30 protein-coding genes and 2 pseudogenes are annotated in these 43,494 nt (G+C 61.2%); 20 read left to right on the top strand and 12 right to left on the bottom strand.

What is annotated here, in order from left to right; genetic code table 11:
• On the bottom strand, nt 1–3,540 hold a 3,540-nt coding region (locus tag FGE05_RS28990), incomplete at its 3' end, for a non-ribosomal peptide synthetase (RefSeq protein ID WP_139650344.1).
• 363 nt (nt 3,541–3,903) lie between these two features.
• Between FGE05_RS28990 and FGE05_RS28985 the strand changes: the two genes are divergently transcribed.
• The 3 genes from FGE05_RS28985 (at nt 3,904) to FGE05_RS28975 (ending at nt 7,004) form a co-directional block, all read left to right on the top strand.
• Nucleotides 3,904–4,908 (top strand): cupin-like domain-containing protein, encoded by a 1,005-nt coding sequence (locus tag FGE05_RS28985; RefSeq protein ID WP_139650343.1) that lies wholly within the window; start codon nt 3,904–3,906, stop codon nt 4,906–4,908.
• Nucleotides 4,905–6,275: an MFS transporter gene (locus FGE05_RS28980; RefSeq protein WP_139650342.1), complete on the top strand. Its 1,371-nt coding sequence runs from the start codon at nt 4,905–4,907 to the stop codon at nt 6,273–6,275. The genes FGE05_RS28985 and FGE05_RS28980 overlap by 4 nt, the downstream gene beginning before the upstream one ends.
• Before the next feature lie 117 nt (nt 6,276–6,392).
• Nucleotides 6,393–7,004, top strand: coding sequence for an aspartyl/asparaginyl beta-hydroxylase domain-containing protein (locus FGE05_RS28975; RefSeq protein ID WP_024780235.1), 612 nt, complete (start codon nt 6,393–6,395; stop codon nt 7,002–7,004).
• Nucleotides 7,005–7,159: 155 nt separating this feature from the next.
• Here the strand turns inward: FGE05_RS28975 and FGE05_RS28970 are convergent, their stop codons facing one another.
• The gene (locus tag FGE05_RS28970; protein WP_139650341.1) at nt 7,160–7,954 is read right to left on the bottom strand and encodes a helix-turn-helix domain-containing protein; all 795 of its coding nucleotides are present in this window, start codon (nt 7,952–7,954) and stop codon (nt 7,160–7,162) included.
• A 126-nt stretch (nt 7,955–8,080) separates the two neighbouring features.
• Here FGE05_RS28970 and FGE05_RS28965 point away from each other — a divergent pair, with 126 nt between their 5' ends.
• From FGE05_RS28965 to FGE05_RS28935, 7 genes are all read left to right on the top strand, one after another.
• Nucleotides 8,081–8,269, top strand: a complete 189-nt coding sequence (locus tag FGE05_RS28965; RefSeq protein WP_139650340.1) for a DUF1656 domain-containing protein — start codon at nt 8,081–8,083, stop codon at nt 8,267–8,269.
• Between the two features lie 10 nt (nt 8,270–8,279).
• Nucleotides 8,280–9,188 carry an HlyD family secretion protein gene (locus FGE05_RS28960; protein WP_139650339.1) on the top strand — a complete coding sequence of 303 codons (909 nt, stop codon included), beginning with the start codon at nt 8,280–8,282 and terminating at the stop codon, nt 9,186–9,188.
• 65 nt (nt 9,189–9,253) lie between these two features.
• Nucleotides 9,254–11,146 carry an FUSC family protein gene (locus FGE05_RS28955; RefSeq protein WP_139650338.1) on the top strand — a complete coding sequence of 631 codons (1,893 nt, stop codon included), beginning with the start codon at nt 9,254–9,256 and terminating at the stop codon, nt 11,144–11,146.
• A gap of 62 nt (nt 11,147–11,208) precedes the next feature.
• Nucleotides 11,209–11,988 carry a hypothetical protein gene (locus FGE05_RS28950; protein WP_139650337.1) on the top strand — a complete coding sequence of 260 codons (780 nt, stop codon included), beginning with the start codon at nt 11,209–11,211 and terminating at the stop codon, nt 11,986–11,988.
• Between the two features lie 230 nt (nt 11,989–12,218).
• Nucleotides 12,219–12,494, top strand: a complete 276-nt coding sequence (locus FGE05_RS28945; RefSeq protein ID WP_139650336.1) for a metal/formaldehyde-sensitive transcriptional repressor — start codon at nt 12,219–12,221, stop codon at nt 12,492–12,494.
• Between the two features lie 8 nt (nt 12,495–12,502).
• Nucleotides 12,503–13,429: a CDF family Co(II)/Ni(II) efflux transporter DmeF gene (dmeF, locus tag FGE05_RS28940; RefSeq protein WP_257225750.1), complete on the top strand. Its 927-nt coding sequence runs from the start codon at nt 12,503–12,505 to the stop codon at nt 13,427–13,429.
• Nucleotides 13,430–13,456: 27 nt separating this feature from the next.
• Entirely contained in the window at nt 13,457–13,642 is a 186-nt protein-coding gene (locus FGE05_RS28935; RefSeq protein WP_139650334.1) for a DUF1289 domain-containing protein, read from the top strand.
• A 92-nt stretch (nt 13,643–13,734) separates the two neighbouring features.
• Here FGE05_RS28935 and FGE05_RS30560 read toward each other — a convergent pair whose 3' ends face one another.
• Together FGE05_RS30560 and FGE05_RS30555 are read right to left on the bottom strand one after the other, a co-directional pair.
• Nucleotides 13,735–14,523: a methyl-accepting chemotaxis protein gene (locus tag FGE05_RS30560; RefSeq protein WP_373682532.1), complete on the bottom strand. Its 789-nt coding sequence runs from the start codon at nt 14,521–14,523 to the stop codon at nt 13,735–13,737.
• 69 nt (nt 14,524–14,592) lie between these two features.
• Nucleotides 14,593–15,360 (bottom strand): annotated as a pseudogene (locus FGE05_RS30555) (MCP four helix bundle domain-containing protein); the annotation flags it as partial.
• Nucleotides 15,361–15,818: 458 nt separating this feature from the next.
• Here FGE05_RS30555 and FGE05_RS28925 point away from each other — a divergent pair.
• A complete protein-coding gene (locus FGE05_RS28925) occupies nt 15,819–16,364 on the top strand; it encodes a TetR/AcrR family transcriptional regulator (RefSeq protein WP_218938881.1) in 546 nt (181 codons plus the stop codon).
• A 253-nt stretch (nt 16,365–16,617) separates the two neighbouring features.
• Nucleotides 16,618–17,094, top strand: coding sequence for a nuclear transport factor 2 family protein (locus FGE05_RS28920; protein ID WP_139650332.1), 477 nt, complete (start codon nt 16,618–16,620; stop codon nt 17,092–17,094).
• Between the two features lie 1,031 nt (nt 17,095–18,125).
• On the opposite strand, the gene FGE05_RS28915 is transcribed toward FGE05_RS28920, so the two are convergent.
• The 3 genes from FGE05_RS28915 to FGE05_RS28905 form a co-directional block, all read right to left on the bottom strand.
• A complete protein-coding gene (locus FGE05_RS28915; protein WP_139650331.1) occupies nt 18,126–18,380 on the bottom strand; it encodes a DUF2790 domain-containing protein in 255 nt (84 codons plus the stop codon).
• Nucleotides 18,381–18,491: 111 nt separating this feature from the next.
• Nucleotides 18,492–18,962 (bottom strand): cyanase, encoded by a 471-nt coding sequence (gene cynS, locus FGE05_RS28910; protein WP_041024129.1) that lies wholly within the window; start codon nt 18,960–18,962, stop codon nt 18,492–18,494.
• A gap of 40 nt (nt 18,963–19,002) precedes the next feature.
• On the bottom strand, nt 19,003–19,662 hold the full coding sequence (locus tag FGE05_RS28905) for a carbonic anhydrase (RefSeq protein WP_139650330.1): 660 nt from the start codon (nt 19,660–19,662) through the stop codon (nt 19,003–19,005).
• 110 nt (nt 19,663–19,772) lie between these two features.
• Between FGE05_RS28905 and cynR the strand changes: the two genes are divergently transcribed.
• The 3 genes and pseudogenes from cynR to FGE05_RS28890 all read left to right on the top strand — a co-directional run bounded on the left by cynR (nt 19,773) and on the right by FGE05_RS28890 (nt 21,739).
• Complete coding sequence (gene cynR / locus FGE05_RS28900) at nt 19,773–20,663, top strand: transcriptional regulator CynR (RefSeq protein WP_139650346.1); 891 nt, start codon at nt 19,773–19,775, stop codon at nt 20,661–20,663.
• A 12-nt stretch (nt 20,664–20,675) separates the two neighbouring features.
• A pseudogene (locus FGE05_RS28895) lies at nt 20,676–21,085 on the top strand (hypothetical protein).
• A gap of 198 nt (nt 21,086–21,283) precedes the next feature.
• Nucleotides 21,284–21,739 carry a hypothetical protein gene (locus FGE05_RS28890; protein WP_139650329.1) on the top strand — a complete coding sequence of 152 codons (456 nt, stop codon included), beginning with the start codon at nt 21,284–21,286 and terminating at the stop codon, nt 21,737–21,739.
• A gap of 56 nt (nt 21,740–21,795) precedes the next feature.
• On the opposite strand, the gene FGE05_RS28885 is transcribed toward FGE05_RS28890, so the two are convergent.
• Both FGE05_RS28885 and FGE05_RS28880 read right to left on the bottom strand, forming a co-directional pair.
• On the bottom strand, nt 21,796–22,482 hold the full coding sequence (locus FGE05_RS28885; RefSeq protein WP_139650328.1) for a hypothetical protein: 687 nt from the start codon (nt 22,480–22,482) through the stop codon (nt 21,796–21,798).
• A 44-nt stretch (nt 22,483–22,526) separates the two neighbouring features.
• Nucleotides 22,527–23,432 (bottom strand): AraC family transcriptional regulator, encoded by a 906-nt coding sequence (locus FGE05_RS28880; RefSeq protein WP_139650345.1) that lies wholly within the window; start codon nt 23,430–23,432, stop codon nt 22,527–22,529.
• Between the two features lie 108 nt (nt 23,433–23,540).
• Here FGE05_RS28880 and FGE05_RS28875 point away from each other — a divergent pair, with 108 nt between their 5' ends.
• Together FGE05_RS28875 and FGE05_RS28870 are read left to right on the top strand one after the other, a co-directional pair.
• Nucleotides 23,541–23,882, top strand: a complete 342-nt coding sequence (locus FGE05_RS28875) for a carboxymuconolactone decarboxylase family protein (protein ID WP_024780206.1) — start codon at nt 23,541–23,543, stop codon at nt 23,880–23,882.
• A 146-nt stretch (nt 23,883–24,028) separates the two neighbouring features.
• A complete protein-coding gene (locus tag FGE05_RS28870) occupies nt 24,029–24,388 on the top strand; it encodes a GFA family protein (protein WP_139650327.1) in 360 nt (119 codons plus the stop codon).
• Nucleotides 24,389–24,637: 249 nt separating this feature from the next.
• On the opposite strand, the gene FGE05_RS28865 is transcribed toward FGE05_RS28870, so the two are convergent.
• Genes FGE05_RS28865 through syrB1 form a run of 3 tightly spaced genes read right to left on the bottom strand, consistent with a single transcriptional unit; the run spans nt 24,638 to nt 28,706 of the window.
• Nucleotides 24,638–25,849, bottom strand: a complete 1,212-nt coding sequence (locus FGE05_RS28865) for an alpha/beta fold hydrolase (protein WP_139650326.1) — start codon at nt 25,847–25,849, stop codon at nt 24,638–24,640.
• 59 nt (nt 25,850–25,908) lie between these two features.
• Nucleotides 25,909–26,844: a syringomycin E biosynthesis L-threonyl-[L-threonyl-carrier protein] 4-chlorinase SyrB2 gene (gene syrB2 / locus FGE05_RS28860; RefSeq protein ID WP_139650325.1), complete on the bottom strand. Its 936-nt coding sequence runs from the start codon at nt 26,842–26,844 to the stop codon at nt 25,909–25,911.
• Nucleotides 26,845–26,861: 17 nt separating this feature from the next.
• Nucleotides 26,862–28,706 (bottom strand): syringomycin E biosynthesis L-threonine--[L-threonyl-carrier protein] ligase SyrB1, encoded by a 1,845-nt coding sequence (syrB1, locus tag FGE05_RS28855; protein ID WP_139650324.1) that lies wholly within the window; start codon nt 28,704–28,706, stop codon nt 26,862–26,864.
• A 346-nt stretch (nt 28,707–29,052) separates the two neighbouring features.
• On the opposite strand from syrB1, the gene FGE05_RS28850 reads away from it, so the two are divergent.
• From FGE05_RS28850 to FGE05_RS28840, 3 genes are all read left to right on the top strand, one after another.
• Nucleotides 29,053–30,114, top strand: coding sequence for a TauD/TfdA family dioxygenase (locus FGE05_RS28850; protein ID WP_139650323.1), 1,062 nt, complete (start codon nt 29,053–29,055; stop codon nt 30,112–30,114).
• A 34-nt stretch (nt 30,115–30,148) separates the two neighbouring features.
• The gene (locus FGE05_RS28845; protein ID WP_139650322.1) at nt 30,149–31,846 is read left to right on the top strand and encodes a cyclic peptide export ABC transporter; all 1,698 of its coding nucleotides are present in this window, start codon (nt 30,149–30,151) and stop codon (nt 31,844–31,846) included.
• 310 nt (nt 31,847–32,156) lie between these two features.
• On the top strand, nt 32,157–43,494 hold an 11,338-nt coding region (locus tag FGE05_RS28840; RefSeq protein WP_139650321.1), incomplete at its 3' end, for a non-ribosomal peptide synthetase.

Below are 43,494 nucleotides of genomic sequence, written 5' to 3'. Positions count from 1 at the left end.
GCGGGCTTCTTCCTGGGACAGCTGTTCAACGGCCGGTTGCCGGGCTTCGGGGGCCAGGGCTTGCAGGTCGTGCTCGACCAGGGCGAAGCCGATGTCGGCCGGGGCGAAACGTTGGCGCACTTCGCCATCCTGGCGCTCGAAGGTGGTGCGCAGGCTTTCGTGGCGGGCGACGATGCGGTCCAGGGCCCGCTGCAAGGCGTCTCGGTCCAGGCTGCCGCGCAGGTGCAGGGCGGCGGGCATGTGGTAGGCGACGCTGGCGGCATGGTCCAGTTGATCGAGGAACCACAAGCGTTGCTGGGCCAGGGACAGCGGCAGCGGTTGCTCGCGAGAAACCACGGCAATTGCCTGGAGTCGGGATTGACCGGCCTGTTCGACGTGTTGGGCCAGTTCGCTCAGGGAGGTCTGGGCGAACAGGGTGCGCAGGTCGATCTCGGCGCCGAGGTCCTGGTGCAGGCGGGCTTGCAACTGCACGGTGAGCAGGGAGTGGCCGCCCAGTTCGAGGAAGCCGTCGTGACGGCCGACCTGGTCCAGGTGCAGCAGGTTCTTCCAGATCTCGGCAATGGCGACTTCGGTGTCACCTTGCGGCGCTTCATAGGCCTTGCTGGCGAGGGCTTCCAGGCCGGGCTCGGGCAGGGCGCGGCGGTCGAGCTTGCCGTTGGCGGTGAGCGGCAGGGCGTCCAGGTGCACGAAGGCGCTGGGCACCATGTATTCGGGCAGGTGCTTGAGCAGGGCGCTGCGCAGTTGCTCGGCAGGAACCGGTTCGCCGCAGACATAGGCTACCAGGCGCTTGCTCTCGGGTTGGCCGGGATGGTCTTCGCGGGCAATCACCACCACCTCGCGGACACCGGGGCACAGCGCCAGGGCCGCTTCGACTTCACCGATCTCGATGCGCAAACCGCGGATCTTCACCTGGAAGTCATTGCGGCCCAGGTACTCCAGCGCGCCGTTGGCGAGCCAGCGACCGAGGTCACCGGTCTTGTACAGCCGCGCGTTCGGGGCATTGCTGAACGGGTCGGCGATAAAGCTTTTGGCGCTGAGTTGCGGCAGGTTGAGATACCCGCGCGCCACGCCGATACCGCCGATATGGATTTCCCCGGCGATACCCAACGGTTGCGGTCTGCCACGGGCATCGAGCACGTGCATCTGGATGTTGGCGATCGGTTTGCCGATGGGCACGCTCTCGCCGGGATCGCTGGGGCGGCAGTGCCAGGCGGTCACGTCGATGGCCGCCTCGGTCGGACCATAGAGGTTATGCAGTTCAACGCCGGCCAGCTGCCGTTCGAAACGCCGTTGCAGGGCACGGGGCAGGGCTTCGCCACTGCACAGCACCCGACGCAGTTCGGGGAAGTCACGGTTGTCGGGGTGCTCCAGGAACAGGTCGAGCATCGACGGCACGAAGTGCAGCATGGTGATGCTCGCCTCGCGCATCACCTGGGCCAGGTAAGCCGGTTCCTGATGACCGCCGGGACGGGCCATGACCAGCTCGGCGCCGGCCAGCAAGGGCAGGAAGAACTCCCAGACCGACACGTCGAAACCGAACGGGGTCTTTTGCAGGACCCGGTCGCTGGCATCGACGCCGTATTCATCACGGGCCCAGAGCAAGCGGTTGACCACACCGAGGTGTTCATTCATCACCCCCTTGGGGGTGCCGGTGGAACCCGAGGTGTAGAGCACGTAGGCCAGGTGCTGCGGCGTCAGGCCAAGCGCCTGCGAATCTGGATTGTGTGTGGGAAGGGCGCTCAGGACGTCCTCGTCATCGAGCGCCAGCGCCGGGATATTCAATGGCGGCAACTGGTTCAGCAAGGTGTGGCTGCTCAGTACAGCGCGGGGGGCACTGTCTTCGAGCATATAGGCTTGGCGCGCACTCGGCAGGTCCGGGTCGATGGGCACATAGGCGCCGCCGGCCTTGAGCACGCCCAGCAGGGCGACGACCATTTCCGGGCTGCGCTTGAGGCACACAGCCACTCTGGCATCCGGCTTCACGCCGAGTTCGATCAGGCGATGGGCGAGCTGGTTGGCCTGGCGGTTGAGCTGTTCGTAGCTGAGCAGCGGTCCGCTGTCGCCGCGCACGGCACAGTTATGAGGACGTTGCTCGACCTGCTGTTCGAACAGGGTGTGAATCAACACATCCCGCGGATATTCGCGGGCGGTGGCATTGAACTCGACTTGCAGGCGCTGGCGTTCGGCCGCGCTCATCAGCGGGTAGTCGCCCACCGGCGTGTCATGCTGCTCAAGTACCGCTTCGAGCATCGAGACGATGCGTTGTTGCAGCAGGCGGGCTTCTTCCACGCTGTAGTAGGCGGTGTTGAAGTTGAAGTCCAGGTGCACGTCTTCGAATGGGTGGTAGTCACGCACGAAGATCGCCATGGGCGTCTGTTCGTAGCCGTTGTCCATGGTGATGACGGTGGAAGAGGTGCCGCCGAACTGGTCGTCACCGTCCAGGCTTTCGAATGACAGCGAAACGTCGAACAGTTGCCGACGCCCTGCCTGTGCGAGGCGCAGGATGCGGTTGAGTTCGGCAATCGGGAAGCGTTGGTGGCGGTAGCAGCGGCGCAGTTGGCCGCCGGCGGCGTGCATCAGGTCCAGCAGCGAGGCGTCGAGGTCGACGGGCAGGCGAATCGGGCTCACCGAGGAAAACATCCCTGCGGTTTCCTTGGTGCGAGCGTTGGTGCGGTTGTGCACGGGCATGCCGATGACCATCTCGTCGACGCCCACGGTCCGGCAGAAATACGTGGCGACCACGCTGATCAGCACGTGGGCCACCGACAGGCTGCGCTCGCTGGCGAACTGCGTCAGGTCGTTGTAGAGCGCCCGTGGCAGCATCGCCTGGACTTGGGCGCTGGGGGCCAGTTCATTGGCCTGGCCTGTCTTGAAGTCGGCCCGGCGTTGCAGCAGCGACGGCGGCAATTGCGCGTAGGTTTCCTGCCAGAACTCGCGGTCGCGCTCGTAGCGTGACGATTGCAGGTAGGCGCGGTCGTCCTCCAGGAACGACAGGTAGGAATGCCCTTCGGCGACTTCGTCGTTACCAGCCAGCAAGCCGTTGTAGGCAGCGCCCACGGCATGACCGATCAACGCCACACCGATACCGTCGGTGACCAGGTGGTGATAACGGTTGAGCCAGTAGTGACGGTTCGGCCCGCAACGCACCATGCGCGCTTCCCAGAGTTGGCCGGTCAGTTCCGGGAACGGTTGGCGGAAAGCGTTGCGCAGGTACTCCATCGCCAGTCCGGCGTCGGCTTCGGCCTCGGTGAACTCCACGATGTCCAGCTTGACCTTGACCTCGGGCAAGACCCGTTGACGGCCGATGCCGCCCTCATGGCTGAAGCTCAGCCGCAGGGCGTCATGGTTATTGGCGACCAGCTCGATGGCTTTCTCGAACAGCGGGATGTCGATTTCGCCCTTGATTTCCAGGGACATGCCGATGTTGTAGTAGGGCAGGTCCGGGTGTGCGATCTGGTCGAGCCAGATGCCCTGCTGGACGGAGGCCAGTTCGTGGGTGGCGCAGTCTTGCGTGGGCAGCTTTTCGGTCGACGAATCCATTTCGGAGCACCTGCAGGCAGAATCAATTGAGGTTTGTCTCCGTTCGAATGGCGGTGCATGAAGGCCTGGGCGACTGCCAATCGGCGGATGCAAATAGTCGTGGGGAGGGACATCGGGGCCGTGGGCAGGCGCCTGATGCGATGGGGGCGTCGGGGGGCTGCGGTGCGGCTGTCGATGGGCCGTCCTGCCGTCCGGTCACGCCTGATGTCCCTTCACAATGTGGGAAAAAATTAGAGGATCCGCTTCCCGATGTCTGTCATGGGAAGCAGGGACAACGGCGGGAAACGCGGCTTTGCGACGCTTGGGCGTGGTCGCGCGAGTCTGTTATACCAACGACCCTGAGTGAGTTTGCGAGGGTTGAACATGTCACTGATCGCCGAATCGGAGCGTCCGGTTTCCAAGTTCTGGAGCCTGTCCCGTTTTCCCAATCACCCGCAGGCAGGGGCGGTCGAAGTGATCGATGCGCTGGCGATATCCAAAGAGGATTTCACCCGCCGCTACGTCAATCGCAACCGGCCCTGCCTGATCAAGAATGCCGTGCGGCACTGGCCGGCTTTCCATAAGTGGAATCGGCTGGACTACCTCAAGGCTCACTCCCACAACAGTGCCGTGGTGGTTCGTTCGCAGATTGTCTCGGAGGTCATCGGCTGGTCCAATCCCAAGGTCAAGGCCGAGCTGACCGAGTATGCGAACACGGTCTACCGGGACATGCCGTTCCATGAGTTCCTCGACAGCCTGGGCGAGGGCGATTCGCCGCTGGTGGCCGACAGTTGCCGTTTCTCCGAAGGCTCGGCCATCGAGCGGCTGAAGGAGGACGTCGGTGGCCTGCCGTTCATGCCTCAGTTGGGCAAGACCCGGGCCTATCCTCCCCATCGCAGTTTCCTGTACCGCAACTCCTACACCGATTGGCATTTCCATGTCACCGACGAGACGTTCATGGCCCAGGTGGTCGGGGCCAAGGAAGTCCTGCTGCTGCCGCCGGACGAAACCAGTTGGCGGGCGTTGCGGCCGGTGATCGAGGAAGCGGGCTACCTGTACGACATCGATACCGGGCGTTTTCCCGGGACGCGGGACCTGCGTGCCCTGCGCACGGTGGTGGAGCCGGGTGATGCGTTGTACATCCCGGTCTACTGGTGGCATGCGGTCCAGTCCATGGACGACGCATTTGGCGCCACGGTCGCGGCCACGTTCCCGACACCTCTGCATGTCAGCGGCAACATCAGCTCGCCCATCGCCAGACGGGTGCTGCGCAACTACCTGTTTTCCCGCTACGCGCCCCTGGTGGTGGGTGCGGTGGCGTACTCCATGGTCTACCGGTTGATGAGCAAGCTGGTCGATGTCGCCACGTCCCGCGATGTGCGCACATGAGCCTGGTGAGCGACCGCAAGGGCTTCGATCTGGGACGGGGTTTCTATTTCCTCTGGTGTGGCGAGTCTCTGGCGGTCATCGGCACGGCACTGATGGAGTTCGCCCTCGGCGTCTGGGTGTACACCCACACCGGTTCGGCGGTGGCGTTCGCCAACGTGGTACTGGCGGCCACCTTGCCGGCGGTGCTCTTTCTGCCACTGGCGGGAGGGCTGGCGGACCGGATCAGCCACCGGGTCATCATTGTCTGTTGCGATGTCAGCCTGGCGGTGCTGCTGCTGGGCGTCATGGCGTTGCTCTGGTTCGAGCGTCTGGAGCCGTTGCACCTGTACATCTTCAATTGCCTGGCATCGATTGTCAGTGCCTTTCGCAAGCCGGCCTACCAGGCGGCTGTCAGCACGATTGTCGCCCCGGATAAGTTCACCCGGGCCTCGGGATTGATCAGCATCAGCAAGAACGCTTCGGCCCTGGTGGCGCCCCTCCTGGCCGGGGCGATCATGGCGAAGGCCGGGCTGGTGACGATCCTGGCGGTGGACCTGGTGACGTTCTGCTCCGGCACGCTGTTGGTGATCAAGGCGTTTTCCCATGTGCGGCCGCCAGCGGCCCATCACGACGCGCTGGCCAAGGGCACGGTGTTCGGCGGAGCCCTGGGCAATGTCGCCGCGGCGCTGAAGTTCTTCGTCGCCGAGCGCCTGATGGCCGGGCTGCTGGTGTACACCATGATGCGCAGCGCGCTGTTGGCCCTGGCGACCTTGATGATGACGCCGTTGCTGTTGTCGACCCTGGGCAGCCAGGTCCTGGGCATGGCCTATACCTGGGCGGCGCTGGGTGGTTTGGCCGGTGCGGGGTTGTTGATTTCCATGGGCAATCCGCGCCGGTTGATGGCAATGGTGGCGGTGGCCGACCTGTTGCTGGCGGGGTGCGTCGTAGCCCTGGGGATGGTCTCGCAGGCGGTGGCTTACTGCGCCCTGGCATTCGTGGCGATCACCATGGCCAGCATCGCCGATGCCAGCGTGAATGCGCTGTGGATGCGCCGGATTCCCGCCGGCAGCCGCGCCAGTGTGTTTGCCTTGATCAGCATGTTGACCATTGCCGCCACCAGTCTGGCCGTCATCGTCGGCGGTTTCCTGGTCGACCACTGGTTCCAGCCGGCGCTGATGCCTGGCGGACTGTACGCCGATTCGATCGGGCGCTGGCTGGGAACAGGTCCGGGACGTGGCGTGGGGATGCTGTTCGTGGTCGCCGGGGCGCTGTTTGCGCTACTGCCGCTGGGTGTCCTGCTCTACGGACCGATGCGTCGCCTGGACGAGGCGCCCACGCCAGTGGCCGTGGTGCGGATGGCCGACGGCCCGCAGGTCGACCCGCTGTGATGCTGTACCGGATTCCCGTGACAGACAGGCCGGGCCCGCTGGGTCAACCTTCCCAGGCTGGTCCGCTGCGCCCTTCATCGCCACCGGAATCGACAACCCTCAACAAAAGGAGCACCTATGCGCCCGTCGTTTTATGATTCCAGCCGTTTTCCGCACCTCAAGAACCTGGCCGACAACTGGGAAGTGATCCGCGAGGAGTTCCTGGCCCTCGATGCACCGACCCTGACCATCAACCGCGTGGGCAAGTCGATCACCGAGATCGTCGATGAAGTGGCCGCGCACATGGAGGCCGGCGGTGAGTATGGCTGGCTCTGGGGCTGGGGTGATGACATGGACGTCATGCCGGAATGGACCCAATACGGCCTGGTCGCCTATGACACCCCGATCCCCTATGCCCGCGCCGCCATGCCCGGGACCATCGACCTGCTGAGCAAGATCCCCGGCATCAAGCTCTGCGCCTTGCTGCGCATGGAGCCCAACGTTTTCCTTGGCACCCACTCGCACACCGGCACTTGGGAAGAAGGCCTGTTGCACATGCAACTGACCATCGATGCCCCGACCACCCAGAACTATGCCTACCTCAACGTCAATGGCAACTTCAACCAGAGCACCAACGGCAACCTGGTGATCTTCGACGGCTCCCTCGACCACTTCGCCGTCAACGCTTCACGGGCGCACCGCACCGTGCTTTATCTTGAGTTCTATCGCGAGAAGCACATGGCGGCGTGAGGTCTGAGTGGGGCCAAGTCTGCTCGTAGGGGGGGTGCCAGCCGATATCATCGCCGGCTGGACCGACGTCATCGCGAGCGGACTCTCCCTTGAAAGGGAGCGTCCTCCTGGCATCACGGCGCATCTGTGTTCGCACTTGGCTTGCGCGGGTCCGGCTAACGCATCGCGGTGCTGCGGATGTAACGCGCCGGCGACGAGCCCAGTGTCTTGCGGAACATGCTGATGAACGAACTGACCGACTCGTACCCGAGCGCTTCTGCGGTTCGTTGCACCGACTCACCTTCGGCAAGGCTCTGCAACGCCACGATGATTTGCCATTGCTTGCGCCATTGGCCAAAGGTCAGCCCTGTTTCGCTCTTGACCAGACGCGCCAGGGACCGCTCGCTCATGGCGACCTGGCGTGCCCACTGGGCCATGGTGCAACGATTCGACGGGTCCTGGGCCAAGCCGCGGGCGATGAAACGCAATTGCGTGGCGGCGGGAAGCGGCAGGTACAGCTGTTCCGAAGGGGCCAGTGCCAATTGTTCGAGGAGTACGCTCGCCACGCGTGCGTTGGCAGAGGTGGGCGGATAGTCCTGGGCCTGTGCGCTCAGGTGCAGGATCAACTCCAGGATCAATGGGGAAAGCACCAGCGTGCAGCATTTCTCCGGTAGAGCGGCGGCGCCGGGCTCTACGAACAAATAGCCGATCTTGCCGTTGGCAGTCACCCGGTTGCTATGGGCGATACCGCCCGGAATCCATACGCCGAAACCCGACGGCACCATCCAGACACCATCCTCTACGGTGCATACGATGCCCCCGTGATAAGCCACCACCAGTTGGCCCTTGCGATGGGTGTGCACGGGAAATTCGGTGTCGTTTCGCTGGCTCTCCAACATCAGCGCGACGGCGGGCTGGTCGAAGCTATCCAGTTCGAACTGATCAACCGCATAGCGTTTCGTCTCGTCCATGGCACTCCATCCGGATTGTCCGAATTTGATTATAGATTGGCAGCATACTCAATATCGGCACGTTCTCGCAGTCCCTACCATCGTCATCAAGGCCATCAAGGTGATTGCCTCCGGTGAGACTCAACGATGCTGAGCGAAATCACGATTGCCCACCTCTACCTTCCACCCTTGCTGCTCTACCTGGGCGTCGCAGTGCTGGTGTACGGCGTGCTGGAGCGGAGCATGCGGCATTGGCTGGATTGGACCTGGCACCCGAGCATGGCGCGCTTCTTCGTGTCGCTGATTGTCCTCTCGATCCTGGTCCTGAAGTGTTGAGGGCGGCGCGATGACCATCAATCATTTCCTCAAGATGCTCGTAACCCTTGGGCTCGGCCTGATTGCACTGCTGTTCTGCATGCAGTTGTGGCGCACCTATGAGCTGGCACCCTGGACGCGGGACGGGCGGGTCAGTGCGCACGTCATTCGTATCGCCCCCGAGGTGTCTGGCCAGGTTGAACAACTGCTCGTGGGAGACAACCAATGGGTCGCCAAGGGCGCTTCGCTGTATCAGATCGATCGCAGCGCCTATCTGCTTGCCCAGCAACAGCGCACGGCCGAGCTTGCCGAGGCGCGCAGTATCTTCGAACAGCGCAGCGCACAGCTCAAGCGTCGCAACCAGCTCGGCGATGCCATTGCGCGGGAGGAGATCGACAACGCCGCCCGGGATCTGGCGGTGGCCAGGGCGCGTCTGGACGCCGCCCAGAGCCAGCTGGCCCAGGCGCGGCTTGACCTGGACCGCACGACCATTCGCTCACCGGTCGATGGATACGTGACCCAACTGCGCCTTCAGCCGGGTGACTACGCCTCGGCGGGTGACACCAATATCTTTGTGGTCGATAGCCATAGCTTCTGGGTCACCGGCTATTTCGAAGAGACCAAGTTGGCGGGTATTCGAGTGGGCGCTGCGGCGTCGATCAAGCTCATGGGCTTTTCGCCGTTGCTCGAAGGGCACGTCGCAAGCATGGGCAGGGGTATCGCCGACGGCAACGAACAGCGCGGCGACAATGGTTTGCCTCAAGTGGCGCCGACGTTCAGCTGGATACGCCTGGCCCAACGGGTGCCTGTACGGATCGAGCTGGACCACGTGCCGCCGGACGTGGAGCTGGCAGCCGGGATGACCGCCAGTATCGAGGTCGCCGAGGCGGGGGCAGGGCCACGTTGGAGGCTGACGCAGTGGCTTCAGGCGCTCCTGTGAAGGGCCGCGCATGGCGAACGCTCGGCGCATGGGCCGGATCATGGAGTCCCCTGGCATCTGGCTACATGTTGCGCAGTCTTGCGGCGGCCTCTCTGGCGCTATGGCTAGGCTTCCAGTTACACCTGGAGGCGCCATTCTCGGCGGCTTCGACGGTGCTGCTGCTGATCCATCCGCTTCAAGGCGCGGTGGTCGGCAAGGGTTTCAATCGGGTCCTGGGAACCGTGGTGGGACTGGCCGTTGCGTTGCTCCTGACCGGCATGTTCGCCCAGAAAATGTTGCTGTTCATCCTCGGGATCGGGGTATGGCTCGGTCTCTGTGTGGGGGCCATGACCCTGCTTCGGCATTATCACGCCACGGCGGCCGTCGTCGCTGGCTACACGGTCTGCCTTGCCCTGGGGCCCGCTATCGTCACGCCGCAGTTGGGTTTCGATCATATCGTGGCGCGCTGCACGGCGGTCGCACTGGGGGTGTTGAGCCTGAGCCTGGTGGCCACCTTGTTCAGCCGCAAGACCGTCGAGCCCAAACTGAACCGGGCCCTCCACGACGTCTGCTCTCGCACCGTGCGGTTGCTGGCCACGCGATTCAAGGGGGAACACAGTGCGGATCCGGCGATTGCGCAACGCCCGCTCGCCATCGACATCAGCAAGGTGGACGAACTGCTCGGGATCGGCCGAGGTGAGTCCTTGCTGATCCGTTCCAGGCTTGCGGCCCTGCAGGCAGGGCTGGCGTATCTGCATGCCGTGGTTCTGGACGAAGGCGCGACCGATCAGCCTGTTTCGCCTTCGTTCGCCCGAACGGGCATGGACCTGCAACGGTTGGCCGACGCATTGCCGGGCTTTTGCGTGGCGGCCGATGAAGTCCGGGAGATGCAACACCGCCTTGCGCAGTTGCCGGAAAACAACACGAGCCAACAGCGCCTGAAGGAACAATTGGCAGACCTGTTCAGCGCCTTGTCGAGCTTCGCCAGCCTTGAGCATCGGGGTCAGATGCCTGCTCGCGCGGTGGGTTTTCATCGACATTATGGCGACGCGCTGCGTAACGGCGTGCGAGCGCTGTTGGCGACATTGGCAATCGCGGCTTTCTGGTACCTGTCTGCCTGGGACCAAGGGCCAACGTTGCTGGCGGTATCGGGACCGTGCTGTACTTTGCTGGCCACCAGCCCGGCGCCTGCTCAAGGCCTGGCTCGCTTCTTCGAGGGCACCGTCTACGCAATAGTGGCGGCAGCGGCGTGCAAGTTCCTGGTGTTGCCGCACATCAGCGGGCTCGCGTTGCTCACGGTCGTGATGATTGCGTTCTGGGCCGTGGGGATTCAGGCCACGACCCGCCCGCGTCATGCCCTGCAAGGCATCGCTTATCTGATCGGCTTCAACACGCTCGTCAGCACAGGCCTGGCCGCCCAGTACGACTTCGCCGACTTCGCCAACCAGGCTCTCGCCTGGATCGTGGCGCTTGCCATATGCCTGTTGGCCTTCCTGTTACTGCCGGGAAAACCCCACCGCCACCCGCACGTCCTGAAGAAGGCGATACTCCAGGACACCCGGCGACTGCTTCGTCATGGACACCGGATGGACCTGCTCAAGTGGCAGGCAAGGCAGCAGCACCGATTGGTGACCTTGCAGGCGCTGTCGGGGGCAGATGATCAGCAGTCTGCGCAGGCTGGTTCGACGGCCCTGCAATTGAGCCGACAATGGATTCGACTGCAACGTCAAACCCGCGACCTGGACCCTGAATCATCGGTGGGCAAGTGCGCGCGACGGGGCGACCGACGGATTTCCCGGTACGCCTCCCATCCAGCGATCAGCGCGGTCCAGGCCCGTCGAACGTCCAGGTCACTGACCCGCCTTGACGCCCATGACCTGGCGGCTGGCTACCTGGCTTTGGCGGGGTTGCTCGAAACCTACGCAAGCGCGAATCAGCGCACATTTGACCGACGCCTGCGTGGGCAGCCTGCCCAGTAGTCGCTATAGTGCCCGCTTTACGCCGCTCCGGCACTGACACGGCAGTCACAGGAACCCTTCACATGTCCCATGGCGAAATCGCTACCCGCCCTGAAATCACCCACTTTCCACTTTCCCCAAGCGTTGAACAGGCCCGCCAACTGATACCTCCCGCCGAAGAGCGCCTGGCGCAGCGCAAGCGCGTGGTGCTCAAGCCGTTCAAGATCGTCCAAGGGCTCGTCTGTGGATACTTCCTGATCAAATGGGTGGCGCAGGGGCACTACTTCGGTGGCCCGATTCTCGCGGGACTGCTCTGGTGCGTGACCTGGGTCTTCAGCCTGCCGCTGGGGTTGTTCTGGCGCAAGGAAAGTCGCGAACTCAAGCGCGTTCAGGATAACGTCGGCGTCGTCTTGCACAAGACGTGCACGGACTTCCTCGCCGAACAGGCCCTGGGGCCGTATCGCTGGATCTCTCGCGGCGAGAACATGCTCGGACTGTTTCCGGAAACCGCTTTGCTCTATCTCTATTCAGAGGTGTCCGGCTACCAGCATGCGCTGATCGATGCGCCGCAGGTGGTCCGTCAGGTACGGGTCGACGAGAAAACCCAGACCGTCCATACCTCCAACACTCATACCACCCACAGTGAGCGAAGGGTCAGCAGCACGTACTTTGGCGGCGAGATCGGCAAAGGCACGTCAAACTCCACCACCTACACGTCCAGTACGACCCACCACACCTTTACCTTGCAGATTCAGTTTCAGATCGGCTCCGGCACGCCTTGCTGGACAACCTGGTCGTTTGGCAACGACTGGCAGGACGCCGAGAACTGGCGGTTGCAGATCGCACAGGCGGCGGGCTTGTAGATATCGGCGCTGTCGGGCGGCGTCTCCCCTGGTATCCCAATCAAGCCACAAACCTGTAGGAGCAATGCTTGCTCGCGATAGCGACAGACCAGTCAACATTGTTGCTGACTGACTTACCGCAATCGCGAGCAAGCTTTGCTCCTACAGGTTCTGCGCTGTCTGATCCTTAACTGATGAAAGACCTGTCTACGTGGTATGCTCGTCGCCAATATAGGGTAGGGGGGTATGCTATGTCGCATGCGCAGGCGGGAAAAGAAGATCTGCTCAAGCGCGTGAAGCGTATTGCCGGGCAGGTACAGGCAATCGAACGCGCACTGGAGGGCGAGGCCGACTGCGCGAAGACCTTGCACCTGGTGGCGGCGACCCGTGGGGCGATAAACGGTCTGCTCGACGAAATCATCGAGGACCATGCTCGGGAGCATGTCGCCAAGCCTGGCCTGACCGATCAGGAGCGGGCACAGGGCGTAGAGGAACTGCTCGAAGCCATACGTCGGTATTCAAAGTGAGAGATACCTTGAGCACTCATTCCGTTCATAGCCACAATTTTCTGGGTGCCGCCCACGACGCCAATGCCAAGCGCACATTGTGGGTGGTGACGCTCACCGTCGTGATGATGGTGGGCGAGATCGCCGCCGGTTACATCACCGGCTCGATGGCGCTTCTGGCGGACGGCTTCCACATGGCAACCCACGCCGGCGCACTGGGAATCGCGGCGGCGGCATATGCTTACGCACGCAAGCATTCGGAGAATTCCGCCTACAGTTTCGGTACCGGCAAGGTGGGTGACCTGGGAGGGTTCGCCTCCGCGTTGATCCTTGGCCTGATTTCGTTAGGCATCGGAGTCGAATCGGTCCTTCGGCTTTTCGAACCGTCCCAGGTGCAGTTCACAACGGCGACCGTGATCGCGGTCATCGGACTGTTCGTGAACATTGCCAGTGCCTTGCTTCTGGCCGGGGGCGGTCATGAACACGGTCATTCCCATGATCACTCCCACGGCCATCACGGCCACTCCCACGGCCAGGACAACAACCTGCGCTCCGCTTATGTCCACGTGCTCGCCGATGCAGTCACGTCAGTCATGGCTATCGTTGCGTTGCTGGCCGGCAGGTTCCTGGGGTGGGTATGGCTCGATCCGCTCATGGGGATTGTTGGGTCGCTCGTCATTGCCCGCTGGGCGTGGTCCCTGATGCAAGATACCGCGTCGGTGCTGCTGGATAAGACGGATGAGCACGTCGCCGAAGAAATCCGGGAGCTGCTTGATCAAGCAGCCCAGTTCCAGATAACCGACCTGCATGTATGGCGGGTGGGACCTGCAGCGCGTGCCGCCATCGTCAGCGTGCAGGGGCCGCGAGGGTTTTCTGCCGATGAGGTGCGTGCCACGTTGGTTGCGGTCCATGAGGTGACTCATCTCACGATCGAATACAGGACGGTGGGAAACTAGCCGCTCGCCATTATTTCCGGAACAAGCATGGCCAAAGACATTGAAAATCCCTGCGTTTCACTTTGTCAGTTGAACAGTGAGATGTGCGTGAGTTGTGGGCGTACCAGGGAGGAAATACGCAAATGGCGGAGCATGAAACGGCCCGAGAAAATCACCACCGTGCAGAAAGCGTCCGCTCGGATGAAAAGCATTAAAAAGAAGAAGGCGAAGTAGCCCGGGAAAGGGTGAGTACCCGCTTGGAAATGGGCCAAGGCGGTGATTCCCTGGAAGCCCCTGTCCGGACCTTCCAGAGAGACGGCGAGTGGTCAAGTCTTGAAACGCAGCACCAGGTTGTTCAGGTTCACTGCCAGTTGCGACAGCTCGTTGCTGGCAATGAGGGTTTGACGGGTTCCTTCGCTGCTTTGCACCGCCAGATCGCGAATACTGACCAGGCTTCGATCCACATCACGTGCTACATGCGCCTGTTGCTCGGACGCCGTTGCGATTTGCAGGTTGCGTTCGTTTATCTCCAGTACGGCATGGGTGATTTGTTGCAAGGATTGCCCGGCGTCTTCGGCAATTTTCCGGGTGCTATGCACCTCCTGGGTGCTTTTGTGCATCGACTCCACCGTGGCAGAAGAGCCTGCCTGGATCGCCGCGATCATCTGTTCGATTTCCTGGGTGGAGGTTTGCGTACGATGCGCCAAGGCGCGGACTTCGTCGGCAACCACGGCGAAGCCTCGACCTTGCTCGCCTGCTCGCGCCGCTTCGATGGCGGCGTTCAATGCCAGGAGATTGGTCTGCTCGGCAATGCCCCGGATGACGCTCAACACTTTGCTGATGTCTTGGGCTTGGCCGGCCAGCGCCAGCACTTGTGCGGATGAACCTTCTACCAGGCTCGTCAGGTTGCGCATGGCCGCCAGGGTTTCAGTCACACGTTCATTGCCCAAGTCTGCCGACAGGCTCGACTGCTGGGCTGCCTGAGAGGTTGACGTAGCATTGCGAGCCACTTCTTCAACGGCCGCACTCATCTCGTTGACTGCGGTAGCGGCTTGCTCGATTTCGCTGTTCTGTTGCTGCAATGTCCGGTCAGCGCTTTCAGTAATGGACGTCATTTCGACGGCGGCAGTGCTCAGTTGCGTAGATGCACCGGAAATCTCCAGGACAGTTCGCCGCAGCTTCTCCGACATGATGTTGAGCGCCTGCATCAGACGGGATGCTTCATCTTTCCCGGTAACCTCAAGCTGCCGGGTCAGATCCCCTTCGGCAATGTCTTCAGCCAGTTTCAGCGATGTATTGATCGGATCGACAATGCTGCGGGTCAAGGCGATAGCGAGGAAGATGGTGAGAATCAGCGCGACGACTACCACAATCATCAGGACGTTGACGCTATGGCTATACACCGCCGTTGCAATGGCGCCTGACTGCTCCGTCTCTTTTGCGTTCAGCTCGCGCATGAGCGTGAGTTTTTCTTGATAGGCCGTGGCGCGGTTTGCCTGCTCGGAGTTGGCTAAGGCAACGGCCTTGTCATGGTCGGAAGTGTCCAATGCAATGACTTGCTTCAATCCATCGATGTAGGTGTTCATCGCGATTTGAGCGTCATTGAGCTGCGCGCGGTCCTCATCGCTTGTAATCAGATTCTGCCGATAGTATTCGCTGCGCGACTGCAGGGTCTCCATGGCTTGTCGTACTTTGGCTTGCGACGCGCTTTTGACTGAGGGGTCGGTGCTGGCCAGCATTCTGATGCTCTCGAGGCGAGCGTGCAGAAGTGCAATTTGAATGTCATCGACCACTTGAATGCTAGGCAGTGATTTTTCTTCTATGTCTTGTTCTGCGGCGCGCAATTGGCCGACTTGAACGTAGGAGAAGCCTCCCAGCCCGATCAAAAGCAAGGTGATAGCACCGAAGCAGAATGCGGCTCTGCGCGCGATATTGAGCGATCTCAAATTCATGTTTGGCTCCGGTGGCGTACCACGTAACGCCTTCGAGAGCTGGCCCTTCGCCAGCGATTACAGGGTTGGCGAAAGCGGATGAAAATTTTGTGAGCTGTTTGTGGTTTTTTTGAGAATCATGAGATGGCCCGAGATTCAGTCGAGCAGCGCTGGAGCGACTCCAGGCTTCTGGCCGGCTGTAGCCTCTCGCGAGTGGTAGAAAGTGGCCAGAAGCGGACATTCAGCGTTCATCGAGTTTGCTGCCAACACCATCAAAGAGCTGGGGCTGATGCAGCAGAAAAAGCAGGCCAGTGCAGTTCGAGAAACTGAGCGACAAGGTTTTTTGTCGCAGACTGGATGCATCAGGCCCGGCTATGCGGTCCCTCGTATCGTCAGTGCTCGACAGTCGCTCAAAAAAAATTCAAGCGAGGCTTGACCGAGGAGAACGATCGTTCTACATTGAGTCCGTGGAGATGAAAATGACAGATACCCGAGAAAAGATTCTAACGACCGCTGAGAAACTTATTTATCAGAATGGCATTCATGCGACGGGCATGGATCTTCTGGTGAAGACCTCAGGTGTCGCTCGCAAAAGTATTTATCGCTATTTTTCGACCAAAGATGAAGTGGCAGCTGCTGCACTGAATGCTCGTGATGTACGTTGGATGCAATGGTTCAGAACGGAATGCGACAGAGCGGATACTCCGCAAGAGCGTATTCTCAATATATTCACGGTGCTCAAGGGATGGTTTGAGTCAGACGGATTTCGAGGCTGCGCTTTCATTAATACAGCCGGAGAAGTTGGGGATCCCGATGATCCTATTCGCCATATTGCCAAACTGCATAAGCAGAAATTACTCAATTACACACTCGAGCTGACCGAGCAGTTGAATACGGAGCACCCAGTCGTCTTGGCGAGACAACTGCTCATATTAATCGAAGGCGCAATCACCATGGCGCGCGTGATGGGCGATTACAGTGCCGTCGATGACGCAAAAAAAGTTGCACAGTTGCTGATTGAATAGGTGTCGCTTCAAGAAAGTGACTTTCTGACATCTTCGCAAGACGTGCGGTTCAAATATGCCCCTGACGCATATTAGTCTGCGTGGCTGCTCGTATCCGTTCGCATAGCTGGATTGTTGAGATGCTGATGTAAATCGCGATTATCGTGACGCGTTGATGTTGTGATGATGATCGCTGAAAGAAAGTTGTACCGCTCTGCTGAGTTCCGAAAACGTTAAATAAACCGATACATCCAATTGTCCTGGAGGCACTACCATGTCCAATGCACAAACTCGTCCGCCACTTCCTCCGTTCACTCGTGAAACGGCGATTGAGAAAGTCCGACTCGCTGAAGATGGCTGGAACAGCCGCGATCCCGAAAAAGTATCGCTTGCCTATACACAGGATACCAAATGGCGCAACCGAGCGGAATTTGCTACCAACCGCGAAGAAGCCAAAGGTTTCCTTACTCGCAAATGGAAAAAAGAGCTTGATTATCGCCTGATCAAAGAGCTCTGGGCGTTTACCGACAACCGCATCGCTGTACGTTACGCATACGAGTGGCATGATGATTCAGGTAACTGGTTCCGCTCTTACGGTAACGAAAACTGGGAATTCGAAGCGGATGGCCTGATGCACCGTCGCTTCGCCTGCGTGAACGACATGCCTATCAAGGAGAGCGAACGCAAGTTCCATTGGCCACTGGGACGCCGCCCAGATGACCATCCAAGCCTGTCTGACCTCGGTCTGTAAATATTTCAACCGACCTGATCCTTTTGTTGAAAAGGCTCAGGTCGGTTTTTGAGCCTAACGCTATAAATAGTTTCTTCATCAAAAATTCTCTAACCCGTAACCGCCCGCAGTCCCTCCAAAGTTCTATCCTCCAATTCTTTGCCGGTCCTATCCAGCTCTTCCACCTGCCAACGATCCTCACCGCCTGCTTCGCGAAAGGTCTAGCGGTCGCAGTTTTCCAGCCATGAGTCTATTACTGAAGTCCTCTAGCAATGCCTGCTCCATCAGGTCCATCCATGAGGCTGCAAAGGCTTCGTAAGGGTTCTGAGGGCAGCCGGCTAAAGCAGGCATCAGTACCGGCGGGACAGACGAGAGGTGCGTAATTTTCAGGCACTACCGTTTAGGGAAATAGAGTTACCTGCACTTTTGTGTACTCGATTCTCAATGTGATGCTCCATGATTGATCTGGACTATACGAATCAAGTCCAGTCGGCGCGGTGCTGTGGCCCTATTCTTAACGGCGGCAACTGATTCCCCGTAATGCACGAGGTGGTAGCAAGTTGTTTCTCAGATCCATGCGCAGCCAAGTGGTGCGCGCTGATGACTGCCGCACTTACAGACTGAACGCAATCCATCTCGCTCAAGCAACAGCGCTCGTGGTCGTATGGCTTCCCCGCCTGAAGACACGGCAAGGTGTGCTGGCCCGAATAGAGGATTCAAGATAAGGGTTCCGCTTCTGATTTTGCCTTACGTCGACATGAGAGTGACAGAAGTGCCACGTTGGCCGATTTCCTCTCGCTACTCCGTTTGTAGCAAGCGGGAACTCGCGGTGAGCTGGATTTTGGCAGTCAGCCGTTGGCGGTTCTTGGTAGTGGATACGGACTGAGTAAATGCACTTCCGTGCTATTACTGCCGAGTAGAGGCGGGAAGCGCGCTGTATGGGCGCAAGTAGCGAAGAGTTATTTTCTCAGAAGGACAGGAGACAGCGGGTGTTTGAGCCCCCGTCCCTGGCGCCGAGCGATCTAGCGCCAGATGAGCGGACGGGAGAAGAGTCAATTCGTACAGCCGGTACCTATAACGTGGTACTCCATGATGTGCCGGTCGCCCTTGGAGTCGTCGTAAGTCATCTGCGCCGGCACTACATCGCAGCTATCGGGTATCTGAGTAATCGACACAATGTGAGCGATGTCCAGGTGTTGAGAGTAGCGATAGGGCTCGACCGTAATATGCGCAGTCTGAGTATCTTGCTCATCGGCCATAGCGACAGAGCCAATGGAGCCTAGGAGTAACACGAGTAACAGTTTCATAGTGAACACCTGTAGTGAGGGCGTGAGAAGACCAAAGCACTTGAGCGGTGCTCAGTCGTAAAAAGGGTTGAGGTGTAGCCCGGTTGCCGTCAGACGCCGGGCTGACTTACATCAGAAAGGCTTGGTAGGCAGGTACTTGCCGTCCAGGGTGATCACAGCGCGATGGCCGCCCTCCGGATCTTCGACTTTCTTGATGTCCAGCTTGAAGTTGATGGCACTGATGATGCCGTCGCCGAACTTTTCGTGAACCAGAGCTTTGAGGGTGGTGCCGTATACCGACATCATTTCGTAGAAACGATAGATAGTCGGGTCGGACGGTACGCCGTCAAAAAAACTGCCGCGAACTGGCATCGATTGCAGCAAAGCGACTTGATCAGCATCAAGCTCGAGTTTCTTGCCCACGACGTGGGCGGCGCTGGAAGGCAGCGGATGCTGGCCGAGCAGGGCGGCAGTGACGAAGGCTTCGGACAGGCCGGTGCCGTCAACGATCTCGGCGAAGGACAGGTCCTTGCGAGCCTTAGCCAAAATGATGGTTTCGGTCAGTTCTTGGCGCGCGGTGCGGGTGGCTTGAGTCTGGATCATGGCGAATCTCCTAGGTTAGTAAGGGTTACAGGTACGGGTTTCAGGCGACGTGCCTGGCTTGCTGGGAAACGGCGTGAACTTCGGGGTTGTCTGCGAGGGGCACGAAAGTCCCGGTATTGCCATCGAAGGCATCGATACGCCCGCTCTCGATGTCATAGATCCAACCATGCAGGGTGACGCGGCCTTCTTCGAGAGCCAGGCGAACGGATGGATGTGTCTGGAGGTTGGCCAGTTGCGCGATGACGTTTTCACGCACCATGGACGTAACTTTGCTCGGTAGATCCGCATGTTTGCGGGCTTCGTTAACCACCTTGGCCGAGTCGGCGTAACGGAGCCATCCGGCAACGGCAGGCATGTGATCCAGACACTTGCACGTTGCTATGGCGGTCATCGCGCCGCAGTCGGAGTGGCCGCAGATCACGATGTCTGCGACCTGGAGAGCGGCGACCGCATATTCAACAGAGGCCGAAACGCCACCCGGCTCCGGGCCATATGACGGCACGATGTTGCCGGCATTGCGGATTACAAACAGATCGCCTGGCTCGCGCTGGGTGACGAGTTCAGGCACCAATCGGCTATCTGAGCAAGAGATGAACAACGCTCTTGGGCTCTGCTGATTAGCCAAGTCCTTGAACAGTTTGACCCGCTCAGGGAAGGCGTTTTTTTGGAATTTCAGAAAACCGTCGATGATCGCTTTCATGGTTGCTGTCTCAATGTCTCTGGGTGTGAAACAAAGATTAAGCAACACATTACATAAGATAAAAGTCTCATTTATTATGGTGTGCATCAGATTATCTTATGAGTGAAATCATGCTTGCTCGTCACATCCAATACTTCCTCGCGGTTGCGGAACATCTCAGCTTCACGAAGGCCGCAGCGGCGCTGCACGTGTCTCAGCCAGCCCTATCGCAGCAGGTGAAACAGTTGGAAGAAAGTCTTGGAGCCCAGTTGTTCGACCGCTCAGGACGCACAACTCGCTTGACTGACGCGGGAGACGTCTATCTTCTGTATGCGCGCCGTGCTTATCAGGAATTGCGAGATGCTAAAAGCGCCATCCACGATGTGAGCGACCTCTCCCGAGGCTCATTGCGCGTGGCCGTGACGCCCACGTTCACGACTTATCTGGTAGGGCCCGTGATCGAAGCATTTCACTCTCGGTATCCTAAGATCACTCTCAACCTGAAGGAGATTTCCCAAGAGCGCATTGAGGAATTGCTTTTGGTTGGAGAATTGGACGCGGGGATCGCGTTCGATGAAATAAGTACACCGAATATTGATGCCATCCCTTTGCTGAACGAAACCCTCGCTTTAGTGGTGAGTCGCAGACACCGCTTGGCCGAGGAGCGGTCCATTGGATTACAGGCTCTGAATGCCGAGTCCCTGATTCTGCTCAGCCCAGAGTTTGCAACCCGCGAACAAATCGATCGCTACTGCCGCAAACACGCGATTCGCCCTCAGGTGCAAATGGAGGCCAATGCCCTCGGTGCAGTGATCGAAATCGTTCGTAGGACGAATCTATCGACTTTATTGCCGGCCAAAATCGCGTTGGCCCATGACGATCTGGTGGCCATCGCACTGGAGCCCGAGCGCTTGCAGCGCACCGCCGTCCTTTTGCGGCGCAAAGACGCCTTTCAGAGCGCAGCGATGCGAGTTTTCATCGAGGTGGCTAAAGAGGTATCCGTTCAGCTAAATGTGCAATAGCTGTGCTCGTCAATCTGGACGGAGCTAAGCCCAGCCTGTGACGTGGTAATAACAGGCTCAATAAAAAAACAGACTGCACCACTCCGACTGAGAGATATCTGGGCCATCCGAGTAAGGCTTCAAATTGCGGAAAAAAACCGAGACCTGGCTCTCTTCGATCTGGATACATCGGGCCCAGCTACGCAGCGAGGACTGCCTTTTTCCTAGCCGGCCGCATACTTCAGACCATCTATCCACTCGTCAATACGGTCGTATCGTCAAAGGCTGGGTGAAAGCCGTACGGCTTGATCCGGCAATGTATGGCACCCACACAATGAGACGAACGAATCACTGATCTATCGTAGGACGAAGACCGGCGGGCGGTTCAGTTATTACTCGGCCATACGAGATGGCGGAACAGACTGAGGTTTGACCATGCATAGCGACGGTCGAAGTCAGACTGTCGCTAACCGGCCAGAAGCGGACAAATTAATGTGACAGATATCCAGAGCCAGGGGTATCAGTCAGCAAGCGGAACAAACCAACGCCGTTGTAGTCTTCAAGTGTGCCCCCAGGCAACAGGCTGTTCTTACCGGGGGCGGTCCGCAACGCTGGAGTATTTTTTACATAGGAGGTTTCGGGTGCCCTGGAAATCAAATCTTGTAGTGCTCGCCCTGTCTGCCGTTGCCTTTTCGGCGCAGGCCCAATCTGATCGTGAAGTGGTCGAGGACATGGTGACCCGCTCGGCCAACGTCTGCCCAGGCCACAGCACCGAGCGCACCACGCCCACGGTGAAGGCGGTACCTGTCGGCGCGTTGCGGGTCATGCTTGATCGCGGCCTGGTGATGTGTCCCGACCGGCGTCTTGATGTCGATGCACCTGCCGTGTTTTACGGGAGGGTTGGCGTATTCGGGTGGAACCCTGAAGTGCCTGCAAGCTCGGAGGTGATCGTCAAGCAGATCGACACCATGACCCGCAAGGACGAGTACCCGTCGGACACCTTGGTTTGGGATGCGACGGGTATGCCCCTCAAGCAGCGCACTGTGCCGGCTTTCGAACCCAAGTCAGGGGCTGCTGTGCTGTATCGGATACGGTAAGCCCTGTCGACGAGGCGCGTGCAAGTAAGCGCCGATGCTGCTGCATGAATCCGATGTCAATCGAGACGGCCGATGGCACGTGCAAGATTTGCGCGTGCCTGCTGCTCGAATGCGTCGAAGTAGGGGGCGGTGGCATAAATGCGGTCGCGCGTTAGAAAGCCCTCCAGGATCTGACGTCGCTTTTGGCGATATATAGACATCGGCACGTGCAGGTACTCGCGGCGGACCTGTTGGTCGTACTCTTCGAACCGCTCGAACGACGCCCCGAGGATCGCCAGATCCGTGTCCACCAACACCGCCTCGTCTACCGACTGCGGGGCACTGTCGTGTCGCGTTACCATGACCAGGTCGTAAAGCCTGCGGCGCGTTTCGTCGTCCAGGCCGCTAGCACGGGCCACTTCGTCCAGCCATTGGGCGCTGCGCAACTCGTTGTCGCTGCGCAGGGGGTCGTAGATCGCGTCGTGGAACCACAGCGCGAGGTCGACTTCGGCGGGTGCCTGGCAGGCCGCGTTGAGGAGTCGACGCACCCGGAGGCACTCAGCCAAGTGCTGGCGGTTGTGGTACGCGCGGTGTGGCTCGTCGTAATGTCGAATGAGTTCCTGGTGTGCCTCTCGCGGTACGCATCTGACCCCAAGCTCCGTCCAGACGCGAGCCCAGGCGGTAAAACCCAGTGCCTCAGGCGCGTCGAGATCGTCGGGTGTCCTGACTCGTAATAGGCTGTTTTCTTCTGGCTGTTCCGTCATTGCTGCTCCTGCGCATTAATGTAGCGCTCTACCCGGACGATCAATTACATCCCACGCCGCACCCGCCCCGGCGCCTCACCATATACCTCCTTGAACTTCTTACTGAAAGCCGCCTGGGATTGATACCCCACCTGGGATGCAATGTCAGTCAGTCCCAAGTGCGAATGGCTCAGCAGGCTGAAGGCCAGTTCCATTCGAACCTGCGTCAACAAGACCCAAGGCGAAACGCCGGCTACCCGCACGAAAGCCCGCATGAACGTTGCACGGGACATGCTCGCAATCTCGGCAAGCGCATCCACTGTCCATTCGTAGCCCGGGTCCGCCAGCATCGATTGCCAGGCGCGGCCCAGCTGCTTTTCGGACAACAAGGCCAGGGTGCCGGTGTGTTGGCCGTGGCTCGCGAGGTGAGCGCGCAGGATCAGGGTGAACAACGCTTGGGACAAGGCATCGAGTAAGAAATGCGCCCCAACCTGATCGCTATCGGCTTCACCTCGCAACATGTCGACCAGGGCCGGCAGGGGAGCGCTTGCAGGGAGAGCCGCACTGGGTATCACGAGATGTTCGGGGAGGGCGCTGAACAACAGGGAGGCACGATTGTAGTGAAAACTTCCGCAGAGCATGTCCAGGTCCGTGCTCCCGCGGCCAATGCGGTAAAGCGGCAGCGTTCCACCGGACACCAGCCTCGGGGTTTGCGGCTCAGCCGTTCTTCCGATGCCATGCAGGAGGTGCGGTGCCCCACGAGGCAGAAGCAGAATGTCTCCTGCGCGCATTGGCAGGCGCTGGCCGTCCGGAAGTTCGACGCGGCACTCTCCCGTCAACACAATGTGATAAGGCGCTTTTCCCAAGGCTTCCTGCTGATGATCGAGTGCCCAATCGCCTTGAAACTGACACCGCAGATCCACACTGCCTCGCACGTTGGCCAAGCTGATGAGTTTATCGATCGAATTCATTTGAGCGCTTCGCATAAAAATTTGAGCGGATCGGACAAACTCGAATCTCGCCCTGGAGGGAGACTGAGCCTGTCGAAACAGTACACCAACTTGCTCAGGAGTCATGCGATGTTCAACAACTGGTCCGAACTGCTACCCACCATTCAGAAGGCTTTCGGCTCGCTCGGAAAAAGCAACCCGAAAATGGTCAAGGCCTACATGGCCCTTGGCGAAGCCTCCGCCGAAAACGATGTGCTGGATGGGAAAACCCGAGAATTGATTTCGATTGCCGTCGCTGTCACCACTCGCTGCGACGGCTGCATCGCGGTTCACGCGGACGCGGCGATCAAGGCTGGAGCGAGCCGCGAAGAAGTGGCGGCTACCTTGGCAACCGCCATTTCGCTCAACGCTGGCGCTGCCTACATCTATTCGTTACGCACGTTGGAAGCGTACGACTCGCTGAAAAAATAAAGCCTGCGGGTGCAGGCACCTGGCCTCGGTACCGTGCGGTATCGGGGCTTTTTAATGCCTGCAGGAACTTCGAACCTCCGACGCAACGCGGCGGGTAATCCACTACGATGAGGCGGCGAACTCACTGACAATGGAGATTACCCACGATGAACTACACGGGCGCCTGTCACTGTGGAGCGGTTGGCTTTGCTTTTGAGGCCGAAATTGAAGAACTGATCAGTTGCGACTGTTCGCTGTGCAGCAAGCGCAATGCGTTGATGGCTACGGTGCCGCGGGAGCAGTTTCGCATCAGCCGTGGTGAAGACGTGCTACGTCTGTATCGCTGGAACAGCGGCGTGGCCCAGCATTACTTTTGCGGGACATGCGGTATCTATGTGTACCACCGACGGCGTAGCAATCCTGAGGTTCTCAGTGTGAATGCGTGCTGTATTGATGGGTTGGATTACCGCGCAGTGCCGTTGCGTCATGTCGATGGCAAGAGTAGAAGCGTGGTCAGCCCGCCTTGAGCACACTGCCTGTTCAACCACAGGGTGCCGACCTCAATGGTTGGCACCGTGCTCAGGTCATGAGTCCAAAGGCGGGCAGAGCCTGATGCCAGCTAGCGGCGAAAACCCTGTGGGAGCAAAGCTTGCTCGCGATAGCGGCAGACCAGTCAAGATTGTTGCTGACTGACGTACCGTAGTCGCGAGCAAGCTTTGCTGCCACAGGTTTGAGCCTTGACTGACTGGCATCAGGGCAGGCCTCTGTCTTGCAGCTCAGACGGCGACCGATTCCAGGGTCGATTCAAGGAAGCGGAAGGCGGTCTGTTTCGAGTGATGGGTCGACTCGAAGAATGCCAGGTGACTGCCGTTGCTCTCCACGTGCAGCAGTGCATCGCTGATGGACTCGGCAATGCGCTGGGAGCCGCCGATGTGGGTGGTTTCGTCGGCGTCGCCGGCGACCACCAGCGTCGGTACGCTGATCTGCCCCAACCGTGACTGCAGTTCGGTCTTGTTCAACGCATCGTTGAGCCGCGCATAACGGTAGAACAGCTCCTCGTTGACATAGGGATAGAGCGCCGCATGGGCGATCGAGTCCGGGATGGTCGCCAGTGTCGCCTGGTCCAGGAATAACGCCTGCAAGTCGCTGGCTTCGTTGCGGTCGACGGCGGCCGACTCCATCAGCCATTCGAAATTCTGCTGATGGGCGGTGCGCAGGCTGTTGTCGCCCAAGTTGTAGTCGCCGTGCCACAGGCTCAGGGAGTTCACCCGCTCAGGGTGGATGGCTGCCGCGCTCAACGCGATCACCGCGCCGCCGCAAATCCCCATCAAGTGCGCATTGGGCAGCTCGTAGTGGTTCATCACGTTGATCAGGTCGCCGACCTGGGCATCGGTGTCCACGGAGAGCTGGTCGAACGAGGTACAGGAACCGAACAGTCCCCGGGTTTCCCAGGTGACCACGAAGAATCGTTCGCTCAGGGCGTTGAACCAGTCGCGACACAGGTCGAACGGCATGCCGCAGGGCAATGCCAGGACGATCGCCGGGCGGTTCTGATCCGTGCTGGCATGCACCGACAACGCAACGTTGTCGCGGGTGATCAGGTGCACCGTTTCAACCTCGGGCACCGAACCACTGAAATCGAAGTGTCTGACCAGGCGCCCGAATTCCCTGACGCTTTCGAACTCGTCGAAGTGGTCATAGGAAAAATCCAGCGCCTGGCAGATTTTCTTGCTGATAAACATCTCGAAGGAAGACAGCTGCGCCTCGCCATCGTGCACGTACTGCACGGCTTTGACACCGATGCGTGCGAAGGTGGCGCTGACCGCCCGTTCCGTGGCTCTCACGCTGGGGGAGGCCTGGTCGGGTGGCGGCTCATTTGCCTGAGCGAGAAAGCTCAGGCAAATGGGATCGGGCAGATGGATGGCAAGGTGCCTAAGCATCCTCACGGTCTCGCACAGGCGCGTCGCTGCGTCAGTGGAAATAGTCATGGATTGGGGGACTCCTGTCAGGCACGTTACGCATGCCACTGTCTTATGGCACTGAAAAATCAGACCGCTTCGAATTTCTTGCCTCGGGTGGTATGGGTGACAAGGCGGTTGTATTCCGGGGTCTTGTCCCCGATCACCTGGACCGCGCCGTATTTCTCGAGGCTGATGCGACCGCCGTACTCCTCGATGTGCTCGGAGTCCGGGTAGATCTTCACGAAGGACGGGACATAGCGTGAGGCGAAGCCCATGCGCATGTCCTGGGACTCGCCGCTGTGGGGGTAGGAGGCGTGCATCAGGGTCGACCAGAAAATGATGAACTGGCCGGCCTTCATCTGCATCGGCACGGCGGCGGACTCGTCAGGCTTGAAGTCCTCGTCGATCTGCAACTGGCGATAGTCGTAGCCGAAGAAACCACGGCGCACGCCATCTTTGACCACCGAGCTGTTGTTGGCATCGGGATCGTAGGCCATACGTTTGGTTTCGTCGTAGTTCATGCTGTTCTGGGTGCCAGGAATGAACTGCAGGCAACCATTGGCGATGTTGGCGTCGGTGAACGCGGTCCAGACGGTGATGGTGCCGCCGAAGTCTTCATTTTCCGGCCACAGGATCTGTGGCTTGCCCGAGGCGTTGGCGAAGGTGTCGGCCTGGTGCCAGTCGGTGCCTTCGTCACCTGGGTATTTGGGGAAGAACTCGGTGCGCCAGCAGAGTACATCCGGACCGAGGATGCTTTCGACGCGGTCGCAGATCTGCGGACGGCAGATGTGGCTGGCGAGGAATTCGTCGTCCAGGTGGCGATCATAGTTGGCGATGTTGGTGCCGGCGGAAATCGCATCCAGGTCCTGGTAGGCCGCGGCACTGCGGTCGAGCAGGCGCAGGCGGGTGCGTTTCCAGGTTTCTTTCATTTCTTCGGGGGTATAGGCGTCAAAAGGACCGATAAAACCGTTCTTCTCGAAGGACGCGCGTTCTTCCGGGGTCAAGGCGAATTTCTTGCTCATGGGCTGTTCCTTTTCGGTCAATGGGCTTGGACAAGGGAGCGCTGGATGCAGTCGGCCAATACTTTGGCGGTCGCACCGTTGGCCAGCACACCGGGGTCCAGGTTGACCTTGTAGTGGGCCTTGAAGGTGCTCAGGGAGCGAATTAGTGCCAGGGAGGTACCGCCAAAGTCGAAGAAGTCATCGTTCAGGCCGATGTTCTTCAGGCCGATATCCTGCGACCAGACCTTGAGCACGAACTGCTCTTGTTCGGTAAGGCCGTCGGCCGCATGTTGCACGGTGGCTTCAACGGATTCGGGCGAGGGCAGGCGTTGCTTGTCGATCTTTCCGTGGTCGGTGACTGGCAATTGCGCCAGGACGATGTAGGCCGACGGACGCATGTAGTCCGGCAGGTTGGCGGCCACCAGCGCGGCGACTTCGCTGCGGGTCTGTTCGGTCCAGGCCTTCACGCCCTGGACCGGTACCACGTAGGCGACCAGGCGCCAGTCGCCGTCGCCGTAGTCGTGACCGGTCACATGGGCGGCCGCCACGGCGGGGCTGGTTTGCAGGGAGGCTTCGACTTCGCCGGGCTCGATGCGGAAACCGCGGATCTTCAGTTGCTCGTCGCAACGACCGGCGTAGCGGTACTCGCCGTCATCGCCCAATATCACCAGGTCGCCGGTGCGATAGGCGCGGCTTGACGTCCCCGGCAGTTGCACGAAGCGCTCGCTGTTGAGGGCCGGGCGGTTCAGGTAACCCAGCGCCACACCGGCGCCTTCGATGTACAACTCACCGGCGGTGCCCTGGGGTACGGGTTGTTGATCAGCATCGAGCAGGTTCAGGCGCCAGCCATCCAGCGGCGCACCGATCGAGACCATGGCCGCGCTTTCCAGGTCCTGGCCCAGCACGCGCTTGAAGGTGGTGTGCACCGTGGCTTCGGTGATGCCGTACATGTTGATCAGCGCAGGCTTCCGGTCGCCATGGCGTTCGACCCAAGGGCGCAATACCGTGGCCGGCAGCGCCTCGCCGCCGAAGACCACGTAGCGCAGCGCCAATGGCGCCTTGGCCTGGCGGTCCGCCTCTTCGAGGCCACGGAAGGCAGAGGGGGTCTGGCTCAGGACGGTCACGCCCAGATCGACCAGCCATTGACGGGTGGCGGTTGGCGAGCGCGACACATCGTAAGGCACGACGGCCACGTGGCCACCGTGGGCCAGCGCGCCCCAGATCTCCCAGACCGAAAAATCGAAGCCGATGGAGTGGAACATCGACCAGACGTCGTGCTCGTTGAAAGCGTATTCACGTTGAGTGCTTTCCAACAGGCGGCTGACGTTCGCGTGGGCCACCAGCACACCCTTGGGCTCACCGGTGGAGCCGGAGGTGTAGATGACGTAGGCCGGCGCCTGGTCGGGGTTGCGACGGTCGACCTCGCCAATCGGTTCCAGTGCCGGGCCGGCCAGCAGATCGGCCAGGGGCAGGACGCGCACGGACGGGCTTTGCGCCAGGTCGGCGGGCTCGCCGATCATCAGGCTCAGGCCGCTGTCGCGCACGATGTGTTCGACGCGCTTGCCGGGGTATTGCGGGTCGACCGGGACATAGGCGCCGCCGGCCTTGAGGATGCCCAGCAGGCTGACGACCAGGTCGACGCTGCGCGTCAGGCTCATCCCGACCAGCATGCCGTCCTTGACGCCTTCCTGGCGAAGACGCGCTGCCAGTTGCGACGAGGCCGCATCGAGTTGCGCATAACTCAACGCGCGAGTGGCGTCGGAGACGGCCGTTCGCTCGGGAAATTCACGGGCCCGGGCGGTAAAGATTTCATGCAGGAATGCACCGGGCGTGAGGGGGGCTGGCGCGGGGTTGACCGATCCGCCAGTGTTCTTAATCGGCATGACTAACGCTCCTGTTAATTGCCAGGTGCAGCGTATTTGCGCATTTGCGAAAACCGTTGCACTCGAGACGTCACTGCGGCCCACGGGATCGTTTAATGCGCCTGTGCGATTCGCAGCTGCCGCATTTCAGCACCGACTCATGCCGGCGTCTGTCGCGGGAAATGGGGACAAGCCGCTTTGGGATGAGCGTCGACACCGGTGGTGTAACCGGGGGTGTCGGGTCTGTCCCGGTTTGCGGTGCCAGACATCACCGTGGATCAGTGTTTTTATCCTTGCCCGACAGTGGGGCGCATTGGTTTTGCCCCGTACGACGTGGATCCGAGGATCCGTGGTTCAGGAGTTATTCATGAGTCTTCAAACTAACGCTTCGCCTGTGATGAGCGATGACGGGACGGCGGATTCGCTTTCCTGGCCCGGTCAGCCAGTCGATGGGCAGGTTCGATTGTCGCTGCTTGCCGACGGCCTGAGCCTGCCCGTGGTGATCGAGGCGATCGCCCCTGGCCTGGATCCATCGGAATGGGCCGGCACCCATCGCGAGGCCATCGAGGCCTTGCTGTGTCGCCATGGCGCGGTGCTGTTTCGTGGTTTCGAGCTCGCCTCGGTGCCGGCCTTCGAAGCGTTTGCCGAAGCCTTGTCTCCTGGGTTGCACGGCAGCTACGGCGACCTGCCGAAGAAGGAGGGCGGACGTAACGTTTACCGCTCCACGCCTTATCCCGAACGGGAAATGATCCTCTACCACAACGAGAGCTCGCACCTGGAAAGCTGGCCACGCAAGCAGTGGTTCTATTGCGAACAGCCTTCCCGGGTCGGTGGTGCGACGCCACTGGCGGACATTCGACAAGTGCTACGGCACCTGCCAGAAGACGTGGTGGCCCGCTTCGCCCAAAAAGGGCTGATGTACAGCCGCACCTTTACCGCTGGCGTCGAACCAAGCTGGGAATCGTTCTTCGGCACCACCGACCGCGGCGAAGTCGAACGGCGTTGCCAGGAGCAGGGCACCGATTTCGAATGGCTCGACGGCGACAGCCTGCAAGTGCGCACCCTCTGCCCGGCGGTGATCCGGCATCCGCAAACCGGCGAGGCGGCGTTCTTCAACCAGGTGCAGCTGCACCATCCGTTCTGCCTCGGCGAGGAAATGCGCGAAGACCTGCTCGACATGTTCGGCGCGGACCGTTTGCCGCGCATGGTCAGCTACGGCGATGGAACACCGATTGAAGACGAGGTCATGACCCTGGTCGGCGACGCCTATGAGGCCTGCGCCGTCAGGTTCGACTGGCGCAAGGGCGACGTGGTCATGCTCGACAACATGCTGGCCGCCCATGCCCGTGATCCTTACGAGGAGCCGCGCCTCATTGTCGTGGCGATGGGCGAGATGACCGCCCGGGGCGACGTCTGGCAGCCGGCCTGAGCCATATCGCGAGTTCATTCGAGGATAGCAACCCATGAAAAACCAGAAAGAGAAGAAACCCAAGCCGGGGTCGGTCATGCGCCTGCTGTGGCGCAACCACCCCTGGCTGACGTTTTTCACCTTGATTTGTGGTGTCATCAGCGGGGTCGCATCCATCGCGGTGGTGAGTGTGATCAACCAGGCGATCCACAATGATGGCGATCGCATGCAGGCGCTGTACTGGTTCGTCGGGCTCAGTGCCATAGCGCTGATCCTGCGCAACGGTGCTGCGCTGTTCCCGGCCTACGCCAGCATGCGGATCATGACCCGGTTGCGCATCGCCCTGTGTCGCAAGATCCTCGCCACGCCGCTGGAAGAGGTGGACCGGCGCGGCCCGCCCAACGTACTGACCATGCTGACCAACGACATCCCGCAATTGAACACGACGCTGATCGTCATGCCCACGGTGCTGGTGGAAGCGACGGTGTTCTTGTTCGGTATCGCTTACCTGGCGTACCTGTCATGGGTGGTCCTGGCCTTGACGGTTTCGCTGATGATCCTGGGCGTGGGCTTGTACCTGTTCTTCTTCGCCAGCGGCGTTAGGTCCACCAATCGGGTTCGGGACGAGTTCACCGCGTTCAACGAATACACTCACGCCCTGGTGTTCGGCCTCAAGGAACTCAAGCTCAACGGCATCCGTCGTCGCTGGTTTGGCCGCTCCGCTATCGAGGCGTCTTCGACCCGGGTGGCGCGCTACAACTTCGTCGAGCGCCTGTGGTACACCGCCGCCGACAACGTGGGCCAGTTCACCCTGTCGTTGCTGATTGGTTGCCTGTTGTTCGCCGCGCCGCTGGTCAGCACGGTCGATCCCAAGGTGATGACCGCCAGTGTGCTGGCGGTGCTCTACATCATGGGGCCGCTGTCGCTGTTGGTGGGGGCGATGCCGGTGCTGGCGGCGGGCCGGGTCGCCTGTACCCGGCTGGCGGAGTTCGGTTTCGCGATCAATGATCCGCATCCCGAACCCGTAGCAGTCGAAGCGCCGAAGGTGCATCTGCTCGAGCACAAGAAGACCTGGGACAGCATCGAGTTGAAGGGCGTGCGGATGCATTACCAGGACCCGCATGCCGGAAGCGGTTTCTCCCTGGGACCCATCGACCTGACGGTACAGGCGGGTGAACTGATCTACATCGTTGGCGGCAACGGTTGCGGCAAAAGCACCCTGGCCAAGGTGTTGTGCGGGCTCTACATCCCGCAAAGCGGCGAGGTGCTGCTCGACGGCGTGGCGATCACTGACGAGAGCCGCAGTGAATACCGTGATCTGTTTTCCGCAGTGTTCTCGGACTTTCATCTGTTCAATCGCCTCATCGGCCCCGACGAAGAGGATGGCAACCCGGATCTGGCGAGCAAATACCTGGAAACCCTCGGGTTGGCCGACAAGATCAAGATCGAAGGGCTGGGTTATTCGACCCTCAAGGCGTTGTCCTACGGACAGCAGAAACGCCTGGCCCTGGTATGCGCCTACATGGAAGACCGGCCGGTGTACGTGCTCGATGAATGGGCGGCCGACCAGGATCCGCCGTTCAAGAAATTCTTCTACGAAGAGTTGCTGCCCGACCTCAAGCGGCGCGGCAAGACGGTGCTGATCATTACCCATGACGACCAGTACTTCCAGCTGGCCGACCGGATCATCAAGCTGGCGGACGGGCACATTGCCTCCGATATCAACTGCGCCATTCGCGACAAGCGCGCCTGAATGGCTGTTCTGACTGCACCGTCCGGCTGGCGATGTTGTCGCGACAACATCTCCGCCAACCCATGAAAGACGCCTGACATCGAACCCACCCGACAGCAGTGAACCTCCTGCCGGGTGGCGCTGGCTGTCTGCGCGGATCTGCATCATCAACTCCAGGCGTGCCCTGTTGCGTTTGCCCCGGGCAGCACTGACAAATATCTGAGAAGGAACGTATGACATTTTTCTTTGCTGTGGGCGTTGTTGTCGCAACGGGCCTTTCGGCCAGCCGTCATCCAGAGCCTGCCGGAGTGCAAGTGACAGGAGGCCGCGTATGAACCAGCCTCTGGAGCTTGCTGCGACCTATCCGCTGACGGCGTCCCAGCGGGACATCTGGCTGGACCAGATGACCAAGGGCGATTCACCCCTGTACACCATGGGCGGCTACCTTCACATCCGGGGTGCTGTCGACCCTGAACGTATCCAGCGGGCCGTCGAGCTGTTGGTCCGCAAGCACGATGCCTTGCGCACGGTCCTGCACTGCGACGTCGGTGGCGACGGCGTGCCCATGCAGACCCTGGTGGAGTCGCTGGAGGTGCGGGTCCCGCTGATCGACTTCTCCAACCGCCCCGAACCGCAGACCGCGGCCCAGACCTGGGTACAACAGGGGCTGGAAGTGGCATTTGAGCTCGATAAGGGGCCGCTGTTCCGCTTCTACCTGATCAAGCTCGATGACGCTTCGTTCTATTTCGTCGTCAACCTGCACCACATTATCCAGGACGGCTGGGGCATCAACCTGATGCTCGCGTCCCTCAGTGACCTGTACAACGCGCTGGAAGAAAATCGCGAACCTGACCTGTCGGCTCCATCCTATGCAGGGTTCATCGAGGATGACGCCCGTTACCACGAATCGGACCGTTTCCAGCGGGACCAGGCCTACTGGCTCGATAAGTACCGGGATGTGCCGGATCCATTGTTCACTGCCCGTTACCGTGATCGCTTTGTCGAGCCCGTGGTGCCCAGCGCTCATGCCATGACGTCTTTCCCACAGACGCTGAACGAGCGGATCGACGCCCTGGCGCTGACCCATCAGGTCTCGCGTTTCCCGGTGCTGCTGGCGACGCTGTACGTGTACTTTGTCCGCACCACCCAGCGCGACGAGTTGGTGGTGGGCCTGCCAATCCTCAATCGCTCCAATCCGACCTTCAAGCAAACCGTGGGGTTGTTCACTCAGGTCAGTGCCATGCGCTTGAGATTCGCCGATGACCTTTCGTTCGGCGAGTTGATCCAAGAGGTGGCGCGCGCGCTCAAGCAGGACTATCGCTATCAGCGGTTTCCGTTAAGCGACATTCACCGCTCCTTGGAGCTGCGGCGTGACAATCGTGCCCAGCTGTTCGATGTGTCGTTCTCCTACGAGGAAGAGAACTATCTATACCGGTTCGGCGACGCCACGGCCTACTCGGTGAAGAGTTCCAACGGTCAGGAGCAGATGCCCCTGGCGATTCATTTCCGGACCAACCCCAACGAAAAAAATGCCTGGGTGCACTGGATCTACAACCAGGCGTTCCTGCAGGCCGACGAAATCGAGGCAATGGCCGAGCGCTTCGTCCACGTGCTGGAGCAAGGACTGAGTGACGATACGCTGCCGATCCAGGACTTTGTCCTGCCGACACCGGCTGAGGCCCGTCTGCTCCAGGTCTGGAACACGAGCGATGCGCAGCGGTATGAGCACGACCGCACGATCCATGGTCTGTTCGAAGCGCGGGCCGCCGCGCGGCCTGGCGCGGTGGCGGTGGTCCATGAAGGCCAGAGCCTGACCTACGGCGAACTGAATACCCGGGCGAACCAGGTCGCCCATCGGCTGCTGGCCCTGGGTGTGTTCCCGGATGACCGGGTTGCAATCTGCGTCGAGCGTGGCCTGGACATGATCATCGGCCTGCTGGGCATCCTGAAGTCCGGTGCCGGCTATGTGCCGCTGGATCCGGCCTATCCCCTGGACCGTCTAGCCTTCATGCTCGAGGACAGCTCGCCGGTGGCGTTGCTGACCCAAGCTGCGTTGCAAGACCGAGTGCCTGCGCCGGCTGTCCCGGTGCTGCTGCTCGATCAGCCAGAAGCCGCAGGTTTTGCCGAGCAACCACGGCATGATCCGAATATCGGCACCCTGGCATCCCATCACCTGGCCTACGTGATCTACACCTCGGGCTCGACCGGCTTGCCCAAAGGGGTGATGGTCGAGCACCGCAACGTTGCGCGGCTGTTCTCGGCCACGCAACCGTGGTTCGATTTCGGCCCGCAGGATGTCTGGGCGCTGTTCCATTCCTTCGCCTTCGACTTCTCGGTCTGGGAAATCTGGGGCGCGCTGACCCACGGCGGTCGTCTGCTGGTGGTGCCGCAGTTGGTCAGCCGTTCGCCGCAGGACTGCTATGCGCTGTTGTGCGAGGCCGGTGTCACGGTGTTGAACCAGACGCCGAGCGCGTTCCGCCAGTTGATCGCGGCCCAGGGTGAAAGTGACCTGAACCACAGCCTGCGCCAGGTGATCTTCGGTGGCGAGGCCTTGGAAACCGGCATCCTCAAGCCGTGGTACGCCCGGGCAACCAATGCCGGCACGCAACTGGTGAACATGTACGGCATCACCGAAACCACGGTGCATGTGACCTATCGTGCGTTGCAAGCGGCCGATGCCCAGTTGATCGGTGTCAGCCCGATCGGCAAGCGGATTCCCGATTTGCGCCTGTACTTGCTGGACAAGTATGGCAAGCCGGTGCCCAAGGGCGTGGAGGGCGAGTTGTACGTAGGGGGCGCCGGTGTGGCGCGAGGCTACCTGAACCGGCCGGAGCTCAATGAAACGCGGTTCCTGCCCGATCCGTTCGACACCGATGCGAACGCGCGGATGTACCGTACCGGCGACCTCGGTCGTTGGCTGCACAACGGTGAACTGCAATACCTGGGGCGCAACGATGAGCAGGTGAAAATTCGCGGCTTCCGTATCGAACTGGGTGAAATCGAAGCGAGGCTGGCGGCCTGCACGAAAGTGCGCGAGGCCGTGGTGATCGCCCGGGAAGACGAGCCGGGGGACAAGCGCCTGGTGGCCTATGTGCTTGCCGAAGACGGCGCCCGCGTGTCTGCTGGCGAGTTGCGCAGTGAGCTGCTGGGCTCGCTGGCGGACTACATGGTGCCGAGCGCCTTCGTGATGCTCGAAGCCTTCCCGCTGACCACCAACGGCAAGCTCGACCGCAAGGCGCTGCCGGCACCCGATTCGCAGGCGTTTGCCCGACGCAGCTATGAAGCGCCGGTGGGCCATGTGGAAATCACCCTGGCTGCGCTGTGGGCCGAGCTGCTTGGCGTCGAGCAGGTGGGTCGTCATGACCGTTTCTTCGAACTGGGCGGCCACTCGCTGCTGGCGGTCAAGCTGATCGAACGCATGCGCCAGTTGGGCCTGAACGCCGACGTGGGCGTGTTGTTCGGCCAGCCGACGCTGGAGACCCTGGCTGCTGCGACCAGTAACAGCGGCGGCGTGCGGGTGCCGGAGAACCGGATTCCCCGCGACGTCGAGCGCATCACCCCGGACATGCTGCCCCTGGCGACCCTGACCCAGGACGAAATCGATCGTATTGTCGCAACCGTGCCGGGCGGCGTGGACAATGTGCAGGATATCTATGGCCTGGTGCCGTTGCAGGAAGGCATTCTCTATCACCACCTGGCGACCAGCGAAGGTGATCCGTACCTGTTGCAGGCCCTATTGCGCTTCGGCACCCGCCAGCAGCTGGAGGCGTTCGCGCAAGCCTTGCAGGCGGTCATCGCCCGGCACGACATCCTGCGCACCTCGGTGGCGTGGGAAGGGCTCGGCGAACCGGTACAGGTGGTTTGGCGCGAGGCGCGCCTGAGGGTCGAAGAGCTGGTCCTGGACCCGGCCGAAGGCGACATCGCCGACCAGTTGCAGGTCCGTTTCGATCCGCGCCATACCCGCTTCGATCTGCGCCAGGCGCCGATGATGCGTATTCATTTTGCCGAAGATGCCGTCAGCGGCAGCTGGGTGGCGGTGTTGCTGTTCCATCACCTGATTGATGACGCGACCTCCCTCGGCATGCTGGGCAAGGAAATCGATGCGTACCTGCAAGGTCGTGCGACGGAGCTGCCGGTGTCGGTGCCTTACCGCAACTACGTGGCTCAGGTCCGCCTGGACAATCATCCCGAGCAACATGAGGCGTTCTTCAGCGAGATGCTCGGCGACGTGGACGAGCCGACCCTGCCGTTCGGCCTGCAGGATGTGCAGGGCGACGGCAGCGGCATCGAAGAAGCGACGCTGGCGCTGGAGGTCGGGCTGGCCCGGCGTCTGCGTGCCCAGGCCCGGCGCCTGGGGGTGAGCACTGCCAGCCTGCACCACTTGGCCTGGGGCCAGGTGGTGGGGCGCTTGTCCAGCCGTCAGGACGTGGTATTCGGCACCGTATTGATGGGCCGGTTACACAGCGGACAGGAGGCCGGACATGCCTTGGGCATGTTCGTCAACACCCTGCCGTTGCGGGTCGAGGCGGGGAACCAGGGTGTGTTGGCCGCGCTGCAGGCGACCCACGGCCGCCTGGCGGCGCTGCTGGGCCACGAACATGCGCCGTTGTCGTTGGCACAACGGTGCAGTGGCGTTGCGGCGCCGGCGCCGCTGTTCAGTGCGCTGATGAACTATCGGCAGACCGCCGTGGCGGCACAGGCGAGCGAGGATGCGGGCCACGCCAGAATCTGGGCCGGAGCGGAAATTCTCGGCGGCGAAGAACGGACCAACTACCCGCTGTCGCTGTCGGTGGATGATCTCGGTGATTCGTTTGGACTGACCGTGCAAGCCGTGGCCGGGATCGGTGCGCAGCGGGTTTGCGGCTACGTGCACACCGTGCTCGAAGCATTGGCCGATGCCCTCGACCAGGATGGCGACACCCCGCTGCACACGCTGGCCTTTGTCCCCGCCAACGAACGCCAGCAGTTGTTGCACGATTTCAACGCCTTCGATGCGGAGTACCCGTCGGGGTTGCTGCTCCATCAACTGTTCGAGGCCCATGCCGAGGCTGATCCGGAAGCCGTTGCGCTGACGTATCAGGGGCAGCGCCTGAGCTACGACGAACTGAATCGGCTGTCCAACCAGATCGCCCATCGCTTGATCGAGTTGGGTGTCCGTGCCGACGACCGGGTGGCGATCTGCGTGGAGCGCAGCCTGGAAATGGTCGCGGGGCTGGTGGGTATCCTCAAGGCCGGGGCGGGCTATGTGCCGCTGGATCCTGCTTACCCGGTCGAGCGCCTGGTCTACATGCTGGAGGACAGCGCACCGAAGGTGCTGCTGACCCAGCGCAGCCTGCAAGAGCGCTTCCCCGCGGCGGGCTTGCCAGCCTTGCTGCTCGACGATGAGGACCGCGACGCCGCCGGCATCGACCGCCAGCCGTCCACCAACCCGGACGCACAGGTGATCGGCCTCAACCCCGACAGCCTGGCGTATGTCATCTACACCTCAGGCTCCACCGGCCAGCCCAAGGGCGTGGCGATGCCGCACCGCGCCCTGGTCAACCTGATGCAGTGGCAGATCGACCAAGCCGCGCAGCAGGGACGGGCCGCTGCGCGCACCTTGCAGTTTGCCGCGCTCGGCTTCGACGTGGCGTTCCAGGAAGTCTTCAGCACCTTGTGTGCCGGCGGCGAGCTGTCGCTGATCCATGCCGACATCCGCCTGAATTTCCACCGCCTGTTCGAACACATCTGCCAACAGCGCATCGAACGCCTGTACCTGCCGTGCATCGCCCTGCAGGCCCTGGCCGAAGCGGTTGCCGGCGAGCGTGAAGGCACGCCGCTGACCTGCGACTTGAAAGACGTCATCACCGCCGGCGAACAGTTGCGCATCACGCCACAGATCCGTGCATTGTTCGAGCGCCTGGACGGCTGCCGCTTGCACAACCACTATGGGCCGACCGAGTCCCACGTCGCCACCGCCCTGACGTTGCCGGACGATGTCGCCGCCTGGCCGACGCTGCCGGCCATCGGGCAACCGGTGGCCAACACCCGTGTCTATCTGTTGGACGCACAGCAGCAACCGGTTCCGGTCGGTGTGGCCGGCGAGATTCACATCGGCGGCATCTGCGTTGCCCGTGGCTACCTGAACCGCGATGACTTGACTGCCGAGCGCTTCGTCCGCGATCCGTTCGCGGCCGATAAACAGGCTCGCCTGTACAAGACCGGTGACCTGGGCCGCTACTTGCCCGATGGTCATATCGAGTACCTGGGACGCAACGACGATCAGATCAAGATCCGTGGCTTCCGTGTCGAGCTGGGTGAGATCGAGTCCCGGCTCTGCCAACACGGCGAAGTCAAGGAGGCGGTTGTTGTCGCCCGTGAAGACCAACCCGGCGAGAAACGCCTGGTGGCCTACATCACCGCCCAGGTGGCGGATGCGGCGCCGGAGGCCGATGCACTGCGCGCGCACTTGCAGGCGCTGCTGCCCGACTACATGGTTCCGGCGGCCTACGTGCGCCTGGACAAACTGCCCTTGTCGCCCAACGGCAAACTCGACCGCCGCGCGCTGCCGGCCCCGGAAGCGGACGCCTTCGCCAGCCGTGCCTATGAAGCGCCACTGGGCGAGGTGGAAACCACGCTGGCAGGGTTGTGGGCTGACGTGCTCGGTGTCGGGCAGGTGGGGCGACACGATCATTTCTTCGAACTGGGCGGCCATTCGCTGCTGGCGGTGAAACTGATCGAACTGATGCGCAAGGCTGGGCTGAGCGCCGATGTGCGGGTGCTGTTCGGTCAACCTACCTTGGCTGCCCTGGCGGCGGCAGTGGGCGGTCGTACCGAGGTGAGCGTGCCGGCCAACGGCATTGCTGCGGGGTGCGAACGGATCACTCCGTCGATGCTGCCGCTGGTGACGCTGGACCAGGCTACCCTCGATCGGATCGTCGCCGGTGTACCGGGCGGTGTCGGCAATGTCCAGGACATCTACCCGCTGGCGCCGTTGCAGGAAGGCATTCTCTATCACCATATCGCCGCCGAAGAAGGCGACCCCTACCTGCTGCAAGCCACCTTCGCCATGGACAGCCGTGCTCAACTCGACGGCTTCGTCACGGCCTTGCAGGCCGTAATCGACCGGCACGATATCCTCCGGACCGCGCTGCTGCGCGAAGGTCTTGAGGCGCCGTTGCAGGTGGTTCTGCGCCAGAGCCGGTTGACGCTCGAAGAGCAGGCCCTCGATCCGGCCAGGGGCGATATCGCGGCGCAGTTGCAAGGGTTGTTCGATCCGCGCCATTGCCGGCTGGACCTCGACAAGGCGCCATTGATGCGCCTGGCCTGCGCCTGGGACAGTGTGCACCAGCGCTGGGTCGCGGTTCTGCTGTTCCACCACATCGCCCTGGACCATACCGCCCTGGACGTGATGCAGGAGGAAATGCTGGCGTTCCTCAATGGCGAGGGCGACCGCCTGGAAGCGGCCATGCCTTATCGCAATTACGTGGCGCAAACGCTGTTGGGTGTGCCGCGTGAGCAGCATGAGCGCTTCTTCCGCGACATGCTCGCTGATGTCGACGAGCCGACGCTGCCGTTCGGCCTGCGGGAAGTCCAGGGGGATGGCCGGGGTATCGAAGAGGTCAAGCTGAACCTCGATCCAGATCTTTGCCGGCGTCTGCGGCAGCAGGCGCGCCAACTGGGCGTGAGCGCGGCAGCCTTGCATCACCTGGCGTGGGCAAGGGTACTGGGGCGTGTGGCCGGTCGCGAGGACGTGGTCTTCGGCACCGTACTGCTGGGGCGCATGCAGAGCGGCGAGGGCGCGGACCGCGCCCTGGGCATGTTCATCAATACCCTGCCGTTGCGGGTCAACGTGGGCGGGCAGGACGTGCGTGCCGGGGTCAAGGCGACCCACGCCCGCCTGACGGCCCTGTTGGGCCACGAACACGCCTCGCTGGCCTTGGCCCAGCGTTGCAGTGGCGTGCCGGCTTCGCTACCGCTGTTCAGTGCGTTGCTGAACTATCGGCACAGCCCGCTCCAGGACGGCGACAGTGTCGACCGCTGGGCGGGTACGCAGGTGTTGGAGGTCATGGAGCGGACCAACTATCCATGCATGTTGTCGGTGGACGATCAGGGCGAAGGCTTCCTGCTGAGCGTGCAGACGGCCGGTGGGGTTGATGCGCGTCAGGTCGGTGCCTATATGCAGACGGCCCTGGCGAGCCTGGTGGAGGCACTGGAGTGTGCGCCTGAATCCGCGATCAACGATCTGGAAATCCTGTCTGAAAACGAGCGCAGGCAGGTGCTGCAGGACTTCAACGCCACCGATGCCGAGTATCCGCTGGAACAGACCGTTCATGGGTTGTTCGAGGATCAGGTGCAGCGCACGCCGGATGCGCTGGCGGTGCGGCATGGTGAGCAACGCCTGAGCTATCGCGAGCTGAACGAGCAAGCCAACCGCTTGGCGCATTACCTGCGTGGGCAGGGCGTGCGGCCGGATTCGCGGGTGGCGATCTGTGTCGAGCGTGGTCTCGACATGGTCGTGGGCTTGCTGGCGATCCTCAAGGCGGGCGGCGGTTATGTGCCGCTGGATCCGGCCTATCCGGCGGATCGGATTGCCTACATGCTGGAGGACAGCGCGCCGGCCGTGGTGCTGGCTCAGTCGGCAACGGTTGGTTTGTTGGCCGGTGCTTTGATGCCGGTGATCGACCTCGGTAGTGGGCGCTGGCAGGACGAATCCGTCCAGAATCCTGAAGTCACTGAGCTGACCTCGGCGCATCTGGCCTACGTGATCTACACCTCCGGTTCCACCGGTTTGCCGAAAGGCGTGATGATCGAACACCGCAACACAGTGAATTTCCTGACCTGGGCCCATCGTTCGTTCGATGCGCAAACCCTGTCCAAAACCCTGTTCTCGACTTCGCTGAACTTCGACCTGGCGGTCTACGAATGCTTCGCACCGCTGACGTCGGGCGGCAGCATCGAAGTCGTCAATAATGTGCTGGAACTGCAGCAAGGCGAGCACGACATCACCCTGATCAACACCGTACCGTCGGCGCTCAAGGCGTTGCTGGAATCCGGTGGGCTGGGCGAGGGCGTGGATACGGTGAACGTGGCCGGTGAAGCCCTCAAGCGCAGTCTGGTGGAAACGCTCTTCGAACAGACTTCAGTCAAGCGCTTGTGCAACCTCTATGGTCCTTCGGAAACCACGACCTATTCCAGTTGGGTCTCCATGGCCCGGGAAGACGGCTTTGCCGCCCATATCGGCAAGCCAGTCGCGAACACCCAGTTCTATCTGCTGGATGAGCACAAGCAACCGGTCCCGCTGGGCGTACCGGGTGAGATCTACATCGGTGGTGCCGGTGTCGCGCGGGGTTACCTGAACCGCGATGACCTGACGGCCGAGCGTTTCCTCACGGATCCGTTCAGCGCCACGCCCAACGCCCGGATGTACAAGACCGGCGACCTGGGCCGCTACCTGCCGGACGGCAACATCGAATACCTGGGCCGCAACGACGACCAGGTGAAGATCCGTGGTTTCCGCATCGAACTGGGCGAGATCGAAGCCAAGCTCGCTCAACACGACGCGGTGAAAGAAGCGGTGGTACTGGCCCGTGAAGACGTGCCGGGCGACAAGCGCCTGGTGGCCTACTTCACGCCGGCGAACGACACAGCGGACATCGAAACCCTGCGCAGCCATCTCCAAGCGCAGCTACCGGAATACATGGTTCCCGTGGCCTACGTTCGCCTCGATGCCATGCCGTTGACCCCCAATGGCAAGCTCGACCGCAAGGCCTTGCCGGCTCCGGAACACGATGCACTGATCACCCGTGGCTACGAAGCCCCCCGAGGCGAGACCGAAACCGTCCTGGCGCAGATCTGGCAGGACCTGCTAGGTCTGCAACAAGTGGGTCGTCACGATCACTTCTTCGAACTCGGCGGCCACTCGCTGTTGGCCGTCAGCCTGATCGAGCGGATGCGCCAGGTCGGCCTGAGTGCCGATGTGCGCGTGTTGTTCAGCCAACCGACCCTGGCCGCGCTGGCGGTGGCTGTCGGCAACGATGGCGGCAATGAGGTAAAAGTTCCGGCCAACCTGATTGCGCCGGATTGCCAACGCATTACCCCCGACATGCTGCCGTTGGTGACGTTGTCCCAGGACGCCATCGACCGCATCATCGCGACCGTGCCGGGCGGCGCGGCCAATGTGCAGGACATCTACCCGCTGGCACCGTTGCAAGAGGGCATCCTCTATCATCACCTGGCGGCCGAACAGGGTGACCCCTACGTGCTGCAAGCGCAGTTCGCCTTCGACAGCCGCGAACGCCTGGACGATTTCACCCAGGCCTTGCAAGGCGTGATCGATCGCCACGACATCCTGCGCACGGCCATGGCCTGGGAGGGCTTGGACGAGCCGGTGCAAGTGGTCTGGCGCGAGGCCTCGCTGGGCATTGAACAGGTGGAGCTGCTGTCTGAGGACGGCGACGTTGCCGTTCAGTTGAACACCCGGCAGCACCTGGATATCCGCCAGGCGCCGTTGATGTGCATCCGTTTTGCCCAGGATGCAATTCACCAACGCTGGGTAGCGACGCTGTTGTTTCACCATATGGCGCTCGATCACACCGCACTGGAAGTGGTGCGCCACGAAATGCAGGCACACTTGTCGGGCCAGGCTGACCAATTGGGCGACGCGGTGCCGTACCGCAACTATGTGGCCCAGGCCCGCCTGGGTGTGAGCCGTGAAGAACACGAAGCGTTCTTCCACGAGATGCTGGGTGCCATCGACGAACCCACCTTGCCATTCGGTTTGCAGGATGTGCGTGGCGACGGCAGCGATGTCGAGGAGGCCAGGCAAGAGGTCGCCATCGATCTGAGCCATCGTCTGCGCAGCCAGGCCCGTCGGTTGGGCGTGAGCGCGGCGAGTCTGCACCACTTGGCCTGGGCCCTGGTGCTGGGCCGGGTATCGGGTCGCGAAGAGGTGGTGTTCGGCACCGTATTGATGGGCCGGATGCAAGGGGGCGCGGGGGCCGACCGCGCTCTGGGGATGTTCATCAATACCTTGCCGCTGGGCGTGCAGGTGGGGGCGCAGAGCGTGCGCGATGGTGTATTGGCGACGCATGCGCGGCTGACCGGATTGCTGGGGCATGAGCACGCTTCCCTGGCATTGGCCCAGCGTTGCAGCAGCGTGGTTGCACCGACGCCATTGTTCAGTGCTTTGCTCAACTATCGTCATTCGATGGCGGAGCCCCTCGCACTGCAACCGTCCTCTGGCTGGCAAGGCATTGAGGCGCTGGGTGGCGAGGAGCGCACCAACTATCCGTTGGCGCTGTCGGTGGACGATCTGGGCGAAGGCTTCAGCCTCACCGTCCAGGCGGTGAATGGCGTCGACGCGCAGCGGGTCGGTGCCTATATGGAAGCGGCGCTGGCGAGTCTGGCGCAAGCGCTGGAATGTGCGCCTGAGTCGTCCCTGGCCGATCTGCCGATTCTGCCGGAAGCGGAACGCGAGCAACTGCTGGTGGCATTCAACGCCACCGACGCTGAATATCCGCTGGAACAGACCATTCATGGGTTGTTCGAGGAACAGGTGCAGCGCACGCCGGATGCGGTTGCAGTGCTGCATGGCGATCAGCGTCTGAGCTACGGCGAACTGAATGAGCAGGCCAACCGCTTGGCGCATTACCTGCGCAAGCAGGGCGTGCGGCCGGATTCACGGGTGG

Source organism: Pseudomonas sp. ICMP22404, from assembly GCF_006227205.1.
Classification (GTDB): Bacteria; Pseudomonadota; Gammaproteobacteria; order Pseudomonadales; family Pseudomonadaceae; genus Aquipseudomonas.
Note: the sequence above shows the minus strand (reverse complement) of the source record. Positions and strands in the feature narration are given on the sequence as shown.

Excerpts from the sequence above, each read along its gene's own strand:
- FGE05_RS28935 (WP_139650334.1), top strand. The coding sequence starts at position 13,457 with ATGGCCAAAGACATTGAAAATCCCTGCGTTTCACTTTGTCAGTTGAAC.
- syrB1 (WP_139650324.1), bottom strand. The coding sequence starts at position 28,706 with ATGCCGATTAAGAACACTGGCGGATCGGTCAACCCCGCGCCAGCCCCC.
- FGE05_RS28850 (WP_139650323.1), top strand. The coding sequence starts at position 29,053 with ATGAGTCTTCAAACTAACGCTTCGCCTGTGATGAGCGATGACGGGACG.
- FGE05_RS30560 (WP_373682532.1), bottom strand. The coding sequence starts at position 14,523 with ATGACGTCCATTACTGAAAGCGCTGACCGGACATTGCAGCAACAGAAC.
- syrB2 (WP_139650325.1), bottom strand. The coding sequence starts at position 26,844 with ATGAGCAAGAAATTCGCCTTGACCCCGGAAGAACGCGCGTCCTTCGAG.
- FGE05_RS28945 (WP_139650336.1), top strand. The coding sequence starts at position 12,219 with ATGTCGCATGCGCAGGCGGGAAAAGAAGATCTGCTCAAGCGCGTGAAG.
- cynR (WP_139650346.1), top strand. The coding sequence starts at position 19,773 with ATGCTTGCTCGTCACATCCAATACTTCCTCGCGGTTGCGGAACATCTC.
- FGE05_RS28920 (WP_139650332.1), top strand. The coding sequence starts at position 16,618 with ATGTCCAATGCACAAACTCGTCCGCCACTTCCTCCGTTCACTCGTGAA.
- FGE05_RS28915 (WP_139650331.1), bottom strand. The coding sequence starts at position 18,380 with ATGAAACTGTTACTCGTGTTACTCCTAGGCTCCATTGGCTCTGTCGCT.
- FGE05_RS28955 (WP_139650338.1), top strand. The coding sequence starts at position 9,254 with ATGTTGCGCAGTCTTGCGGCGGCCTCTCTGGCGCTATGGCTAGGCTTC.
- FGE05_RS28885 (WP_139650328.1), bottom strand. The coding sequence starts at position 22,482 with ATGACGGAACAGCCAGAAGAAAACAGCCTATTACGAGTCAGGACACCC.
- FGE05_RS28975 (WP_024780235.1), top strand. The coding sequence starts at position 6,393 with ATGCGCCCGTCGTTTTATGATTCCAGCCGTTTTCCGCACCTCAAGAAC.
- FGE05_RS28950 (WP_139650337.1), top strand. The coding sequence starts at position 11,209 with ATGTCCCATGGCGAAATCGCTACCCGCCCTGAAATCACCCACTTTCCA.
- FGE05_RS28970 (WP_139650341.1), bottom strand. The coding sequence starts at position 7,954 with ATGGACGAGACGAAACGCTATGCGGTTGATCAGTTCGAACTGGATAGC.
- FGE05_RS28965 (WP_139650340.1), top strand. The coding sequence starts at position 8,081 with ATGCTGAGCGAAATCACGATTGCCCACCTCTACCTTCCACCCTTGCTG.
- cynS (WP_041024129.1), bottom strand. The coding sequence starts at position 18,962 with ATGATCCAGACTCAAGCCACCCGCACCGCGCGCCAAGAACTGACCGAA.
- FGE05_RS28880 (WP_139650345.1), bottom strand. The coding sequence starts at position 23,432 with ATGAATTCGATCGATAAACTCATCAGCTTGGCCAACGTGCGAGGCAGT.
- FGE05_RS28980 (WP_139650342.1), top strand. The coding sequence starts at position 4,905 with ATGAGCCTGGTGAGCGACCGCAAGGGCTTCGATCTGGGACGGGGTTTC.
- FGE05_RS28865 (WP_139650326.1), bottom strand. The coding sequence starts at position 25,849 with ATGACTATTTCCACTGACGCAGCGACGCGCCTGTGCGAGACCGTGAGG.
- FGE05_RS28960 (WP_139650339.1), top strand. The coding sequence starts at position 8,280 with ATGACCATCAATCATTTCCTCAAGATGCTCGTAACCCTTGGGCTCGGC.
- FGE05_RS28905 (WP_139650330.1), bottom strand. The coding sequence starts at position 19,662 with ATGAAAGCGATCATCGACGGTTTTCTGAAATTCCAAAAAAACGCCTTC.
- FGE05_RS28875 (WP_024780206.1), top strand. The coding sequence starts at position 23,541 with ATGTTCAACAACTGGTCCGAACTGCTACCCACCATTCAGAAGGCTTTC.
- FGE05_RS28870 (WP_139650327.1), top strand. The coding sequence starts at position 24,029 with ATGAACTACACGGGCGCCTGTCACTGTGGAGCGGTTGGCTTTGCTTTT.
- FGE05_RS28925 (WP_218938881.1), top strand. The coding sequence starts at position 15,819 with ATGACAGATACCCGAGAAAAGATTCTAACGACCGCTGAGAAACTTATT.
- FGE05_RS28985 (WP_139650343.1), top strand. The coding sequence starts at position 3,904 with ATGTCACTGATCGCCGAATCGGAGCGTCCGGTTTCCAAGTTCTGGAGC.
- FGE05_RS28845 (WP_139650322.1), top strand. The coding sequence starts at position 30,149 with ATGAAAAACCAGAAAGAGAAGAAACCCAAGCCGGGGTCGGTCATGCGC.